Source organism: Hydrotalea sandarakina (assembly GCF_003254115.1).
GTDB lineage: Bacteria > Bacteroidota > Bacteroidia > Chitinophagales > Chitinophagaceae > Hydrotalea > Hydrotalea sandarakina.
The window spans coordinates 1-57671 of record NZ_QKZV01000007.1 but is presented as its reverse complement, the minus strand read 5'-3'; the positions used below and the strand labels follow the sequence as shown (position 1 = coordinate 57671).

46 protein-coding genes (1 of these 46 running past the window's edge) are annotated in these 57671 nt (G+C 35.3%); 26 read left to right on the top strand and 20 right to left on the bottom strand.

What is annotated here, in order from left to right; genetic code table 11:
• The 4 genes from rny to pheT all read right to left on the bottom strand — a co-directional run.
• Window positions 1-806, bottom strand: the 5' portion of a protein-coding gene (rny, locus tag LX80_RS10830) for a ribonuclease Y (RefSeq protein ID WP_111296335.1). Its footprint begins 760 nt before the window's first position; 806 of the gene's 1566 nt are visible here — the first part of the coding sequence; it begins with the start codon at window positions 804-806; its stop codon lies off the left edge, out of view.
• A gap of 151 nt (window positions 807-957) precedes the next feature.
• A complete protein-coding gene (locus LX80_RS10825) occupies window positions 958-1257 on the bottom strand; it encodes a cell division protein ZapA (protein WP_111296333.1) in 300 nt (99 codons plus the stop codon).
• The gene (locus tag LX80_RS10820; protein ID WP_111296331.1) at window positions 1258-1548 is read right to left on the bottom strand and encodes a hypothetical protein; all 291 of its coding nucleotides are present in this window, start codon (window positions 1546-1548) and stop codon (window positions 1258-1260) included.
• A gap of 5 nt (window positions 1549-1553) precedes the next feature.
• Window positions 1554-3977, bottom strand: coding sequence for a phenylalanine--tRNA ligase subunit beta (gene pheT / locus LX80_RS10815; protein WP_111296329.1), 2424 nt, complete (start codon window positions 3975-3977; stop codon window positions 1554-1556).
• A gap of 514 nt (window positions 3978-4491) precedes the next feature.
• On the opposite strand from pheT, the gene dnaB reads away from it, so the two are divergent.
• Window positions 4492-6054 carry a replicative DNA helicase gene (gene dnaB, locus LX80_RS10810; protein WP_111296327.1) on the top strand — a complete coding sequence of 521 codons (1563 nt, stop codon included), beginning with the start codon at window positions 4492-4494 and terminating at the stop codon, window positions 6052-6054.
• Window positions 6055-6144: 90 nt separating this feature from the next.
• On the opposite strand, the gene LX80_RS10805 is transcribed toward dnaB, so the two are convergent.
• Window positions 6145-6810: a porin family protein gene (locus LX80_RS10805; RefSeq protein WP_111296325.1), complete on the bottom strand. Its 666-nt coding sequence runs from the start codon at window positions 6808-6810 to the stop codon at window positions 6145-6147.
• A 258-nt stretch (window positions 6811-7068) separates the two neighbouring features.
• On the opposite strand from LX80_RS10805, the gene LX80_RS10800 reads away from it, so the two are divergent.
• The 3 genes from LX80_RS10800 to LX80_RS10790 all read left to right on the top strand — a co-directional run bounded on the left by LX80_RS10800 (window position 7069) and on the right by LX80_RS10790 (window position 10083).
• Window positions 7069-7767 (top strand): RsmE family RNA methyltransferase, encoded by a 699-nt coding sequence (locus LX80_RS10800; protein ID WP_111296567.1) that lies wholly within the window; start codon window positions 7069-7071, stop codon window positions 7765-7767.
• 76 nt (window positions 7768-7843) lie between these two features.
• Complete coding sequence (locus LX80_RS10795; RefSeq protein WP_170120444.1) at window positions 7844-9499, top strand: L,D-transpeptidase family protein; 1656 nt, start codon at window positions 7844-7846, stop codon at window positions 9497-9499.
• A 110-nt stretch (window positions 9500-9609) separates the two neighbouring features.
• The gene (locus LX80_RS10790) at window positions 9610-10083 is read left to right on the top strand and encodes a ribonuclease H-like YkuK family protein (RefSeq protein WP_111296321.1); all 474 of its coding nucleotides are present in this window, start codon (window positions 9610-9612) and stop codon (window positions 10081-10083) included.
• Between the two features lie 83 nt (window positions 10084-10166).
• Here LX80_RS10790 and yihA read toward each other — a convergent pair whose 3' ends face one another.
• From yihA to gpmI, 3 genes are all read right to left on the bottom strand, one after another.
• Window positions 10167-10808: a ribosome biogenesis GTP-binding protein YihA/YsxC gene (gene yihA, locus LX80_RS10785; protein WP_111296565.1), complete on the bottom strand. Its 642-nt coding sequence runs from the start codon at window positions 10806-10808 to the stop codon at window positions 10167-10169.
• Between the two features lie 71 nt (window positions 10809-10879).
• Window positions 10880-11389, bottom strand: coding sequence for a heme-binding domain-containing protein (locus LX80_RS10780; protein ID WP_111296320.1), 510 nt, complete (start codon window positions 11387-11389; stop codon window positions 10880-10882).
• A gap of 92 nt (window positions 11390-11481) precedes the next feature.
• A complete protein-coding gene (gpmI, locus tag LX80_RS10775; RefSeq protein ID WP_111296318.1) occupies window positions 11482-13002 on the bottom strand; it encodes a 2,3-bisphosphoglycerate-independent phosphoglycerate mutase in 1521 nt (506 codons plus the stop codon).
• Between the two features lie 111 nt (window positions 13003-13113).
• On the opposite strand from gpmI, the gene LX80_RS10770 reads away from it, so the two are divergent.
• From LX80_RS10770 to LX80_RS10755, 4 genes are all read left to right on the top strand, one after another.
• Window positions 13114-13494 (top strand): DUF4783 domain-containing protein, encoded by a 381-nt coding sequence (locus LX80_RS10770; protein ID WP_111296315.1) that lies wholly within the window; start codon window positions 13114-13116, stop codon window positions 13492-13494.
• A gap of 75 nt (window positions 13495-13569) precedes the next feature.
• On the top strand, window positions 13570-14430 hold the full coding sequence (gene nadC / locus LX80_RS10765; protein WP_111296312.1) for a carboxylating nicotinate-nucleotide diphosphorylase: 861 nt from the start codon (window positions 13570-13572) through the stop codon (window positions 14428-14430).
• On the top strand, window positions 14427-14774 hold the full coding sequence (locus tag LX80_RS10760; protein ID WP_111296309.1) for a translation initiation factor: 348 nt from the start codon (window positions 14427-14429) through the stop codon (window positions 14772-14774). Before nadC ends, LX80_RS10760 begins: the two co-directional genes overlap by 4 nt.
• Complete coding sequence (locus LX80_RS10755) at window positions 14771-14995, top strand: hypothetical protein (protein WP_111296306.1); 225 nt, start codon at window positions 14771-14773, stop codon at window positions 14993-14995. The genes LX80_RS10760 and LX80_RS10755 overlap by 4 nt, the downstream gene beginning before the upstream one ends.
• 14 nt (window positions 14996-15009) lie before the next feature.
• On the opposite strand, the gene LX80_RS10750 is transcribed toward LX80_RS10755, so the two are convergent.
• Window positions 15010-16845, bottom strand: a complete 1836-nt coding sequence (locus tag LX80_RS10750; RefSeq protein ID WP_111296303.1) for a DNA polymerase III subunit gamma/tau — start codon at window positions 16843-16845, stop codon at window positions 15010-15012.
• 141 nt (window positions 16846-16986) lie between these two features.
• Here LX80_RS10750 and LX80_RS10745 point away from each other — a divergent pair, with 141 nt between their 5' ends.
• Both LX80_RS10745 and LX80_RS10740 read left to right on the top strand, forming a co-directional pair.
• The gene (locus LX80_RS10745) at window positions 16987-18861 is read left to right on the top strand and encodes a DUF1800 domain-containing protein (RefSeq protein ID WP_211307750.1); all 1875 of its coding nucleotides are present in this window, start codon (window positions 16987-16989) and stop codon (window positions 18859-18861) included.
• A gap of 11 nt (window positions 18862-18872) precedes the next feature.
• Complete coding sequence (locus LX80_RS10740; protein ID WP_111296300.1) at window positions 18873-20135, top strand: DUF1501 domain-containing protein; 1263 nt, start codon at window positions 18873-18875, stop codon at window positions 20133-20135.
• An 11-nt stretch (window positions 20136-20146) separates the two neighbouring features.
• Here LX80_RS10740 and LX80_RS10735 read toward each other — a convergent pair whose 3' ends face one another.
• Entirely contained in the window at window positions 20147-21325 is a 1179-nt protein-coding gene (locus tag LX80_RS10735; protein ID WP_111296561.1) for a hypothetical protein, read from the bottom strand.
• A 54-nt stretch (window positions 21326-21379) separates the two neighbouring features.
• Window positions 21380-21739 carry a CoA-binding protein gene (locus tag LX80_RS10730; RefSeq protein ID WP_111296297.1) on the bottom strand — a complete coding sequence of 120 codons (360 nt, stop codon included), beginning with the start codon at window positions 21737-21739 and terminating at the stop codon, window positions 21380-21382.
• Between the two features lie 249 nt (window positions 21740-21988).
• Here LX80_RS10730 and LX80_RS14710 point away from each other — a divergent pair, with 249 nt between their 5' ends.
• Both LX80_RS14710 and LX80_RS10720 read left to right on the top strand, forming a co-directional pair.
• Window positions 21989-22456 (top strand): hypothetical protein, encoded by a 468-nt coding sequence (locus LX80_RS14710; protein ID WP_170120443.1) that lies wholly within the window; start codon window positions 21989-21991, stop codon window positions 22454-22456.
• A gap of 168 nt (window positions 22457-22624) precedes the next feature.
• Complete coding sequence (locus LX80_RS10720) at window positions 22625-25048, top strand: zinc-dependent metalloprotease (protein ID WP_211307749.1); 2424 nt, start codon at window positions 22625-22627, stop codon at window positions 25046-25048.
• Window positions 25049-25119: 71 nt separating this feature from the next.
• Here LX80_RS10720 and LX80_RS10715 read toward each other — a convergent pair whose 3' ends face one another.
• Together LX80_RS10715 and LX80_RS10710 are read right to left on the bottom strand one after the other, a co-directional pair.
• Window positions 25120-26742 (bottom strand): pyruvate dehydrogenase complex dihydrolipoamide acetyltransferase, encoded by a 1623-nt coding sequence (locus LX80_RS10715; protein WP_111296294.1) that lies wholly within the window; start codon window positions 26740-26742, stop codon window positions 25120-25122.
• A gap of 140 nt (window positions 26743-26882) precedes the next feature.
• The gene (locus LX80_RS10710) at window positions 26883-28337 is read right to left on the bottom strand and encodes an isocitrate/isopropylmalate family dehydrogenase (protein WP_111296291.1); all 1455 of its coding nucleotides are present in this window, start codon (window positions 28335-28337) and stop codon (window positions 26883-26885) included.
• A 147-nt stretch (window positions 28338-28484) separates the two neighbouring features.
• Between LX80_RS10710 and apaG the strand changes: the two genes are divergently transcribed.
• Complete coding sequence (gene apaG / locus LX80_RS10705) at window positions 28485-28871, top strand: Co2+/Mg2+ efflux protein ApaG (RefSeq protein ID WP_111296288.1); 387 nt, start codon at window positions 28485-28487, stop codon at window positions 28869-28871.
• Here the strand turns inward: apaG and gldB are convergent.
• Window positions 28868-29881, bottom strand: coding sequence for a gliding motility lipoprotein GldB (gene gldB / locus LX80_RS10700; protein ID WP_146250479.1), 1014 nt, complete (start codon window positions 29879-29881; stop codon window positions 28868-28870). The two genes, apaG and gldB, sit on opposite strands and share 4 nt — an antisense overlap.
• Window positions 29882-30065: 184 nt before the next feature.
• On the opposite strand from gldB, the gene LX80_RS10690 reads away from it, so the two are divergent.
• Window positions 30066-31748, top strand: coding sequence for an NAD+ synthase (locus LX80_RS10690; RefSeq protein ID WP_111296279.1), 1683 nt, complete (start codon window positions 30066-30068; stop codon window positions 31746-31748).
• 16 nt (window positions 31749-31764) lie between these two features.
• On the opposite strand, the gene LX80_RS10685 is transcribed toward LX80_RS10690, so the two are convergent.
• Together LX80_RS10685 and LX80_RS10680 are read right to left on the bottom strand one after the other, a co-directional pair.
• Window positions 31765-32604, bottom strand: a complete 840-nt coding sequence (locus tag LX80_RS10685; protein ID WP_111296276.1) for a universal stress protein — start codon at window positions 32602-32604, stop codon at window positions 31765-31767.
• A 113-nt stretch (window positions 32605-32717) separates the two neighbouring features.
• Window positions 32718-33893 (bottom strand): acetyl-CoA C-acyltransferase, encoded by a 1176-nt coding sequence (locus LX80_RS10680; RefSeq protein ID WP_111296555.1) that lies wholly within the window; start codon window positions 33891-33893, stop codon window positions 32718-32720.
• A 189-nt stretch (window positions 33894-34082) separates the two neighbouring features.
• Here LX80_RS10680 and LX80_RS10675 point away from each other — a divergent pair, with 189 nt between their 5' ends.
• The gene (locus LX80_RS10675; protein WP_111296273.1) at window positions 34083-35141 is read left to right on the top strand and encodes a quinone-dependent dihydroorotate dehydrogenase; all 1059 of its coding nucleotides are present in this window, start codon (window positions 34083-34085) and stop codon (window positions 35139-35141) included.
• A gap of 10 nt (window positions 35142-35151) precedes the next feature.
• Here LX80_RS10675 and LX80_RS10670 read toward each other — a convergent pair whose 3' ends face one another.
• Window positions 35152-37647 (bottom strand): DUF5686 family protein, encoded by a 2496-nt coding sequence (locus tag LX80_RS10670; protein WP_111296270.1) that lies wholly within the window; start codon window positions 37645-37647, stop codon window positions 35152-35154.
• 245 nt (window positions 37648-37892) lie between these two features.
• Here LX80_RS10670 and LX80_RS10665 point away from each other — a divergent pair, with 245 nt between their 5' ends.
• Window positions 37893-38255: a diacylglycerol kinase family protein gene (locus tag LX80_RS10665; protein ID WP_111296268.1), complete on the top strand. Its 363-nt coding sequence runs from the start codon at window positions 37893-37895 to the stop codon at window positions 38253-38255.
• Between the two features lie 75 nt (window positions 38256-38330).
• On the opposite strand, the gene LX80_RS10660 is transcribed toward LX80_RS10665, so the two are convergent.
• On the bottom strand, window positions 38331-41753 hold the full coding sequence (locus tag LX80_RS10660; protein WP_245898042.1) for a BamA/TamA family outer membrane protein: 3423 nt from the start codon (window positions 41751-41753) through the stop codon (window positions 38331-38333).
• Between the two features lie 143 nt (window positions 41754-41896).
• Between LX80_RS10660 and LX80_RS10655 the strand changes: the two genes are divergently transcribed.
• Window positions 41897-42532 (top strand): MBL fold metallo-hydrolase, encoded by a 636-nt coding sequence (locus LX80_RS10655; RefSeq protein WP_111296265.1) that lies wholly within the window; start codon window positions 41897-41899, stop codon window positions 42530-42532.
• A 21-nt stretch (window positions 42533-42553) separates the two neighbouring features.
• Here LX80_RS10655 and LX80_RS10650 read toward each other — a convergent pair whose 3' ends face one another.
• Complete coding sequence (locus LX80_RS10650) at window positions 42554-44767, bottom strand: hypothetical protein (RefSeq protein ID WP_111296262.1); 2214 nt, start codon at window positions 44765-44767, stop codon at window positions 42554-42556.
• A gap of 101 nt (window positions 44768-44868) precedes the next feature.
• Between LX80_RS10650 and LX80_RS10645 the strand changes: the two genes are divergently transcribed.
• From LX80_RS10645 to LX80_RS10620, 6 genes are all read left to right on the top strand, one after another.
• A complete protein-coding gene (locus LX80_RS10645; protein ID WP_111296259.1) occupies window positions 44869-45552 on the top strand; it encodes a response regulator in 684 nt (227 codons plus the stop codon).
• Window positions 45553-45626: 74 nt separating this feature from the next.
• Window positions 45627-46673: a sensor histidine kinase gene (locus LX80_RS10640; protein ID WP_111296256.1), complete on the top strand. Its 1047-nt coding sequence runs from the start codon at window positions 45627-45629 to the stop codon at window positions 46671-46673.
• Between the two features lie 248 nt (window positions 46674-46921).
• Entirely contained in the window at window positions 46922-47569 is a 648-nt protein-coding gene (locus LX80_RS10635; RefSeq protein ID WP_111296253.1) for a DUF47 domain-containing protein, read from the top strand.
• A 38-nt stretch (window positions 47570-47607) separates the two neighbouring features.
• Entirely contained in the window at window positions 47608-48621 is a 1014-nt protein-coding gene (locus LX80_RS10630; protein ID WP_111296251.1) for an inorganic phosphate transporter, read from the top strand.
• 138 nt (window positions 48622-48759) lie between these two features.
• Window positions 48760-49785 carry a UDP-glucose 4-epimerase GalE gene (gene galE / locus LX80_RS10625; RefSeq protein WP_111296248.1) on the top strand — a complete coding sequence of 342 codons (1026 nt, stop codon included), beginning with the start codon at window positions 48760-48762 and terminating at the stop codon, window positions 49783-49785.
• Window positions 49786-49851: 66 nt separating this feature from the next.
• The gene (locus LX80_RS10620) at window positions 49852-52089 is read left to right on the top strand and encodes an FUSC family protein (RefSeq protein WP_111296246.1); all 2238 of its coding nucleotides are present in this window, start codon (window positions 49852-49854) and stop codon (window positions 52087-52089) included.
• An 81-nt stretch (window positions 52090-52170) separates the two neighbouring features.
• On the opposite strand, the gene LX80_RS10615 is transcribed toward LX80_RS10620, so the two are convergent.
• Window positions 52171-54027 carry a 2-oxoacid:acceptor oxidoreductase subunit alpha gene (locus tag LX80_RS10615; protein WP_111296245.1) on the bottom strand — a complete coding sequence of 619 codons (1857 nt, stop codon included), beginning with the start codon at window positions 54025-54027 and terminating at the stop codon, window positions 52171-52173.
• 138 nt (window positions 54028-54165) lie between these two features.
• On the opposite strand from LX80_RS10615, the gene LX80_RS10610 reads away from it, so the two are divergent.
• The 3 genes from LX80_RS10610 (at window position 54166) to LX80_RS10600 (ending at window position 57573) form a co-directional block, all read left to right on the top strand.
• Entirely contained in the window at window positions 54166-55077 is a 912-nt protein-coding gene (locus tag LX80_RS10610; RefSeq protein ID WP_111296242.1) for a polysaccharide deacetylase family protein, read from the top strand.
• 60 nt (window positions 55078-55137) lie between these two features.
• Complete coding sequence (locus LX80_RS10605; protein WP_111296239.1) at window positions 55138-55914, top strand: Bax inhibitor-1/YccA family protein; 777 nt, start codon at window positions 55138-55140, stop codon at window positions 55912-55914.
• Window positions 55915-56034: 120 nt separating this feature from the next.
• The gene (locus LX80_RS10600; RefSeq protein ID WP_111296236.1) at window positions 56035-57573 is read left to right on the top strand and encodes an IS1182 family transposase; all 1539 of its coding nucleotides are present in this window, start codon (window positions 56035-56037) and stop codon (window positions 57571-57573) included.
• Window positions 57574-57671: the final 98 nt, after the last annotated feature.

Sequence of the window (57671 nt, the reverse complement as noted above, 5' to 3'; positions counted from 1 at the left end):
AAACGGGCAATTTCCCTGCGTAATGGGTCGTACGATGAAAGTACAATAGCTTCCGGGGTATCATCAACAATCAAATCAACACCGGTAGCGGCTTCAATGGCTCGAATATTTCTTCCTTCGCGACCAATAATCTGACCTTTTATTTCATCAGATTCTAAATTGAATACAGATACTGTATTTTCAATGGTTTGTTCAGCTGCGGTACGTTGAATGGATTGAATAATAATTTTTCGTGCTTCTTTATTCGCTTTCACACGGGCATCTTCAATAATTTCTTGTTGTAATGCCAAAGCCTGGGTTTGTGCTTCCGACTTTAACGATTCAATTAATTGTGCTTTAGCTTCTTCAGCAGTTAATGCAGCAATTTTTTCTAACCGTCTAATGTGCTCTTCTTGGTGTTTCTCTAATTCTGTACGCTTTTGATTTACTACCTCAATTTGGCGATTTAGATTGGCCCTAATTACTTCATTTTCCTTCAACTGCTTATCTAAAGCTTGTTCTTTTTGATTGATTGTAATTTCTTTTTGCTTAATACGCGCTTCAGCCTCACCTAATTTACGGTTACGCTCTAAAACATCTTTATCGTATTCTGACTTTAATTGAACGTATTTTTCTTTGGCTTCTAATAATTTTTCTTTTTTAATATTTTCAGCCTTTAATTCGGCTTCTTTAATAATGGTTTGTGCCTGAAAATTAGCTTCTTCAATTTTGCTTTGGGTGTTTTTTGAAAATATTAGCTTACCCGCAAAAATGCCTGCAATTAAAGCCAGTATACCAATTATGATGTATATAATTGTTTGATCCATTGTGGTTGCTATTTTTAAAATTAAACGCTTTCATTTTACTTCCTCCAACTATCTGTTCAGATAATTATTATGAAGTTAATTTGCGAAGATATATAATTTATGTGAGTGTTTGTGTACCTGTTACACGCTTTCTTTGAAACGCGGTGCTTTATTACAATTGTGTTTGATTTAAGAACCCATCTACCAATGTTTCTAATTGCTGCAACGATTGAGTAATGGTTTGTTCTTCGGCAACAGGTAATGGTGATTTGGTTTGTTCGGTAGCCAGCCATAATAAAACCATGGCTACATAATCTTGCATGTCTTTGCCGGCAAAAACCTGTTTGTATTCTTTAATTTTATCATTTATAATTTTAACAGTTTTTCGCAATACAGCCTCGTCGTCCGGCTGTATTTTAATGCGATAATTTCTATCGGCTATAATAACATTTACCGTAATTAATGTTTCCATTTAGGCAGATTTTAATACACCCAACCAATGTTCAATTTCTTTTAAATATTTGTTGATGTTCTCCGCAAACTCCGCTTTGTCTGATTCATTCCATGTGTTTACACCAATTTGCAAGGCCGTTTTAGTTTGTTGCAATGCTTCAATTTGGGTCAGTAATTCTGCCTTTTCAGCATTGGCAACTTGTAATTCTTTTTTCAATTGCTGGTTTTCACGGGTTAATTTTTGTGTATATAGCCACAACTCTTGAATTTTTTGCTGTAACCTGTTTATTTGTTCATTAACCTGTTGCATATACCTTATTTTCTAATTAAAGCTTGTGCCTCTTGCTCAAAAGCCTGCATAAGTGTTTGCATCATAGCATCAATTTGCTTATCAGTTAATGTTTTTTCTTCATCTAAAAATGTGAAGTTAATAGCAACTGATTTTTTATTGTTACCTAACTTTTCATTTTCAAATACATCAAACACATGCATATGCTTTAACTTATTAAGCTTAAGTTTTTGCACAATATTTTCAAGCATTTGATAGTCGGTGTTATTGGGAACCACCAATGCTAAGTCGCGTTGAACAGCAGGAAATTTGGGAACTTCTTTATAAGTAATACTCAAATTGGCATTTGATTGTAACAGCATATTAAAATCAAAATCAATAAAACATACGGTTTGCTTAATATCAAATTTTGATGTTATTTCATGGGGTACCACTTCAACACTGCCCAATTGTTTTTTTCCTGAACAAATTTTTAGTGCTTGTGGATTGCTGGCATCTTGTTTCCATTGCAATTCATTAATACCGCACCATTGCAATATTGCAGTAGCAATACCTTTTGCTTCATAAAAATCAGCAGGCTTATTTTTATGTTGCCAATTGTCATCGGTTATTTTTCCGGTTAGGTATAATGACAAATGCTCAGTCTCCACATACTTTCCAACCTCATTACTGAAATAAGTTTTTCCAAATTCAAATAAACGCAACTTATTATTTTTTCTATTTAGATTGTAAGCAATAATTTCCAATCCCGTTTCTAACATGGAAGGACGCATTACATTTAAATCGGCACTTAAGCTGTTTAACATGGCAACCGTGTGTTGCAAAGTTTTTTCGGAATAATATTGGCTATTGGTTATAGAATTTGTTACAATTTCATGATAACCTTGCCCCGCCAAATAATTGGCCAATTTCTGCTGCAATTGATGTTTGAAGCCAAGGGTTTCTGATGCAGGAGTAATGGTTATGGTTGCCGGAATATCTATATTATCCAAGCCATCAATTCGCAATATTTCTTCAACCACATCTGCCGGTAAAGTAATATCGGGTTTATTAAATGGAACAGCTAATCTTATTTCATCAATACCTTCTTTTACTACTTCAAAACCCAAGGCAGTTAATATTCTTTTAATTGTGTCCGGATGATAATTTTTACCACTAAGTTTTTTTAGATAATGATATTTAAGCGCAATTTCATTTTTAGAAAGTGGATTGGGATATACATCTACAATATCCGAACTAATGGTACCGCCTGCTACTTCCTTAATAAGTAAAGCAGCCCTTTTTAATACCTGTACTGTGCCGGAAATATCCACCCCCTTTTCAAAACGGGTAGCAGCTTCAGTTCGTAATTGATGTGCAACAGATGTTTTGCGAATGTAGGTAGGATTAAAACAAGCACTTTCTAAAAAAACATTGGTAGTTGCTTCATTAACACCACTTTCAGCACCACCGAAAACACCGGCTATACACATAGGCTCACCGGCACCGTTACAAATCATTAAATCATTTGGCAGTAGTTTTCTTTCTTTACCATCTAAGGTAATGAAAGACGTTTGCGCAGGTAAGGTTTTAACAATAACAGTTTGGTTTTTAATTGCCTTTACGTCAAAAGCATGTAAAGGCTGTCCTGTTTCGTGTAAAATAAAATTAGTAACATCTACTACATTGTTAATAGAGCGGATGCCAATAGCTTGTAAACTGTTTTTCAGCCAACTTGGCGATGGGCCAACCTTTACGCCACTAATGGTTATGCCACTGTAACGAGGACAAGCTTCTTCGTTTTCAATTAATACATTTATTGGCAGTTCTTTATTATCAACCTTAAATGAGTTTTGATAAGGCAATTTTACTTTTACCTCTTTTTTTTGATGGTGGCTTAAATAGGCACATACATCTTTTGCCACACCCAAATGGCTCATAGCATCCATTCGGTTAGGGGTTAAACCAATTTCAAAAATTACATCTTGATAAGTTTCAAATAAAGTTGCCGCAGGGGTGCCCGGTTTTGCATCCGTAGTTAAAACAATTATACCCGCATGGCTGGTACCAACCCCAATTTCATCTTCTGCACATATCATTCCATGGCTTTCCAAACCCCTTATTTTAGCCACTTTCATAGTAACAGGCTCACCATTAAATGGATGAATGGTTACACCCACCGGGGCTACTACCACTTTTTGACCGGCAGCCACATTTTGAGCACCACAAACAATTTGTAAAGGTTGTTCAGCACCAACATTAACAGTGGTTATTTTTAATTTATCGGCATTGGGATGAGGTTCACAAGTAAGTACTTCGCCCACAATTATGCCGGCTAAACCCCCGGGTATAGTTTCAAAAGTTGAAACCTTTTCAACTTCTAACCCTATGGCAGTTAAAATAACAGCTAATTTCTCGGGCTCAATGGCTTTAGGTAAGTATTTGCTAAGCCAGTTATAACTAATGGTCATGTATTCAACAAGTTTGCTATAATAAGCGCAAATATACTTGTTGCAATGCCGTAACTGAAATTTTTAAAAAAACACTTCAGGCATCATATTATGTCAGTAATTTTTTCAATTACAATAATAATGGCAGAATAAAAAATATTAAACAATAAATTAAATTGTAATCAGACAAATATGTCATTGGACAGTTACGAATAAAATGCTAAAAAATAAATTTTTAGGATTAATTTCTTTATGCACATTGAATGTGCATTGAACGTACGAAAATTTTGTTTTTTGTGCACAAACCATTAAATACAGTAGAATAAATACGAAATTCGTGTGAATAAGTAGGAAATTTAGGTGCATGAAATGTGGATGAAAAAGATTGAAAATTAAAGTGAAAAAAAGATTTGCAAACAATTTTCAACCATTATATTCGCACCCCTACCCAATGAGGTAACAATTCCTTAACAAAAGAAAATTGTTACGCATTGAACCAAACTTAAACTTTTACTATTTCAAACACACTCCTTTTATGGATATTTCTAATATCAACAGAGATAAAAAAAGAAGAAAAACCACTTCCGATTTAAGCACAATGGTGTTTGGCAAAATACCCCCACAAGCTCGTGAATTGGAGGAAGCCGTATTAGGTGCTATTATGTTGGAAAAAAGTGCTTTTGATAGTTTAATTGATACCAACTTAAAACCGGAATGTTTTTATGTTGAAGCCCACCAAATTATATTCACTGCCATGCAGGATATGCAACAAAGGGGAATACCCATTGACATATTAACGGTAGTAGAGGAATTAAAAAGAAAAGACCAGCTGGAATTGGTGGGTGGCCCTTATTATATTACCAAACTAACCAACTCAGTGGTAAGCACCGCACACATTGATGCGCATGCCAGAATTATTCTTCAAAAATTTATTCAACGTGAATTGATAAGAATTAGTGGAGAAATAATTAGCGATGCTTATGAAGACAGCACCGACGTTTTTGATTTGCTGGATGACAGTGAAACCAAAATGTTTAACATTACCAACAATTATTTAAAAAAGAATTTTGAAGACATTGGCAATGTATTGGCAAAAACCATTAATAGAATTGATGAATTAAGAACAAGAAAAGAAGATATTTCAGGCGTTCCAAGTGGATTTCATTCACTAGACAGAATTACTTATGGATGGCAAAATACCGACTTAATAATTTTAGCAGCACGCCCTTCAGTAGGTAAAACCGCTTTTGCTTTGAACCTTGCTCGAAATGCTGCATTAAACCCCATTAAACCTGTTGGGGTAGGTTTCTTTAGTTTGGAGATGAGTGCGTCACAATTAGTACAACGTATTTTAAGTGCCGAAAGTGAAATTCCTATTGAAAAAATTTCTAGAGGAAAATTGGAAGACTATGAATACCAACAACTGCACACAAAAGGTATTAAGCGACTAGAGAAAGCACCATTGTTTATTGATGATACTGCTGCACTCAACATTTTTGAATTTAGAGCCAAAGCACGCAGGTTAGTAAACAAACATAATGTTGGGTTAATTATTATTGACTACTTGCAATTAATGAGTGGAACCGGTGATAGAAATGGCAATAGAGAACAGGAAATTAGCACCATTTCCAGAAACCTTAAGGCTTTAGCAAAAGAGTTAGGAATACCCATTATTGCACTATCACAATTAAGTCGTGCGGTAGAAACAAGAAAAGAAAGTAAAATGCCGCAATTAAGTGACTTAAGAGAATCAGGAGCCATTGAACAGGATGCGGATATGGTAATGTTTATTTACAGACCTGAGTACTATGAAATTGGCGCCAATGAAATGGGTGAAAGTACAAAAGGGGAAACACATATTCGTATCGCTAAACATAGAAATGGGGCATTAGAAACCATTAAACTAAAAGCACATTTGGAAATACAAAAGTTTGAAGAAGTGCCCGATTCCGAATTTCAACAAAGTAATTGGAAGCAGTTAAGACCGGGAACTGTACCGGGAAGCAGTAGTGAAGAGGGGGGCAAATTATACATTCAAAAAGGAAGTAAAATGAACGGTGGCGATTTTGATGAAGGTTTTGAAGAACCACCATTTTAAAACTCATTTCTATTTACAAATAAAGAACAAAAAAAGAGGCATACTTAAATAGAATGCCTCTTTTTTTGTATGAATAACAAATGCTATTAACTATTTCCAAGGAGCAAGATAAGCCAATGTAAAACCAAAAACACTATTAGCAAAACGTGTGCTGCCGGTAGGATAAATGTTCGCAAAGCCATTACTTAAAGTAGCTTTTAATTCAAAGTTATTGTAGGCTATACCAACTAAAACATTATAGCCAAAATCAAGAGGTTTAACATAAGTAATACCTGCTGTGTAATAAGGATTATTTGAAAACTTTACTTTATTATCTAGGGGAGTTATATTACCAGAAATTTCCTCATCTGAACCCTTTTCAGTGCCCGATAAACCGGCAGCACCATATAAGCCTGTACCTATAATTGCTTTCCAGTTTTTATGGAATGGAATTTTATATTCTATGTTTAAAGGAATTTGTATATAATTCAATTTAGAAACAGTGCTGGCACCCGTTACAGCAAAAATAGTTTTATCTTTTTGTCCACCTTTTTGGAAATAAATTAATCCAGAACTAACAGAAAAATGTTTATTCAAACTTTGTTCTGCAACAATGCCGGCTTGAAAAGTAGCAATGCGGGAAAGATCAAAATATTGTACATCACTTCCTTTATCAATAAATCCACTGCTATTATAACCTGCTTGCAATCCTAACTTTAATTGTGCAAAAGATGCGGTTGTACATAGGCAAAAGATAACGATCAGTAACTTCCTCATAAATATTTGTTTAATTATAGAGTGCAAAAAAACACTAAAGGCTGCTAAGTTAGGCGTAAAAAAATGTTAACAGTTGCCTGTTTTTCTAAATATTTTAAATAATCGGTGAATTAGGGAAAAACTTGAGATGAGTAAAAATGAATAAGCATAAGCTTTTTCATAGTAAGAACATAAAAAAAATCATTGTTTCATATTATTGTTGGCATGGCAAATAACTTTTATTTTTATCGAAATTTAATTTTTACGACCCTTGTAATTATGGATTTACCCTATTTTTTTGAACAAACAATACCACAAGTTAACCAAGCATTTTGTTTAAGCAGTACCACCCATAAGCATTGCGCACAGGTACTGCGAATGAAGGCCGGTGAAAAAATTTTACTTACAAACGGACAAGGCCTTTCAGCTACCGCAATAATAACCGATACCAATAAAAAAAATACCTACGCAATGATAACCAATGTAGAACAACATTCGCCACGTACCAAAAAAGTAAGCATTGGTTTATCATTATTAAAAAACACCAACCGTTTTGAATGGTTTTTGGAAAAAGTTACAGAATTGGGCGTGTACGAAATAATTCCACTTCTAACCACCCGAACAGAAAAACAACATTTTAGAAATGAAAGAATGGAACAAATAGTTATAGCGGCTATGTTGCAAAGCAAACAATGTTGGTTGCCCATTTTACATAATCCTACGGCTTTTAAAAATATTGTTGAATACCCAAAAACTTGTAAACTCATAGCACACTGTTTAGAAGGCGAAAAAAAAACCATTCAAACTTTCAGTAACGAAAAAGAAATATTGATTTTAATTGGACCGGAAGGCGATTTTACTGCAGAAGAAATTAACCTTGCCATTCAACATCAATTCGTTCCCGTTAGTTTAGGCAATACACGCTTAAGAACAGAAACAGCAGGAATTGTTGCAGCAACATTATCCATTTTGAATTAATAGCAATATGATTAGGCATATATACCAACTTTACAGAAACAAAATTCTTATTCCTCTTTTAAAATTACAATACACTTTGAATAAGATTATTTACTCAACATTATCCTTAAAATGGTATTCCTTTCGTGCCATAACTATTGCATTATTTATTTGTTTAATAAACTTTGTCACCTCATGCAATAATGCTAAAATAAAAGAAATATTTCGCGACACAACTATTACTTCATTTACTTCATTTAATAATTTGTTTTTTGATAGTGCACAACTTCAAAGCTTTTTAAATAACCAACCCAATTTTAAAAAATTTGCCTCACAGTACAGCGATTTTTACAAGCAACGCAATTATGAATATGCCTGGTTTGACAGCACAGGTATTACTGAACAGGCTGCCAACTTAATGAACCTGCTGAATAATAGTATTGCACATTTACAAGACAGTAGTTTATTTAACCAACAACTAAATGAAAATTATCAAAAAATTATACAAAATAAAAATCATGTTTCTAAGCAAACCATATTACAAACAGAGTTATTATTAACGGGAGAATTTTTTACTTATGCAGCACAAAATTATTCCGGAAGTGATATTGACGCAGCTTCTTTAGGATGGTTCATTCCAAGAAAGAAAGTAAACTTAACGGCATTGCTAGATTCAACCATTAAATACAAAAATGGTGGCCCCTATATTCCATTGAATTCGCAATATAATTTACTGGAAGATTATTTGGAAAAGTATATGAGGTTACAAAAAACATACCCCACAGATACTATTCCTTACCCAAAGCAATTACTGAAATTAAAATCAGCATCACCCATTATTGCAGACATAAAAAATCGTCTTTATTTGTTGGGCGATCTGCCAACCAACGATTCAACTGAAACGTTCGACAGCTCATTATATGTTGGCGTAAAACATTTTCAAAAAAGAATGGGGTTATTGGAAGATGGTGTTATTGGTAAAAACCTTATAGAACAACTTAATGTTCCCATAGCAGAACGCATTAAACAAATACTTATTAACCTGGAACGCATTAGATGGATGCCCGCAGAAACAGATAGCAATTATGTTTTAGTGAATATTCCCGAATATAAGCTTCATGTGTTTGCAAACGGAAAAGAATTGTTTAACATGAATGTTATTGTAGGCAAAACCACCAACAATACCGTCATTTTCAATGGAAAACTAAAGTATATTGTTTTTAGCCCTTATTGGAATGTACCACCGAGTATTGTGCAGAAAGAAATTTTACCCGGCATGAAAAAAGATCCGAATTATTTAGCAAAAAACAACATGGAAATTACCGGCACAAGCAACGGATTGCCTGTTGTTCGCCAACGACCCGGACCCAAAAATTCATTAGGCTTAGTAAAATTTTTATTCCCTAATAATTTTGATATTTATTTACATGACACCCCAAATCATGAACTTTTTGATGCTACCACCCGTACTTTCAGCCATGGATGTATTCGCATTAGTAACCCCAAAAAATTTGCTCAGTATTTATTAAGTGCAGACACTGCAACTGTTTACACCAGTAAAGTATTAGATAGTTTAATGCATTTGCCAAAAGAAAAATGGGTAACGCTCAATACACCAATCAATGTTTACATTGTTTATTTTACGGCATGGGTTGATGCCAATGGTCAATTAAATTTTAGAAAAGACATTTACAGGCATGATGCCAAAATGAAAGAAAAGCTTTTTACCAAAGAGGAGAAACCCAATTTTTAAACAAAGCAAAGCGGTTTAAATTCATTATTTGAAAGCAAAAAATAGGTAGTTAATAATAAATTAATGGTTTTTGAATATAAAAAACCGTAATTTCAAAAAACCTATTTTTTATGCACTGGAGAAAATTTAATGGCGAGAACATTCAATTGCCCATTAAAAAAGCAGTTGAAGAAGCCATAAAAAAAGAAAGAGCCCATGGAACTAAATTAAAAGTTTGCATTGGTACGGATAGCCAGGTAAAAGGAGCCGACACTGAATTTGCTACAGTAATTGTTTTTTTACGCGAACACAATGGCGGCTTCATGTACATTCACAATGAAAAGACCAAGCAAAAATTTCACATTAAAGAACGTATGCTACTAGAGGTTGCAAAAAGCATAGAAGTAGCCTATGAATTATGCGATTTATTTATTGCTTGGGATGTTGAAATGGAAGTACATGCTGATATTAACACCAATCCCGGCTTTAAAAGTAACGATGCTTTAAAAGAAGCAATGGGCTACATTTTAGGTATGGGCTTTGCCTTTAAAGCCAAACCTGAAGCATTTGCCAGCAGTTGCTGCGCAGATAAAGTAGTGAATTAAATAAAAGGAATCCTATTAAAACCCTTTCGGCAGCTTAAACAAAGCTGCACTGACTTTTTTGCCCCTATTTCAATTCATTTGGCTCAACCAATCATATCATTCTCTGCTACTCTTAAATTATTTTGTTCAAAAAATTCTAACAGCTCTTCCCTGCCTGTTTTTTTTTCTGCACTCGTAATAAACACTTGAGGTAAAAATTGCCAGGTAGCTTTTAATGCATCTAGAAATAACTGTACATTTTTTTGAACAACAGCTGGTTTTTCTTTATCTGCTTTTGTAAACACTAAACTAAATGGTACTTCCCATTTATCTAAATCGTTTACAAATGCTAAATCATTTTTTTGAGGGGTATGGCGGCTATCAATTAAAACCATTACTTGCACCAGGTTAGGGCGTTTACGCAAATAATTTTCAATCATTTGCTCCCATCTTCTTCTGTCGGTTTGTGAACGTTTAGCGTAACCATATCCGGGCAAATCAACCAAATACCATTGTTGTTTTTGCTTTTTAACATTGCTGCTTTCTATTAAAAAATGATTGATGAGTTGTGTTTTCCCCGGCGTTGATGAAGTTTTAGCTAAATTTTTTTGCCCTGTAAGCATATTTATTAGCGATGATTTTCCTACGTTGCTTCTACCAATAAATGCATATTCCGGCTTATTGGCGACAGGGCATTTATCAAATGAAGGTGATGATAATAAAAACTTAGCAGTATGTATAACCATACTGCAAAATACAATAAAAAAAGGCCAACGATACAAAATCATTGACCTTACGGTTGTAAATGACTTAAAATTTATTTTTTACGCTTGGGCATTACTAAGCTATCTGCCGGATAGCGCGCTTTAATTGAATCGCGAACAGCATCAAACCAATTATACAAAGTATCCTTCTCTGCATCGGTTAATATGGCATCACGATGGATTAATGTATAAGATTCTAAAGGCATTTCACCTTCTTTAATTTGTTCTTTACAATCATCCATCCGCTTGTATTGTTTAGCTACACGCATGGAAGTAAAATCACTAAAATTCAAATGTCTTTTCCCTGAACGAACATGATCATCTAAAAACCATGCAACAGGCTGTATATTGTTGTACCAAGGATAACGAGTGTTGTTGGAATGACAATCATAACAGGCTTTTGCAAGAATGCTTTCAACATTAGCCGAAACCGGGTAATGCAACTTAATGTCGGTAGGTAAAGTTGTTGTTGATTGATTTTTAGCAGGGCGAATAAATTGAATAATGATAAAAATAGCCAGTAATACAAGCAAAAAACGAAGAATGATTTTTTTTACACTCATATATTTATCGTTGCTTTAGATGTTTTAATACAATAATGCTGCACATTTTTAGGTGCAGCATTATAATACCTGTATAAAAATACTGTTCTTAACTAATCAATCAAAATATTCCCGGTCATTTCTTTAGGAATAGGCAATTGCATCATTTTTAAAATAGTAGGTGCAATGTCGCCCAACTTACCGGGATGCACAACACCATGCCAATGATTGTCGATAACAAATAAAGGAACCAGGTTCAATGAATGTTGAGTATTGGGTGTTCCATCATCGTTAATCATGTTGTCTGCATTGCCATGATCAGCGGTAAGAAATATAATATAATCTTGCTTCAAAGCAGCTTCTACCACTCGTTTAACACAAGCATCAACGGTTTCAACTGCTTTTATTACTGCTGAAAATACGCCGGTATGTCCAACCATATCTGCATTAGCAAAATTTAAACAAATAAAATCGGCATATCCTTTTTCAATTTCCGGAATAAGTTTATCAGTTATTTCAACTGCACTCATTTCGGGTTTTAAATCGTATGTGGCCACTTTAGGTGATGGTACCATAATCCGCGATTCACCTTCAAAGGGTACTTCCCTTCCACCACTAAAGAAGAAAGTAACGTGCGGATATTTTTCTGTTTCAGCTATTCTAATTTGTTTTTTGCCGGCCGCTGCCAACACCTCACCTAACGTGTTATTTAAATTATCATTTTCAAAAATTACATGCACATTGCGGAATGTTTTATCATACTCCGTCATGGTAGTATAATCAATTTGCAAAGTATGCATGTTAAAATCAGGATGATTGTTTTGCGTTAATACATCGGTTATTTCTCGACACCTGTCTGTTCTAAAATTGAAACAAATAGCTACGTCACCATCTTTAATGGTGGCAACAGGTGCATTATTCTCAGTAATTACCGTAGGTTTAATAAACTCATCGGTAACATCGGCTGCATAGGAACTTTCAATTGCTTGCACTGCAGAGGAAGCTGTATTTCCTTTGCCATTCACCATAACATCATAAGCCAATTGTACTCTTTCCCAACGCTTATCGCGATCCATTGCGTAGTATCTTCCACTAACTGAAGCAATTTTACCTACACTAGTAGTTAAAAATTGTTCTAAGTCTTTTATAAAACCCAAGCCACTTTTAGGGTCGCAGTCTCTTCCGTCTGTAAAGGCATGAATATAAACTTCGTTTAATGCATTTTCTTTACAAACATTGCAAATAGCTTTTAGGTGATTGATGTGACTATGTACGCCTCCATCACTTACCAAGCCCAATAAATGCAGAGGTTTTTGGTTAGTTTTTGCTTTTTGAATTGCAGCTAATAACACTTCATTTTTTGCAAACGAACCATCGCGTATGGCCACATTAATCCGTTGCAATTCTTGATATACAATTCTACCGGCCCCTAAATTTAAATGCCCCACTTCACTGTTACCCATTTGGCCGTCGGGCAAGCCTACTGCCTCGCCACAGGTTACTAAAGTTGTATTGGGATATTTTTTAAAAAGAGAGGATACAAATGGCACATTGGCCTGCTGAATGGCATCAACCTGTTTATTCTTACCAAGTCCCCATCCATCCATGATAATTAATATTGCTTTCTTGCTCATGCATCAAAGGTAGTTAATTTGTTATTTCAGGTATGTAACCCTAACTTTAACTTTCGTTAAACATTTTATTTGGCATGTTTTTAGTGCATTTTTAATTTAAAATTTAATTGTATGAAACATCTTTTATTAATACTTGGCCTTGGAATTGGATTCATGTCATTTACATACCAAAGTGATGTTCCTGAAATTATTAATGCCCTAAAAAGTGCGAATGCAGAAGCAGTATCAGGTTATTTTGACAGTTATTTAGATTTAACCTTACCCGGCAAAGAGGAAGTAAAAAACATTGGTAAAAATCAGGCAGGCATTGCCTTAAAACAATTTTTTAGCGATGCCGGTGTGCACAGTTTTGATTTAACCTCTCAACGTGAAGCCGGAACCACCATGTACATGGCAGGGAAATTAAATGGAAAAAGCCGTTCTTACAATGTAACCTTATTGTTACGCAATAAAGAGGGACGACACCAAATTATTTCCATTCGAATTAATTAGTGAATAACCAACATTATTACAGGCCCTCAAAAAAATTTTTGAGGGCTTTTTTATGAAACCACTTAATTTGCCTGCATGATACATTTTGAAGAACAACTTAATCATTTAATCAACGAAGCGTTACATGAAGATATTGGCAGCGGTGATTACTCAACCCTTGCTTGCATTCCCGAACAGGCAATGGGTACAGCCGTTTTAAAAATTAAAGATGAAGGAATTTTGGCAGGTGTTGCTATAGCGCAGCACATTTTTAAACTGGTTGAGCCTAGTGTTTCTTTTAAAATTTATAAAAATGATGGTGAGGCAATGTTGCCCGGCGATATTGCTTTTGAAGTAAATGCCCATATTCATACTATTTTAAAATGTGAAAGATTGGTATTGAACTGTATGCAACGCATGAGTGGCATTGCTACATTAACACATCGTTTTGTTGAACTTATTGAACCTTATCACACCCAATTATTAGATACCAGAAAAACCACACCTAATTTTCGTTTATTAGAGAAAGAGGCCGTTAGAATTGGAGGTGGCACCAACCATCGATTTGGATTGTTTGACATGATTATGCTGAAAGATAACCATATTGATTATGCCGGCGGTATTGAAAAAGCCATAACATTAGCTTGGGAATATGTTCAAAAAAATAAGCTTGATTTAAAAATTGAAGTTGAAGCCCGTACTTTGAATGATGTAACAACAATTTGCAAGGTTGCTAAAGGAAAAGTATTTAGAATATTACTCGACAATTTTACGCCTGCAGAAATTTCGGAAGCATTAAACATTATTCAACACCAATTTGAAACAGAAGCGAGTGGAGGCATTAATTTAAATAATATAGTTAGTTATGCCGAAACTGGTGTAGATTATGTTAGTGTTGGTGGCCTTATTCACCAGGCAAAAAGTGTAGATTTAAGTTTAAAAGCAAAATTATTATGAGTAAAAAAAACAAACCTGACGCAAGGGGATTTGTGTATAGTACCAACCCTGACTTTAGTTTTGAACATGAACAGGAAATGCAGGAAACCTTACCCCCTGCCAAGCAAAAACTGACTATACATTTAGATACCAAACATAGAGGCGGTAAAACCGTATCAATAGTAAAAGGGTTTGTAGGTACTGAAGAAGATGCAGATACTTTAGGCAAAAAATTAAAACAATTTTGTGGTACAGGTGGCAGTGTTAAAGATGGAGAAATAATTATACAGGGCGACCAACGTGATAAAATTTTACAATGGTTGCAAAAAAATGGGTATCAATTAGCAAAAAAATCCGGCGCATGATATTGAATGCAACTTCTGCGGCTTATTATTTTTATGGCTTTCTTTTTGCCATTGCCTTCTTTGTTTTGTTTTACGGCATTGTAGTACTGTACAAAGCAGTTGCCCAAAAACAGGAAGAAGGAATAAGAAAGGCAAAACTATTAATGTTGTTAGCTGTTATTAGCATGATTTGTATAACCATTGTTTCATACTTTCTAACAGGCAACGTACCGGTATATTAGTTTCTTCAATAAGGCTATAAATCTAAATCAAGCTTCAATTGCTCACGAAACGTTTTTAATAAAGGATATTTTTCAGCCATTTTTTCAAATCGTTGTACACTCGTTAATGCTTGTTGCATGGGCAACAATTCATCATTATCGTTGTGTTCTACTACTATCGTAAAACGAATGCCTCTGTTATTAAAAGCCTGTTGAATATAATCGGCTAAATGCATTTTTTCCTGCTCAATAAATTTTTGTTGCGTTATGGCTTGAACCGTTACAGTAAAGTTTAATTCGTCCACTACAGCCAATTTAGCCATACGCAAAGTACCCACCGTTGAAGGCTTACTGCCATCTTGTTCTAATTTTTCACAATATTGATTCCAGTAATGGGTAAGCTTTTCTATGTTTAATGCTTCTGCATCAGTTACCTCCAATACATTAAACTTTTCGTTCACTTTCGCTTTTAAAACGTCTAATAAATTTTTTTTCGTACTGCCTAAGGTTGTATCAGGTTTAGTAATTGTTTTAGTAGCGACTGTTATTGGTTTTACCGGTTCATGAACTACCGGTGCAGTTGATGGTAATACTACTTCTTTGTTTAAAGCCGGTGATGGCTGCTTTTTTACCGCATCATCTATCACCAATTTTGCTTGTGGCTGAGTTGATTGCGTAGCTACAACATATTGAGGTATGGGTTTTTGTTGAATAGCAATGGGCCTATCCGTTAACTTTTTTTTTACCAAATTACCCTGTTCGGTTGAAAGTTGAATGGCCTGTTTTAAAAAACTAAGCTTAATTAAACACATTTCAACATGCAAGCGCTTGTTACGCGCCATTTTGAACTGCATTTCAGTTTCATTCAAAATATTTAACGCACTAATTAAATAAGAAGCGTCTGTTTTTTGTGCGGTACTAATGTATAATGCTTGCTTTCCTTCTAACACATCTAACAACACAGCGGCACGCTCATCTTTACAAACCAATAAATTTCTAATGAATGTGGCAAAACCATTCAATACCAAATCACCTTCAAAACCTTTCTGATTAATTTCTTCATACAGCAACATGGCACCGGCCATATCCTGATGGTACAATGCTTCTAACAATTTGAAGTAGTAATCATCATCTAATATATTCAAATGCTCAACCGTATTTTGATAAGTGAGCTCACCATTGGTAAAGCTTACAATTTTATCTAAAATACTCAGTGCATCACGCATACAACCTTCACTTTTTTGAGCAATCAGTTGAAGCGCTGTTTTTTCGGCCTTTACTTGTTCTTTTTCAACTATTTCTTCCAAGTGTTCAACGGTATCTTGGATAGTAATTCGCTTAAAATCAAATATTTGACAACGGGAAAGTATAGTTGGTAAAATTTTATGTTTTTCGGTGGTTGCCAAAATGAAAATGGCATAAGAGGGCGGCTCTTCCAAAGTTTTTAAAAAAGCATTGAAAGCACTGGTTGTGAGCATGTGTACCTCATCTACTATGTACACTTTATACTTTCCTGCCTGCGGGGCAAAGCGCACTTGTTCAACTAAATTTCTAATATCTTCAACCGAGTTGTTACTGGCAGCATCTAATTCATGTATGTTTAATGAACTTCCGGTATCAAACGAAACACAACTGGCGCAAACATTGCAAGCCTCACCTTCGGGCGTAGGATTAGCACAGTTAATGGTTTTGGCCATAATACGAGCACAGGTAGTTTTTCCTACTCCTCTGGGGCCACAGAATAAAAATGAATGCGCTATTTGATTATTTTTAATAGCATTCTTCAGTGTTGTGGTAATATGTTTCTGCCCCACCACCATATTAAAATTTTGGGGGCGATACTTCCGTGCCGAAACAATAAAATTTTCCATACGAATTGCAAGATAACAAAAGCCGAAGCAATAGCATTCATACCACAAAAATTTATATATACTCAAAACAAAACCCCATTCACCGAAAAAATGAATTTTAATGAAGTTGCGCTTTAAACCAAATTATTTTTTTTCCATCTCATGAAGCAAATAGGAACCATGATGTGGAAGAAAAAGATAGTGGGATTTTTTTGCTTGAGTATTTTAAGCCTGGGCATATTTGCCTTTAGTTACAAACCGGAATTGCATAAATCAAAGCCATTTCCTTATAAGCAAATGGGCTTTTCGAAAGAAGAAGCAGCTGCTTACTTATTAAACCGTTTTACTTTTGGCCCAACTCCGGGACAAGTTCAGACAGTGGCTAATGAAGGAATTGAAAATTGGTTTTATCAACAACTGGAAAGCAATGACCCCGATACGGCAGTAACAAATCGCTTTAATTCCCTGCATTTAGATGCGGTAGATTTATCATTAACCGACATGGTTAATACCTATCCCAATAATGGTGTAATTGTAACCATGGCACGCAAAGCCGGCATTATTGATAAAAATGACACCGGCATTGCAAAACAGGAATATCGTCAAAAATTAAGGGCATTTATGCAGCAACAGGGCTTTAAACCAATGCCCGATTTAGAAAGACAATTAATTGTTCAAAAAATTGTACGTGCTGCATACGGTAATAATCAATTGCAAGAGGTATTAACTGATTTTTGGTTTAACCATTTCAATGTTTCGCTTACAAAACCCGCTTGTGCACCTTACATTTTGGCCTATGAACGCGATGCAATAAGGCCTCATGTATTGGATAACTTTGATGAGCTTTTATTAGCTACTGCGCAACACCCTGCAATGTTGGCTTACTTAGACAATGCCAGCAGTGTGAGTAACAATAATCCTGAAGAAGCTAAACGCCTGCAAAAATTAGCTTTTAATAATAATGGTGCTTTAAAAAAAAGAGCTGCTGCTGAAGGGTTAAATGAAAATTATGCCCGTGAAGTGATGGAACTGCACACTATGGGCGTTGATGGGGGTTATACACAGCAAGATGTTACCACTTTAGCCAAAATACTTACCGGATGGACAATATATCCCATGTTTAAAAATAGCCCTGCAAATGAGCAAATTCAAAAATTATCACCTGAGGTAATGGAAAAAAGAGGATTTGTTATGCAGAATGGATTTTTATTTAGACCAAATAAACATGATGATGGGCCTAAGACATTTTTAGGTAAAAATTTTCCTGCCAATGGCGGTTATCAAGAAGGGGTAGTTGCTTTGGAAATGTTAGCACATCACCCATCAACTGCTAAATTTATTTGTACAGCATTAGCTAAACATTTTGTTAGTGATACACCTTCTAATAATTTAATTCAACAAATGGCTAACACTTTTTTGCATACCAATGGTAACATAAAAAGTGTATTAATTACAATGGTTAGCAGCAAAGAATTTTGGAATAAAAATAATGAACGCGCTAAAATTAAATCGCCTTTTGAATTAGCCATTAGCAGTGTTCGCGCTACAAATGCACAACTAACTATGCCATATCAAATTTTTAATTGGTGTAATAGAATGGGACAAAAATTTTACTACTACCAAGCACCAACAGGTTTCCCGGATAGAGCGGACTATTGGATAAATACAGGATCATTACTTAGCAGAATGAATTTTGGTTTAGCTTTTGCTGCACAAAGAATTCCGGGAATACAAGTTAATTTGTTGGCATTAAACAACTTTCATGAACCGGAAAGTGCTGAAGCAGCTTTGGAAACTTATAGTAATATTTTGTTGCCCACTCGCAACAATGAACAAAACATTCAGCGCATAACCCCTTTATTACATCAAGAGCATTTAACACAAAAAATTTCTGCTGCGCAATCAAAAAATAATAATGAAGCAACCAATAATGAAATAGTAATGCAAACACAAGCCATGAATACTAGTAGCACGCCTGCGAGTTTAAGTAGGGTTGTAGGCATTATTATTGGTTCACCTGAATTTCAAAGAAAATAAAAAAAATATTTATGAATAGAAGAATATTTATGCGCAATGGTGCTATGGCTTTATTTGCTGCCGGTATTGGCGGTGTACCTAATTTCATTGCTAAAGCTGCTACTGCAGGCAACAGAATTATTCAACCGTTTCAAAAAAAGAAAACACTGGTGTGTATTTTTCAACGTGGCGCAATGGATGGTTTAATGGCAGTTAGCCCCTATGCCGATCCAAATTTAAAACTAATGCGCCCCACCCTATATATGAGTCCGGCACAAACAGAAGGCAGCATGATTGATTTAGATGGATACTTTGCATTGCATCCCTCGCTAAAATCTTTTTACCCGTTATTCCAAAGTAAACAATTGGCAATAGCACATGGAGTAGGCAGCCCCAACCCTACCCGCAGCCATTTCGATGCACAAGACTTTATGGAAAGTGGCACCCCTTTTAATAAAGGAACCGATAGTGGCTGGTTAAACAGAGCCGTGGGTTTAATGGGGAAACCCACTACACCTTTTAATGCGGTAAGTATTACCAGTGCTTTACCCAGAAGTTTATATGGTAATAATCAGGCTTTAGCAATTAGTAATTTAAATGATTTTGCATTGCAAATGCGTGATAACCCATTAGCCGTGCAATCTACCGCTTCATCCTTTGAAGCTTTGTATGACAATAACAGTTCACAATTGCTTCAAAAAACGGGGAAAGAAAGTTTTGAAGCCATGAAAATGCTGAACGTTAATAATTTAAAACAATATGCACCTAAACCCGGAGTAGTTTATCCTAACTCAGCCTTAGGCAATGCATTAAGACAAATTGCTGTTTTAATAAAAATGGATGTTGGTTTAGAAGTTGCTTTTGCTGAAAGCGGTGGATGGGATACGCATGTTAATCAAGGTACTGACAATGGCATTTTAGCCAGAAACTTAAAAGATTTTAGTGATAGCATTGCTGCATTTTGGGAAGATATTAGTGCACAACAGGATTCCGTTACACTAATGACGATGACAGAATTTGGCAGAACTGTTCATCAAAATGGAACGGGAGGTACGGATCATGGTAGAGCCAGTTGCTTATTCGTATTGGGTAATGATGTACAAGGTGGAAAAGTTTATCACCAAATGAAAAGCTTGGCTAAAGAAAATTTAGAAGACCAACGCGACTTGCCTGTTTCTACTGATTTTAGAAGCTTGTTTAGTTCAGTTGCCAATACACATTTAGATATTCATCAAAACAATATTTTATTCCCCGATTGGACGGGTAACGGTATACCTATTATGCATAACAGCTAATTGAAAAGATATTATTGTTTATAATCCATTACCGGATGCCTTTCAAAAGGATGTTTTTGTGTATCAAAAATGTAGCGATAGGTAATTAATCGCCGGCTTTGTGATGCACCTAAGCTTTTGTAAATATTAATCATTTTAGGATTCCAATCACCGGCCCATCCCATTTCGTAGGTATGATACCACCCTTTTCCCTGAATCAGTAAAGCACTTTCATAAATTAAAAAACTGTCAATACCAAGTGCCTGATATTTAGGAATAACGCCAAAAGCCAATCCTGTTAATCGCTTGCAGGCACCGCGACGTTTCATCCATAACAAATGTAATTTTTCTTTCCAACCAAATTTGCCCTTAAAATGTTTGAAATATTGATTAACATCGGGAATATTAATAAACATGGCAATAGGTTCTTCATTGTAATATGCAAACCAAATGGCACGTGGATCCATTATCGGCTTCATGGAATTGAACAGTTTCAAAACTTGTTCTTGGGTAATTTCTTTTGCTTCGCCATGTTGTGCCCATGCTTGATTATAAACAGAAGCAAAGTCCGCTGCATACTTCTCCAATTCTTTTAAATTAGCATGCCTTGCTTCGTATCCTTTTTTCGCTTTAAACTTTTCATATCTTTCTGCAAAACGTGCCGGCAAAGGATCATCTACTTTCATTGCATAGTAAAACTGATTATAGTAATCTTGAAACCCATAACCTTCAAATAATTGCCGGTAATAAGGCGGATTAAAACTTAAACCATAAACCGGTTCATTATCAAATCCTTCAACTAACAAACCCCACCATTTATCTCGATCACCAAAATTAATAGGGCCATCCATAGCTTCCATGCCTTGGGCAATCAACCAATTTTTGGCAGTATCAAATAATAAATTGGCAGCCTGTTGATCATTAATGCAATCAAAAAATCCAATTCCACCGGTAGGAAAATCAGTGCCTTTATTCACATATTTTTTATTGGTAAATGCAGCAATTCTACCAATAGTTTCACCATTGTAATCTTGCAGAATCCAACGTTGTATGGTACCGTATTTAAATAATTTATTTTTTTTGGGATTAAACACTGCCTCAACTTCGTGATTCAATGGACGAATATAATTGGGATTATTCGCATTCATCTTTGCATTCACTTCCAAAAATGCTTTTATATCAGCTCCTTTTTCAACCGGTTTAATCTGCATATAATTATTTCTGTTTTTACGAATATAATGCAATGGCAAGATGCAAAAAATTATTTAGTATTGGTGTGTTGATAGCATAACCAGGGTACAAGCCTCAACACATTGAATTCCTTTTTCTTTAGCTAAAGCACACAATGCTTCATTCTCAGTACCCGGATTGAAAATAATGCGCTTGGGATGTAATGAAAAAATATAATCGTAAAGATTTTTTTGTATTTCGGGATTTACATACAATGAAATAGTATCTACATCACTTTCAGCAGGATGTTCAGTAATAATGGGAACACTGCCAATAAAACCGGGACGGCTTCCTATAGCCACAACCGGATGCCCATTTGCCACTAATCTATTTACCGCCAAATAACTATACCGTTGTGGGTTTGCCGATGCGCCAATAACTACTGTTTTTTTCATAAAAATAATTAGTGATTACAAAGTTATTGTAACTAACGCATTTCAGTTTGCATTGTTTTTATCGCCCCTTCTTCTAACATTTACCATCATTGAGTTTTCAACTGTTCAGAAATTATTTCCCTCAGAATGTTTTTCCAAAAAAATAATAGAATATTTATGTAATTTTTGACGAAAGATTGCAATTTTACAAAAGATATTATTTATCTTTCGTATCAAATTATTTCACCATTACACAAACACATCTAAACTATGGCAAAAGCAAGTAAAAAAAAGATAGCTCCCAAAAAAGCGGCTACAAAAAAGTCTGCTAAGAAAGCAGCGCCTAAAAAGGTAGCTAAGAAAGCAACACCCAAAAAAGCTGTGAAAAAAACAGCACCTAAAAAAGCTGCAAAAAAAGCTGCACCTAAAAAAATTGCAAAGAAAGCTGCACCCAAAAAAACAGCTAAAAAAGCTGCACCTAAAAAGGCGGCTAAAAAAGCAACACCTAAAAAAGCTGCAAAAAAAGCTGCACCTAAAAAAGCTGCAAAAAAGGTAGCACCTAAAAAGGTTGCTAAGAAAGCAGCGCCAAAAAAGGTAGCTAAGAAAGCAACACCCAAAAAAGCAGCACCTACCAACAATGCAGAAGACTTTGTAGTAGTTGAAGAAATGGTATTTCCACTGGTAGAAGTTACAACCGATGAGTCCGGCAATGATAATATGCCTGAAAATGGCTTATAGCCTGCATTGTGCGCAATGAAAATCTTCCACTGCATTTACTTAATAAGTAAATGCAGTTTTTTTTCAAGAATTCTGCATTTCGTATGGCATGTTTAAACGGCTGAATTTTTAGTGCATTCCCTTTTTAGCAATCAGTTTTCAATACCTTTAGACAACAAAACAATGTTTATGAAAAAGGTATTAGCTACTTTGCTATTAGTTAGCTTATTCAATTGGGGCTTTTCGCAAGCAACCGGTTCTATAAGTGCTAAAACTGCACAAATGCAGGCGTACAATGGGTTTTTCCCATTTTGGTGGGATGAATCTAATGGTAAAATTTTTCTATTAGTGAATAAACCCGATTCACAATTTTTGTATGTTAATAGTTTGCCTGCCGGTATTGGTTCAAACGATTTAGGGTTCGATAGAGGCTTAATTGGTAATTCAAGAATCGTGTATTTTACCAAAGCAGGAAAAAAACTTTTGCTTGTTCAACCTAATCAATCATACCGTGCAACCAGTAATGATAAAAATGAACAAAGAGCAGTTGAAGAATCATTTGCACAATCAGTATTAGGAAGCTTTGATATTGTTGCTCAGGAGAATCATCAATACCTGATTGATATTACTCCATTTTTGTTGCGCGATGCACAAGGAGTAGCAGCTAAAATTAAAGCCATGAAGCAAGGCACTTATCAATTCAACGAAAGCAGAAGTGCCATATACTTACCCAACACAAAAAATTTTCCGCTAAACACCGAAATGGAAGCAACCATCACCTTCACCGGAGGTGATGATGCAGGAAGAATGGTTACTTCTGTTACTCCTTCTAAAGAAGCCATAACTGTTCGTATGCACCATTCTTTTGTTCAATTACCCGATAATCAATACAAACCTCGGAAATATGATATTCGCAGTGGTTACTTTGGCACAAGTTATTATGATTTTAGCAGTCCCTTTACCGAACAAATTCAACAAATGTTAATTAACAGGCATCGGTTAATAAAACTTCATCCTGAACAAGCAATTAGTGAACCTGTAAAACCAATTGTGTATTATGTTGATAATGGTACACCTGAACCAATTCGTTCTGCCTTAATTGAAGGCGCCTCGTGGTGGAATCAGGCATTTGAAGCAGCCGGTTTTAAAAATGCTTTTCAAGTAAAAGTATTGCCCGATTCGGCTGACCCAATGGATATTCGATATAATGTAATAAATTGGGTGCATCGGTCAACCAGAGGTTGGAGTTATGGTGCCAGCATTACCGACCCTAGAACAGGTGAAATTATAAAAGGGCAAGTTACATTGGGCTCTTTACGAGTAAGGCAAGATTATTTAATTTATAGTGCTTTACTTTCACCATTTTCAACAACCCAGCCTGTTTCACCGGTGTTACAAGCTACAGCGTTGCAACGTTTGCGGCAACTGGCTGCACATGAAGTTGGGCATACTTTAGGGCTGCAACACAACTATGCATCCAGCTATAACAATAGAGCTTCGGTTATGGATTACCCTCATCCCGATGTATTTGTAAATAATAAAAATGAAATTGATTTTTCAACCGCTTACACCAATGGCATTGGCGAATGGGATAAACGTGCCATTACTTATGGGTATGCACAATTTACACCAGGCACTAATGAAGCTGTGGCATTAGATAGTATTCTAAGGAAAAATTCTAAAGATGGTATTTTATTTATTGCCGACTTAGATGCCAGAGCTGCAGGTGGAATGCATCCCTATGCGCACTTATGGGATAATGGAAAAGATGCTGTTGATGAACTAAATACTTTATTAAAAGTTCGTAGCGTTGCTTTAAAAAATTTTTCACAGCAAGCCATTACCGTTGGTACACCTATGGCTAAACTTGAAGACGTATTGGTTCCATTGTATAATTTCCATCGTTATCAATTAGAAGCCGTATGCAAGCTGATTGGAGGCATTAATTACAGTTATTCTGTAAGAGGAGATGCATGGCAACAACAACCTGAAATATTACCCAACAGTGTTCAACAAAAAGCTTTGCAAGCAGCATTACAATGTTTAAATGCCGATGTATTAACCTTGCCTAAACAAATTATTCAGTTAATACCACCTCGCCCCCCTATGTACTATAATGTAGGAGAATTATTTGAAAAAAGAACTGCTCCGGCTTTTGATGCATTAGCTGCTGCTGAAGCATTAGCCAACTTTGAGTTTGCGTTTCTATTTAATACGGAAAGAGCCAACCGCTTGGTTGAAAATAAAGCTATTGCACATACAATTGGATGGGAAGATGTAATGGATGCCATTATTCAACAAACATGGAAAACACCATTGGCGAATGATTTAGCTCTTCAAGTTCAGCTTCAAACCCAACAACAGGTAATTAGTTGGTTACTGAATTTATACCAAGATAAAAATGCCAATTATGCCGTAAAATCCATTACTTATAATGGCTTAATGAAAATAAAAAAATTGGCACAACAACAAATGTCAGCAAACCCGGCACTAACTGCCCATTACAGTTATGCTATTGAAAGAATTGAACATCCGGAAAAAATACAAATGCCTCAACCGGTTGATTTACCACCCGGTGCACCTATAGGATGCGACTGGGATGAAACCTATTAAATAACCCACAACAATAAGCCCTGCACGTTTTCACGATTGCAGGGCTTTATTTTTTAAACAATATTGTTGTTTTAAATTAACATTCTAAGAGGTTCTTCCAATAAACTTTTCAGTGTTTGAAGGAAAGCAGCACCGGTGGCACCATCTACAACTCTATGATCGCAACTTAATGTTACTTTCATTACATTGCCCGGAACGATTTGTCCGTTTTTAACAACAGGTTCTTGAGAAATACCACCTACTGCTAAAATGCATGAATCGGGTGGGTTGATAATAGCGGTAAATTGATCAATGCCAAACATTCCCAAATTAGAAATGGTGAATGTACTGCCCTCCCAATCGGCAGGTTGCAGTTTCTTATCTTTTGCTTTTTGAGCATATTCTTTTACCTGTGTAGCAATTTGGCTTAAACTTAAAGTATCGGCAAAACGAACAACAGGCACTAATAACCCTTCATCTACCGCAACAGCCACGCCAATATTTACATGTTGGTTATAGCGAATGAAATCGCCCATCCAACTGCTATTCACTTTAGGGTGTTGTTTTAATGCCATAGCGGTTGCTTTCACCACCAAATCATTAAAGCTTATTTTCACTTTTGCATTTTCATTCAACTTAGCACGAGCAGCAACTGCAGCGTCCATATCAATAGACATGGTTAAATAAAAATGAGGCGCAGTAAATAAACTTTCACTTAAACGACGTGCAATGGTTTTGCGCATTTGAGATACAGGAACATCTTCATAACGTACCTGGCCTGACGCTGCAGCAGGTGTAACCGTAGATACACTAGTAGCAGAAGCAGGTGCTGTGCCGGGTACATAATTATCAATATCTGCTTTTATAATACGCCCATTGTCACCACTACCTTTTACATATCTAAGATCAATACCTTTTTCTTCCGCTAATTTTTTAGCCAAAGGTGAAGCAAAAATTCTTCCTTCATTTACTACTGTTGGTGCAGCAGCAGGTGCAGTATTATTAGCTTGAGTGGCTACAGGCGCAGTAGTTGCAGGTGCTGGCGCATTACCAGCAGCAGCAGGTGCACCATTTTTTAATGCGGCAACAATACCATTTACATCTAATCCTTCCTTACCAATAATACACAATAAATCGTTCACTTGAATTTTCTCGCCTGCTTTTGCACCCTGATACAATAAAGTACCATCTTTATAGCTTTCCAATTCCATAGTAGCTTTATCGGTTTCAATATCGGCAAGTATTTCTCCTTTTTTAACGGTATCACCAATATTTTTATGCCATGCAGCTATAACGCCTTCAGTCATGGTATCACTTAAACGTGGCATTAATACTACTTCTTCCATTTTGCTTACATCTACCGATGGCGCAGCAGCAGGTTGAGCAGCTGCAGGTACAGAAGCCGGCGCAGTGCTGGGCGCTGCTTGTGGTGCAGTGCCTGGTGTATGCTGTGCTACTAAGGCACTTACATCTTCTCCCGGCTTACCTAAAATGGCCAATAAATCGTTTACTTGTAATTTTCCTCCTGCCGGAGCACCAATATGTAAAAGCACACCGGTTTGGTAGCTATCTAATTCCATAGTAGCCTTATCAGTTTCAATTTCGGCTAATAAATCGCCTTTATTTACAGTATCGCCAACTTTTTTGTGCCAGGCCGCAATAACTCCTTCAGTCATGGTATCGCTTAGGCGTGGCATTAATATCACTTCTGCCATAGTTCAATTGCTCTTTAAAATGAGCCGTGAAATTAAGTTAAAAAAAAGAACTGCGTAGGTAAACCTTAAAAATTTGACCAATTCTTTATTCTTGGCTTTATTTCAACGACTGAATTATTGATTAGGTTTGTTGCTTTATGTTATTGCCCTTGTGCTAATGAGTAAGCTTTTTTGCTGCCTAACATTAGTAATAGTTCAGAAGAGCAAATTTTAAAATTACCACTCATACTAACATATAAGCCCAAAACATCCATTTGATTTAAGGGCATATCGTCAATACTTTCAAACCGCACATTATATTGATTGACCAAATTGGTATAAACTGAACCCGTAGGCCATACTTGCGTACCACGATTACTAATATTCACCAATTTAAACTTAACCCCCGCATGTCGCATACACTTATTGGCAATGGCAATGGGTTGCTCATTGCTTTCAATGAAAAAGTCAACTCCCACAATATGCTCTTTCTCAGTTTCAATTGACTCGAGCATTGGGTTTTTATCTAACTTAAAATGGGTTTGCGTGGTAGGCATATTCGGCAATAGTGGACGAGCACCTGCTTTTGGGGTTTTACCAAAGTTTTGAATAATTGCATTTGCAAACTCAGTGGTAGAAAGCGATGGGGTGCTTTTGTCTCCAAAATCGCCCGTGTGTATGCCTTGTTCAAGCGTGTACAACAATGCATTTTCAATTAAAGCAGCTGTTTGCATTAAACCCAAGTGGTGTAACATGCCTATACCACTCAGCAATAATGCTGTTGGGTTGGCAATGTTTTTACCGGCAATATCGGGGGCTGTACCATGCACTGCTTCAAAAATGCAAATATGGTCGCCAATATTGGCAGAAGGGGCAAAACCTAAACCACCCACTAGGCCTGCACACAAATCGCTAACAATATCGCCTTGCAGATTGGTTAATACCACCACATCAAATAAATCGGGGCGAGTAACCAACTTCATACACAAGTCATCCACAATTACATCATCTGCTTTTAATTCCGGATAATCTTTGGCCACTTCATAAAATACCTGCAAGAACAAGCCATCCGTAATTTTCATAATGTTGGCTTTATGCCCACAAGTAATGCGTTTAGCACCTTTTTTCTTGGCCATTTCAAACGCATACTTAATTAATTGGTGGCTGCCGGGACGGGTTATAAACCTGCGGCTAAGGGCCACATCGTGGGTAAGCATATGTTCAATTCCACCATAGGTATCTTCAATATTTTCGCGAACAACGGTTATATCAATTGGAATGCCTGCTTTGCTAAAAACGGTATCAACACCATGCAGTGTTTGAAAAGTACGCTTATTAGCATAGGTATTCCAAGTTTTGCGGGCTGTTACATTCACGCTCTTAACGCCTTTCCCTTTAGGGGTTTCCATGGGCCCTTTAAATAAAATACCCAATGCTTCTATTGTTTGCTGAGCATCGGGTGTCATTCCATTACTGTAACCTTTATCAAAAACCCATTTCCCCATTTCTACAAATTCATATTCTAATGGAACTTTTGCAGCGGTAAAAATGGTTAAAACAGCATCCATTATTTCGAGGCCTATACCATCGCCTTTTGCTACTGCTATTTTATTCATGGCTCAAATTTTTTAGATTGCAAAAGTAAGCATTCAATGCTTTGTATGCTGCGAAACAGCTTACTAAAGGCCATTTTAAGGCCATTAATTGCAAAAAATGCATATTTTGTGTGAAATAAGTAACTTTATACCCATAGTTTAAAGCCTATGATTACGAAAATTTCTTCAGGCATACAAATTAGTGTGGAAACTTTCTATCAGCCGGAATACAGCAATCCCTTTACAAACGAATATATGTTTGCCTATCGCATTACGATTGATAATCTGAATGCTTTTCCGGTAAAGCTTTTAAGAAGACATTGGTTTATTTATGATTGCAACTGTGAACGAAGAGAAGTAGAAGGGGAAGGTGTTGTTGGGGTTCAACCCATTGTTTTGCCCGGCCACCAATACCAATATGTAAGTGGTTGCAACTTTAAATCGGAAATGGGTAAAATGAGCGGCCATTATACTATGCTAAACTTAGATACTCAAACCAACTTTACCGTAAACATTCCGGTTTTTGAAATGATAGCACCGGCTAAATTAAACTAAGGGTGATATTTGGCTTCTTCAAAAATTTGTTTGGCAGGTGTATTGAGTAATTGGTCTAAAGTTACATCCTGATGATTTTTCATCCACAATTTTACAATTTGCCATCCGGTAAACAGGCCAATGTTACCCGGTGCCGCAGGGCCTAATTCAGGTGTTCCGGGTCCGTCATTTACATAAGATGCAATTTGGGTAGGCTCTGTTTCATACAATAAATTGTTTTGTATAAAAAAACTCCAAATATTTTTTTCATGATCATAACAACCCTTTAATTGATCATTTGTATAACCGGTTTTTAAAGTATCGGCAACTGTTGGCAAACAGGCATCTAAAACATATAAACGCTTTCCTAGTTCAATCATCTGATCTATTAATGGATTTCCTGCCTTCTTTTCGGGATAATAATCATTAATAATACTGCGCATGCAGTTAACAACTATATATTGTGGTTCAAAACGGCGAGTTTCATAATCGGGATACACTTCGCTAATATATTGTGTATGATAAGCCGGAAATTGATGGCCTAAATAAGCTTGTAATCCTATTGCCAAGCCCGATGAAGTAAGCGCAGTACCAACGCCCTCAATGGGACCAACAAATGTGATAATTTGATGGGGCAAATTATATTTGGGAAAATAATAATGAAAGTATCGGAAACCTTGCGCAATTTGTTCAGTATAATTTTTAAAATGGGGGAACTGCACTTGCACGGCACTATCAATGGCAGCGTACGTACGTCGGAATAATAAAACGTCTTTCACTACACTATCAGGCTGTGGGTATGCGGCTAAAATATTGTACAAATAATCTTTAATAAAAACCGGATATTTTTTTTGAAGAGAATCTAATCCCCGTGCAATATGCAAGGTGTCGAATGAAAAAAAATCACGCTCAAATCGTTGAACCGTTAAAGGCATTGATATATTTGAAACATCAGGCAACTTTTTTTTGGGTGAACAAGCAATGGCCATTAATATGATGATGCCCAAAAAAATTTGCAACCTATATTTCATAAACCAATATTTTTTGCAAAATAAGCACATTGCTGCAAGTGCAACTATTTGTTTTGTTAAGATTATTGGGATTGTATTGGTTGAAAAAACGGAAATTTGTGCCGAATTAAATTCAAAACTGTTTAAGAGACATATAGATAAATCTCATCTAAAGCAACCAATTTATTATTTTTAATAGTAATTCATGAAAATATTTTTAGCACAACAGAATTATCACATTGGCAATTTTGAACAAAATACCCAAAAAATTATAGCAGCCATTGAAACAGCAAAAGCTGCAGGTGCAGATTTAATTGTATTTAGTGAAATGAGTATATGCGGATATCCGGCAAGGGATTTTGTTGAGTTCAATGATTTTATTGATAAATGTTATGAAGCTATTCACACCATTAAAATGCATACCCAAAATATTGGGGTATTAGTAGGTGCACCTGCCCGTAACAGAACAGGAAAAGGAAAAGAATTATTTAATGCTGCCTATTTTTTATACAAAGAAAATATTTTAGCAGAAATACATAAAACCTTATTACCAACTTATGATGTATTTGACGAGTATCGCTATTTTGAGCCCGCCTTTCAATGGCAAGTAATTCCTTTTAAAGGCAGAAGAATAGCAGTAACCATTTGTGAAGATATATGGAATTTGGGTGATAATCCATTGTATCGCAATTGCCCCATGGATATATTGATGCAACAAAACCCCGATGTAATGGTAAACTTAAGTGCATCACCATTCGATTATACCCATGTAGAAGATAGAAAAGCAGTAATAAAAGCGAATGTATTAAAATATAAATTACCCATGATTTACTGCAACGCCGTGGGTAGTCAAACAGAAATTGTATTTGATGGTTCATCGTTGGTATTTGATAAAGATGCCAACTTGTGTAAACAATTGCCCATGTTTGCAGAATCACTTGAAGCTGTGCATTTAAATGAAAATGGCTATTTTGATGAACCTGTTATTGAAGCAGCAGCTTATGTACCCGATAAAGAATTAAATCCGGATATTTTACAACCACAACTAAATATTGAACAAATATACAATGCGCTAATAGTAGGTATTCGCGATTACTTTTCTAAAATGGGTTTTAGCAAAGCCATTATCGGTTCATCAGGTGGAATTGACTCGGCTGTAACCTTAGCCATTGCTTGCGAGGCATTGGGTGCTGAAAATGTAAAAGCCGTACTAATGCCTTCCCCCTATTCAACTGAACATTCCGTGAATGATGCGGTACAGTTAAGTAAAAACTTGGGAAATCCTTATGATATTATTCATATTTCCGACATATATGAAACTTTTCTAAAAACGCTGCAGCCTCAATTTAACGGTATGCCCTTTTCGCTGGCAGAAGAAAATTTGCAAAGCAGAATAAGGGGAAATTTACTAATGGCTATCTCTAATAAATTCGGATATATTTTACTGAATACATCCAATAAAAGTGAGCTGGCAACAGGTTATGGTACCTTGTATGGCGATATGGCCGGAGGATTAAGCGTGTTGGGCGATTGCTACAAGCAGCAAGTGTATGCATTGGCACGTTATATTAATCAAGAACGAACCATTATTCCTGAAAACATCATTACCAAAGCGCCCAGTGCGGAATTAAGGCCTAACCAAAAAGATAGCGATAGCTTGCCCGATTATGCAATATTAGATGCAATTCTTTATCAATATATTGAACAACGGAAAGGGCCTGCCGAAATTAAAGCCATGGGTTATGATGCAACATTGGTTGATCGCACATTAAAACTGGTAAACATGAATGAATACAAACGCAACCAATTCTGCCCTATTATTCGTGTATCGCCAAAAGCATTTGGTGTTGGCAGGCGTGTTCCTATTGTTGGGAAATATTTAAGTTAGTGTATATAAATATGCGCTAATCGTGTACAACCATTAAAGGCACATTGCTATGAAAAGCCATCATTTTGGTATGACTGCGTTTGAATATTGTATCAAAAAAACTGCGCCGTTTAGGTATAGTAATTAATAAATCAATTTTATGTTGATGCACGAACGTATTGGTAGCCTCCATAAAATTATCGCTATCTACAAAATGATATTCCGGGTTGTATTGATGCAACAAGTTATGCAGCATTAAGCTTTGATGAGGTGTATCGGGGGTAAAATGGCTATTATCTTTATCAATGTTCATAACATATAAAGCTGCATGTGTAGCATCTAAAATATTCAATATAGGTTTAGCCGGTGTAGTTTCAACCACTTGTTGAAAGTCGCTTAAAAACAAAACTTTTTCTATTGGCTTTATCGGGGCATGTTTGGGCACAATAATAACAGGCACGTGCACATGCTTGGCAACATTGATGGTATTACTTCCAAATAAATTTTCTTCAATAGCATCACCACCAGTAATACCCATAATAATTAAATCAATATTCATTTTTTCGCAGACACCTTTAATGCCATCTGTTAAAAAATTAAATTCGGAAATAGTTTCAATGGTAACATGTGGAGACTGATAAGCTAACAATACAAATTTTAAATTTTCTAAACCTGTTTTGCTTCCTTGTTCCAAATTTTCAATGCTCACTGTATCAACAGCAGGAATTAATGGATCAGCTCCTACTGTAACCATAGTTTGGTAAGTGTTATAAAGAATAACCTTTTCGGCATTCACTTGTTTTGCCACTTCCATAGCATAAATAGCGGCATGTTTGGCTGTTTCAGAAAAATCGGTGGGAACTAAAATAGTTTTCATATGTTAACTTTTGTTCACTAAAGTTAATACATGGAATTGGCTCTGCAAATGATTTAAATCATTTTATAAAAAAATAATATTATTTTTCTGTCTGTTTTGTTTAGGTAAACTATTTATAATCGTTCAATAATTCCAGCAATACCTTGACCACCTCCTACGCAAGCAGTAACCATACCATACTTTTTATTTAGCCGTTGCAAATCGTTTAAAATTTGTATGGTTAATTTAGCACCTGTACAACCCAAAGGATGGCCCAAGGCAATGGCTCCCCCATTAATATTTACTTTTTGCGGATCAAGTCCCAGTTCGCGAATAACTGCAACAGATTGTGCGGCAAAAGCTTCATTCAATTCTATTAAATCAATATCACTTAAACTAATACCTGCTTGTTTTAATACTTTAGGCACAGCAGCAACCGGCCCTATTCCCATAATGCGTGGATGTACGCCGGCACTTGCGCAATTGACCAATCTGCCCAAAGGCTTTAAGCCCAATTCATTCATCATTTTCTCGCTCATTACAATTGTAAAAGCAGCACCATCACTGGTTTGTGAAGAATTTCCTGCAGTAACCGTTCCATTTAAAGCAAATGCAGGCTTTAGTTTAGCAAGGCCTTCCATTGTTGTATCGGCTCTTAATCCCTCATCAGTATCTACTACAAAACTGCGAACAGCTTTTTTACCCTTTTCATTTACATAAGTTTCTTGAACAGAAATAGGCAATATGCCTGATTTAAAATAACCATTTTCAATGGCTACTTTCGCTTTTTGGTGTGAATAATAAGCAAACTCATCTTGTGCTTCACGAGTAACATTAAATTCTTTTGAAACAGCTTCTGCAGTTAAGCCCATACTTAGATAATAGTCGGGTTCATCTTTAGCAATATTGTACGAAGGCACTGTTTTCCAACCTGTCGTCGGCACTAAACTCATACTCTCAGTTCCACCGGCAATAATGCAATCGGCCATACCGGTGCGTATTTTAGCAGTAGCCATTGCTATACTTTCTAAACCACTTGCACAATAACGATTTATAGTAATACCCGCTACTTCAATACCAAGCGCTTTGGCCGCAATAATTCTTCCAAATTGCAAACCTTGTTCCGCTTCGGGCACAGCATTACCAACAATAACGTCATCCACTCTTTTATAATCTAATTGTGGTACTGATGCCATTAAACCTTTTATTACTTCAACAGCTAAATCATCGGGACGATAAAAACGAAATCCCCCTTTTTTGCTTTTAGTAACTGCTGTTCTAAAACCGGCTACAATGTAGGCTTCCTGCATAACAAATAATTTACTGTTCAAATGTAACAAATAAAGTTGTTTATGCAACTAAATATTTCATGAAATTTTAGTCGCTTTGTGTTAAAGATTTCCGATCAGCAGGCAACATTAATGATGCAACGGAATAATATGATAAGCCGGAGTTAGAAATTATTCCGGCGTTAAAATTCGCCATATTATCTTCGCAGTATGTACACATTTTTAAGAAATTTAATGTTTCAACTGGAACCTGAAAAGGCGCACTATTTTGCAATGAATAGTTTACAAATGGGTTGCAGATTTGCACCAATAAAAAAAATTATTCAACAAAATTGCTCATACAACCATCCTAAATTAGAAAAAAAACTTTGGGGATTAACTTTTAAAAATCCTGTTGGGTTAGGTGCAGGTTTTGATAAAAATGCTATTTATCTTGGTGCATTGGATTGTTTGGGATTTGGCTTTGTTGAAATTGGTACAGTTACACCCAAGCCACAATCAGGCAATGAAAAACCTCGGTTATTCCGACTTACAAAAGATAAAGCTTTAATCAATCGCATGGGCTTCAATAATGATGGCGTTGTTGCCATTCAAGAAAGACTTGCCATGTGGCGAAATAAAACCAACACAAAACATCCATCAAACTTAATTGTTGGTGCCAACATAGGTAAAAATAAAGATACCCCTAATGAAGAAGCGAGTTTAGATTATTGCTTATGCTTTAATAGCTTGTATGATACAGCAGATTATTTTGTGTTAAATGTTAGTTCACCCAACACTCCCGGACTGCGGGCTTTACAAGAAAAAGAGGCGTTACGTGAAATTGTAAGCAAAGTACAAAACGCCAATTATGGTAAAACAAAACCTAAACCCATTTTACTTAAAATTGCCCCCGATTTAAGTAATCAAGCAATTGATGACATTATTGAATTAGCAGAACAAACACAACTTTCCGGATTGGTAGTTAGTAATACCACAATTGGAAGAGAAACTTTATTGCATACTTCAAAAGCGCAAATTGATGCAATTGGTGCCGGTGGCTTAAGTGGGGCACCCTTATACCAAAAAAGTAACACCATTCTAAGTTATGTTGCTACACAAACCCAACACCGTTTACCTATTATTGGAAGTGGTGGTATTTTTACAGGTGAACAAGCAGTTGAAAAAATAAAAATGGGTGCATCATTAATACAAGTATGGACCGGTTTTATTTATGAAGGACCCGGTATTGCCAAAAATATTTGCAAAACCATTTTGCAAAGTGAATAAATTTTTAATGTTAGAATGAAATACGGAAACTGCCAAATACACCAAATTTATTAACGGTTTCATTAACAGCAGGTGTTGGTGATAAACGCCAAATAAAATCAACCCTGAATAATTTAAAAATATTATCAATTCCTGTTCCCAATTCTGTATAAACATTGCCGCCTAATGATTTAAATGGCGCATTACCCACATAATTTAATTGTTGATTAGCTTGGCTCAGATTACCCACTACAGCTTTAAAAGTCCATAATTGGCGTAGCTTTAGTTTACGGGTAAATGAGGTTAAACGGAATAAACCATTACCAATAATGTGTTCAATATTAACACCTGCATATTCATCGCTTACATATTCAAAACGGTTCATTAAACTAAAAGCATATTTGTTGTAATAATATTGTTCATTACCCGGATGTATTTCAAGAAACTGATAGGGTGCGGTTCCAAAAATTTTACCACCATATAAATTGTAATACAAATAACCAAAAGGAGCAATTTTCAAATTATCTGAAACAGATAAGCTAACCTTATCATAGGTATAACTGCTATGCAAAACCCCTGGAAAGCCATGCACATAATTGAACAAAACAATAGGATAATCGCTACCTAAGCTGTATTGTGTAAAATTGCTTACCAAAGTACGTTCATCATAAGCATAACGCACACTGAAACCGGCCTCAAATGTTTTTAAAGGCGTGCCGCCATTGGTGGTTGGGAAGTATTGTTTACCCGGCAAGTTTAATACTGCTTGATATTGCTTTGAAGTTAAAGAAGTTCCAAAACCAAAACCGGAATTAGTAGAAGCATAATATTCTAAATTCCATTCTTCGGATCGCTGATATTTAAAGGGAATATTGGGGCGTCTGAATATGGTAGCAAAAATATTGTCCGTACCCATTTCATCGGCATACATTTGTCCGTTATCTAAATCGTTACGGTATTTTAAATTAATATAGCTCCAAGGCTGCCTGCTAAACTGATACCGAATTTCGCCGAGTCCCTTTAGGCCCTGATCTTTAAAACCATAAGCTAAATAAGTGTGCGCATACCAATGTTCATTAAAGCCCCTGTTGGTTTCTACATCAAATCTTGTTCTTATTCCTTCATATGGATTTCCACTTAACCAATACCACCAAGGACCAATCCGAAAATTACCAACATCTTTATATCCCTTTGCCAAAAATTCTAATGCGTTTCTATAACGAATGTAAGTTACATTTTTTTCTAATGTATCAAGTAGTGCATAAACTGTTTTTTCACTTTTGTTTAATTCCTCGTGTCGATGCGTAACCCAAAAAGAATCGGGCAAATTGGTAACATTGGGTAACAAATCTACCTCACTAGGGGTTTTAGCAGAATCGAGCATTTGAGTAACATAGGGGCTGTTTAATAAAACCTTCCTATAGGTGGTTGTTTTCCGGCCTTTAAATGCCAGTTTATTTTTTCCCAATGGGGAAATATCTACAACAAATTTATCTTTCGATAAAAACCAAATACTATCATCAATTAAGCGATATTCCTGAATTAAAGTCAGCCCACTTACAAAATTTAAATTTACATCAACGGCAGGCCGTAAAGTAATTTTTTGAATGGCAAAACTGGTATCATTAACCCAACAATCACCATCAAATAAATCTTCACCCTTATGTTTAGGCGTAAACTTAAAATGCACTAAACGACGGTGATTGAGGTATTGCGTATCTAACAATTTAAAATTGTAAAACTTATCAGCCCTTTCATTAAACGGGCCAATGAAAGAACGATTAAATACAGGAATGGTATTGGCATATATATCAACTATTTGGTACATATTACCCAGTTGTTTAATCAGGCTTTCATTATCAATACCATTGGTTTTTGTAGCTTTTATAATTTCGCGAGAACGAACAGGATTATTTTGATGGTAATAATCGGAAATAGTTTCGGTTAAATAAGCAGGTAAAAAAGGCTTTTCTTCGGAAGTAGAATCAATATAATTAAAAACAAAATTGAGGGGTTTAACTAAAAAATTTTTGGACAGTTTTTCGGTATTAATATTGGCAATATCTAATTCCAATTTATTGTAAGCTTCGTAATAATAGTTTTTCCAGTGGGTTCTATCGTGTTCAGGTTTGTGCTGCATAATTTTTCGCCAAAACCATAAAGCGCGATTATACTTGCTTTTTACCACTACATCAGTACTGGGAAGTAATTCCATTTTAACGGTAAAAAAAGCTGAATCTTTAAATAAGGACGCAGGAATTAGCACATTCTTATAACCCACACTGCTGATTTGCAAAGTATCATTATGACTCCACTGACCGGAAGTAAATGAAAATTTGCCTGATGAGTCTGTTAGTACCCCTTGTCCACTTAATTTAAATACTGCTGTAGAAAAAGGGATAGGTTCATCACTTTGTTTATCAACAATAACTCCGCTAATTTTAATTATTTGTGCTGTAGCCAGCGTATTGAATAATACCAACATCAATACACTCAACAGGATTTTCTTAGCTGCATGCCATATCATACTGCAAAATTAAAGGATAGCGTATTGTAAAATGAGACATAAATCACAACAGCACTTTTAAGTGTTATGAATGATGATTATTTTGTGGAAAGATAAGTTAAATGATTTGAATGCTGCTTATTGTAAAAAATCGAAATAATACAAAATATAATTCATTTAATTAATTTATGTGGGGTAATGATTTGAAAAGAGCAGGAAAATATTTTATTTTTAAACACAGTGTTTTAAGCTAAAATTAATAAGTTATGAAAATATTTTGGAAAGCGTTACACTTAGCAGCAACAGGAATTTATTTATTTTTTAAATATGAGAGAAATGCCAAAATTCAAGGTTGCATTGCCTTGGCAGCCATCCTACTTGGTATAGTTTTACATGTTTCAAAAACGGAATGGATATTCATTTTAATTTGTATAGCACTGGTAATAGCATTAGAAATGTTGAATACGGCTATTGAAAAAACATGTAACCAAATTACCGTTCAATTTCAGCCAAACATTAAAACCATTAAAGATATTGCTGCAGGTGCTGTTTTGTGGGCTTCATGCATTAGTGCCATTATTGGCTGCCTTATTTTTATTCCAAAGATATACGCTTTAATTACCACATAAAAAATCCACGCATTGTTAAAAATAAACTTACGTGGATTTTTATGATGCAATTATTGAATTGAAAAACTTCAATGATTAGAAATCCAAACCAAGCGATAAATAAAAAACGGATGGACCACGGAACACTCCTTTCATTGGCCAGCCTAAGTCAGCGCGAATAAAATAACCCAGCAAAGTGCTACGCACACCAAATCCATAACCACCGGCAAAAGGGCCTAAACCACCTGCGTCAATCCTAACATTAATTGGATTGGCTTGCGGATTGGGTGATGGGAATATTTCCGTTGGCCGTTGAATGCCATTGAATTTACCATTCCACGCAGTACCTAAATCAATAAATTGAATTACCTGGAAATTGCGAAGGAATGCATTATTAATAGGCTTATTGAATAAAGTTGAGAATAAGGGCAACCTTAATTCACTATTAATAACCACAGCATTGTTACCATTGGCTACATTTTGATTATAACCACGCATATTTAATGCCAACGATTGGAAGGCATAAGTTTGATCGGGTGCAGGTTGATTGGCACTGTTGAATTTTGGATTTACCCATCCGTCGGTTCCACCTAAATAATAAATTATTTTTTGATTACCGAAGCTAAAGTCGCCGGCAGCACGAGTTGCCCAAATAAAATTGCGATAAATTTTATAATAATTACGTGCATCAAAACCAACATTATAGGTTTGATTGCCACTTCCGCCCGTAGTGCCTGCTATTGGTTCGGTCATATCAAAGTACACTTTCCAACGTAATCCATTCCAAATATTTTGAGCAGGATTTATAGTGTTATCATAAACGTATTCAATATGTCCTACCAAATATTGAGCAGAAGTATCACTCACTTTTAATGAAAACTGGTCGGCCGGTTTAATAACGCCGAGGTCTTTACGTAAGCCAAAAGTAGCTCTTAGACTCCTTACCTGATCGAATGGATAGGCTACATTAAACTGATACAAATTGGTATATAGCTGATTATCGTATGGTGTTGTATTAAAGAAGTTACTTTGAGTACTGCGGTAATAAGTAATACCCCAGTCAACCCTATGCTTTAAATTTTGAAATGAGAAGAAGAAGTCTTTGTCTTTTAAAGTAGTACCAAAACGAATACCGCCAATGAATTTAATATCTTCCATTAAATCACTAACACCAGCGCGGAAACTCCAGTTAATGGCACTTCCGTTGTTAAGCTGAATAGGCCCTGCCCCACCGGCATAGGGTTGAAAACGATTAACCAATATATTATTTGTAACACCGGCCAATAAATAATCAGCACTAAATTTTAAACGATAATTAAACAATTTTGTTTGTTGTATATAATTATGCTGCTGATTACTTCCTGTTACATTCGCTAAATCGCTATTCCCTGCATTACCGGCTATTTCGGCATTATTGGCTGTATTGGTGGTATCATTTGCAAACTCGTTTTGGAAAAAGTTTTTAGGCGCATGCCGAACAGTATCAACTACTACCGGTTGTTTTTTATTGTTTTTATTATTGGCAGCAGCAAAGTTTAATGGTTTACCCTGAGCAATCTTGTCGGCCTGCATTACTTCCTGCATATATTGAGTGGGCCTAGCATTAACATTGCGCCTATTTAAAGCAGTAGCATCCACTTTCAATTTATACAAATATTTAAAATCGCCTTCCTGACGTGTTTCACTCACTTGGTCATTATTGCCTGCCACACGTGATTCTAACAATGAACTTTGATAATTCGTAATGGGGAATGTATAGGTAGAGTCTTTATAAACCTGAAAATAACTGATACTGTCTGGTTCAGGTTTTCGCCAGGCAGCTAAAGTAGAATCAAGTTCTTTTGTGGAAGGATTACGCAATAACTCAGTACCAATGTAGTATAATGTGTCAAGCCCCTCCCGTTGGGTAGAAAAAAATCCGGCCCATCGGTTAGCAATGCCATTCTCATCACTTACAAAAGTGAAGTGATTGGTATTATATTGCATGGGATACTTGGCATTTCCATATTTTAAATTGGTAAGTTGCGTAATTTGTTTTGTTTTACTTTTATTCAATATATCAATTAAGAAAATATTGAACCGATAACGACTGGGTAATACCGTATCATTACTTGGTGCATTGGGGCTTGGGCGATTTGATGAGAAAATTATTCCGGAACGATTTGGAAATGATACAAAACTGGGATACAATTCATCATAAACATCATTGGTAATTTGTTCAACTTTTTGGTCATCAATTTTATAAATAAACAAATCTGTTTGGCCGTTTTTAACTGCACTTAATATTAGCGTATTTGCATCGAGCATAAATGATGCATCGGTTATTTGCTCAAAGCCGGTAATATCTTGTTTATAACGTTTGTACCGAGCCAAAACATCATAAACAAACATTTTTATTTTACCCTTATCCCAATAAATAACCAATAAGCGGGTACCCTTACCATCCCAAGCCAGAATAGGATAATTGGGATTGATATCGCCTTCATTCGTTCTAACACCATAATCTAATAGTACTTTTGTATCGTAAAAATTTTCAACATATTTTACTTTATAAACACCCTTTTTAAATTCCACTACCGCATAATTGTTACTTCTTGGATTAGGATTAGCCTGAAAACGGAAATAATCATTTTTACTTACATCTTCCGATACACTTAATACTCCTTTTGGTGCATTTCTCCTTTGGCGAATATCTTTATAATAGCGGTCTTGCATTTGCTGCATAAAGTCATCCAGTACTTCTTTAAATTTCTTTTTGCAAATTTTTTCTGAAGCGCTATTTAAACTTTTATAAATACGCGCCATGTAAAGAAAATAAGTTACATTTTCTTTTCTGTAGTGCTCGGCTATATAATACCAAAATGCATTTCCGGCTAATAAAGGCTTATCAAAAGCAAACTGATAAAAATTATTGTATTTACCGCTTAACATAGCACTTTTTAACTGATCATCCTTTTCGGTACTCCAATTCTCAGCTGCATATGCCACATACCCATCTGTTAGCCATTTAGGTAAATCTAATAGTGCCTGGTTACTGGCAAATTCACCAATATCATCGCCAAACAAAATATTATCGGTTAAAACCTTAGCAATACCTTCTCTTATTTGGTTGCGTAAGTGATTGTGATTTCCATCAAAATAAACCACAATTTTATTGTTCACCAGCTTGGTAAGTCCACCGGCATTTTGCCAATCAATGCCCAATCCTATATTACTTTGCTTATAGTCATCATAACTATTGTAAACAACAATATTGGCTCTGCGTTGCAAACTATATTCAGTAAATTTTTCAAGCTCGGGCAAGTTATCTTCTGCTACTTGTGAAACAAATTTTCCTAGTGCGGTACCACCCTGTGTTACATAAGTATTAAAATTGGGCGATTGATAAAATTTCCATTTAAATTGATTGTATTGAACCCTATTTTTCCCAAACTCAACCATATTTACCTGTGCAAAAACTGATACAGGTAATAGAAAAGAAAAGAAGATTGTAACTTTATGAATTAATTTCATTTGCATATCCTGTCAATATTAAAAAATGTACCGGGTTTTAGAAAACAATGGCATAAAAAACAAAGTGAAGATATTAGCCAAATCAATTCTAATTCCACAATACTTGTTAAAATTAAGTAATTACCTATTATCATTTTAAAAATAAGCACATGTTGCACATTAAAGTTTTTACATTTAATCCCATTCAGGAAAACACTTATTTAATTTATAATGATGCCTTGAATGCCATAATTGTTGACCCGGGATTTTATTTTTCTTCCGAACAACGCATTTTTCAGGAATTTGTTGAAGAAAAACAGCTTAAACCAATTCTACTGGTGAATACCCACTGCCATTTAGACCATGTTTTTGGCAATAAGTGGGTAAATGAACATTACCACCTTGACCTTTGGACCCATAAAGATGAGTTACCATTATTGGAATTGGCACCCGAATCGGGAAAACGATGGGGCTTACCATTTGATAATTTTAAAGGGAAAGTGCATTTATTAAAAGAAGGGGATAAAGTTTGGTTAGATGAGGCCGCATTTGAAGTTTTAGAAATTCCGGGTCATTCGCCCGGAAGTATTTGTTTATATTATGCTCCACAAAAAATATTAATTGCCGGCGATGCTTTATTCCGAGAAAGTATTGGAAGAACCGATTTGCCGGGTGGCAATCACAATTCCTTAATTAAAAACATTAAAGAAAAACTGCTTACATTACCTGATGATACAGTAGTATATTCCGGCCATGGCCCGGCAACTACCATTGGACATGAAATAAAATACAACCCATTTTTGTAGTTAAGCATAAAACAGGTTAAACTAATTTTTGTTTTTTTCCATAGCCTTTTTGTAGGCCATAATAAACATGGCCCCTAAATTATTTTGCGGTGGCACATAGTCGTCAAATTTTTCTTTATAGCCACCTGTAAACCTGTTTTGAAGACCTGCCCAAATTTTTGTCCAATCTAAATTTTTTCCCTGACGTAAGGTTTCAGTAATGGCTTCAATTAACGCCATATTTACTACACCTGTTCCCACCTGTTTAGAGGCAATAATGTGTGATTCGGGACAAATTTTCAAAACATCATTCAGGCTATTATAACCGCCACAACTACCCAGCATAATAACTTTAGCCGAAGGAAATAAACGTTTAATGGTTGAGTTTACATAATAACTATGGCCACGATGTATTACAACCGTAGGATCAATATGTGCTGAATCTAAATAATCGCACAAATGCTGTTGTGCAGCATCATCTAAATCTTGTTCCGCATCTAAAGGTTTATTAGCATAAATTTCAATGGGCACTCCTCTGGTTGATTTTACTTCAACCCATTCAGGTTTATACACGATACGCCAATTGGCATTATTGTAGTTGGCAATAAAAGAATTGAAAATATTCTTTCCGTCTTTATCACCATAAAAAAACTGCTGAATAATAATTTTACCGCCGGCATCTTTCAACAAATTAATGGGCATTTCATAAACAGGAATAATACCCAATTGTGCAGAAACATTAATACCATTAGCCGGATTCATTGATAAAAAAATGGTATTTAAAATATTATAAATGACAATACCACGTTCGTTGTGTATACGTTTATTGTATTGCAACTGTTGTTGTACCTGCAACAACATTAAATTTCGAATTGCAGCATCGTTTATACTTGCATAGGAATTGGCAACATCTACAGCATCTTCTAAAGTGGTTGTTTTTTCAAGTCCGTTTACAAAGCGTTTAATTAAATTTTGCGCAGTGCTTTTATCCATTCTTTTTAAAAAATCATCTAACACATTATAAGCAGCTGCCATGCGAATAAATTTTTTATAATAATCGTCATGTACCCATGCCAATAAAGTATCAGATCGCGGAATGGTCATTCTGGGGAAAATTCTGTTATACACACCTAAGTAGCTGCTGGTGTAAATATCTTCTTCACCCAATACACATAAGTAGTAAAGGTCTTGTGGTGCAAGGTTTTCTAAAACTTTAAATCTAACGGCATCACGGGGATCATCATGCAATCCATTTATTTCATTGATATAATGTTCAATAGCTTTTTGCCTTAATTTTTCAGTCAATACCTGTTTGGCATAAGGTGTATCGCCCATTTGCATGCGCGCTGCATATTTTATTTCGGTATTTACCAACAATTTATAAAATGGATCATCCGTATCTTTTATTTTTTGTATGGAATCGATGGTAATTTGTTTGCGATATATTTCATCTAAAAAAGCAAAATATATTCTACCACCCGGCATTTTCTCAATTTGATAAATAGTTTGCACCAACGGGTCATTTACTTTTTTTATTTTTTGAGCCAATTGATTAGCAGCTCCAAGGTAGTCGTAAATCATATCAGGATTGCGATGGGCAACTACTGCAATTAAACTATCGGCAAATGGAACATTGATGTTATTGGCAACAATGTTCAATATATTATCCGGATACAACTGGCAATTTTTTAAAACAATAATATTTTTAGCTTCCTGAATGCCAATATTGTTTTGCAAAGCAAAATTGTTGACCAATAAATTATCAATAGCCACATCATTTGCTTGTATAATTGGTGCAATAGAAAGGTTTTGCTTTTCAAGGTCAACTGCTTGTTCATAGGCTAACATTAAATCGCCCAGCATCATTCCTTTTATTAATCCTGCTTTATAAGCGGTAGTAAATCCTTCCAATAAACTATAAATTCCGCGCAACCATTTATATTTATCATTATTATTAATGGTACTGTCTAATTCAATTGATGCACGCATATTGTGCACCGTAGTATGCAATAGCTGTGTAATTTGAAGGTTTACATCTATATCATCAGTAGGTGCAAATAAATGGTTGGTATTGGGTGTTAATTGAATAATATTTTGCTCTGCCTTTTGAATATTATCGTGAATGAGTTGCCGCATATGGGGAATAGCAGGCATAGCTAATTCAGGCTGGGCCTGCACAAAAATTATTCCACTAATACAACATACTAATAAAAGTACCCTTCTAAACAATTGCATATAATTCAAAAATAAATGCATTTATGCAAATTTTTCGTTAATGGACTTAACAATTAGATAATCTGACGTTTGTAAGTGAATGCAAAAACTGTAAGTTAATTTTGTGTAAATTAAATGTTACCATGGAAACAACAGCCAAACGAATTTTAATTGCTGATGACGAGCCGGATATTTTAGAGATAATTCAATACAATCTTACCAAGGAAGGCTATGAAGTAATAACTGCTAAAGATGGGAATGAAGCTATTGAAAAAGCCAAGCAGTTTAAACCCCAATTAATTATATTAGATATAATGATGCCACATAAAACCGGCATTGAAGTATGTTCCATATTGCGATCGCAGCCGCAATTTCAGCAAACACTCATTATATTTTTAACTGCATTAAACGATGAGCCATCACACATTAAAGGGTTGGAAACCGGTGCTGATGATTACATAAGCAAACCCATATCACCCAAAATTTTAGTAAGCCGCGTTAATGCGCTTTTTAGAAGAATTAATAAAAATGAAGAGGAAGGGAAACCTATTAAAGTAGGCAACATTAATATTGATCCTGTAAAATTTGTGGTTGAAATTGATGGCAAAGAAATTATTTTAGCCAAAAAAGAATTTGAATTGCTTTACTTATTAGCAGCCAAACCGGGCAGGGTATTTTTGCGTAACGAAATACTGTCGCAAGTTTGGGGTAATGAAGTAATTGTAGGCGATAGAACCATTGATGTGCACATTAGAAAAATACGTCAAAAGTTAAATTTAGACTGTATTACCACTGTTAAAGGTGTAGGCTATAAATTTGATATTTAAGGAAAATGTCAATGAATTATAGCTAACCTATGCTATAATTTACTGTTGCCTTATATTCTGTTTATTTTTACACCATGTTTGAAACCAAAAACCTATCACCACAACAATTATCAGCCTTAACAGCCTTGTTTTTAGCTGTTCCTATTGGCATTGCCTTCTTGATAATTGAAAATATTTGGATTGGCATAATTGCGCTTTTTTTAACTTTTATTGGCAGCTACTACCTTATTGGCTTTGTATTAGAATCGTTTATTTATCGTAAAATAAAACTCATTTACAAATTCATATATCAAACAAAGGCCAGTAAACGCGAGGAAACTTATTATAAATATATATTACCGCAAAAAGGCATTGATGAAGTAAGAGAAGATGTAGAAAAATGGGCAGAACAAAAAAGCGCAGAAATTGAGCTTTTAAAACAAAATGAAGCTTACAGAAAAGAATTTCTACAAAATCTGGCTCACGAATTTAAAACACCCATTTTTGCTATACAAGGTTATGTTGATACCTTATTGAATGGCGCCATTGACAATACAGAGGTAAACCGAAGGTTTTTAGAAAATGCTTCAAAAAACATTGACCGAATGGTGAATTTGGTTGAGGATTTAGATGAAATTTCAAAATTGGAAAGCGGCGAACAACCCCTTTATAAAGAAAACTTTGTTATTCAAGACTTAATAAAAGAGGTATTTGAAACCCTTTCTATTAAAACTGCAGCCCGCCAAATTAAAACCAGCATTAAAAAAGGATGTGAAGCACCGATTATGGTGTTTGCCGATAAGGAAAAAATACGTCAGGTTTTGAATAATTTAGTGGTAAATGCCACCAAATATGGCAAAAACAATGGTAGTATTGTAGCCAGCATTTATAAAACCGACGGTGCCCATGTTTTGGTTGAAATTAGCGATGATGGTATTGGTATAGCTGAAGAACATTTACCCCGTGTTTTTGAACGTTTTTACAGAACCGATAGAGGCCGAAGCCGTAATGTAGGAGGTACCGGCCTTGGGTTAGCTATATGCAAACACATTATTGAAGCCCATGGTCAAACCATTCATATACGCAGTAAAATAGATGTAGGCACCACCGTAGGATTTACCCTTGCCACCAAACGCAATTAAATAAAAAAGCCTCTATGAAAATAAGGGCCGGACATGAGAAAATCTACTGTACTCTTGTTGCTCTTAACTATGAACTAAAACTTTTTGCAAAGAAACAAGCCCAATGTGAAGCAATTGTAAAGGGTTTGCAAAGAAATTATTAAGGTTTGGGGCCAAAGTTTAATCGGCTGTATTAACAAATTATTAATTCTTTTTTTTGCCCAAGGCTTCCACTTCATAGTTTTACATTTGTCCAAATTTTTTCGATTATGGGATTAAACACGATTGGCAGGATTTTTATGCCCAAAAACAAAATTTTTTATGAACTTTTTGAGCAAGTTGCCGATACGGTATGCGAAATGGCCGATATGTTAAAAAAAGTGGTTGCCGAACCCGATCATGATAAACGTGCGGCTTTAATTAAACAAATTGAAGATTTAGAACACAAAAATGATGACCATACACATAAAATTTTTACTGAATTAGGGAGAAATTTTATTACCCCTTTTGATAGAGAAGATATTCACTACCTAGCCACCGCTTTGGATGATATAGCCGATTATATTTACTCTTCATCAAAGAAGATAAACTTTTACCACATTAACCCCAATGATAGTGGTATTCAAAAAATGGCGGAATTAATTTTTCAAGGTTGTAATGAAATTAAAAAAGCTGTTTACGGTCTGCGCGACATGAAAGATTTAAGAAAAATGACCGAAGCTTTGGTAAAAGTAAATTCTATTGAAAATCAGGCAGATGATGTTTTTGACATGAGCATTGAAATGCTGTTTCAAAAAGAAAATGACGCGAAAGAGGTAATTAAGAAACGAGAAATTTATCAGGTACTTGAAATTGCAACAGATAAATGTGAGGATGCTGCTAATGTAATAGAATCTATTATTATTAAGTACGCATAATAACGGCAATTTACAACACCTAACCGCAATTAAAATTTATGACGATTTTATTAGTTACATTAGTAATACTTGCGCTGATATTTGATTTTATTAATGGATTTCACGATGCGGCCAACTCTATTGCCACCATTGTTTCAACTAAAGTACTTACACCGTTACAAGCAGTAATTTGGGCTGCTTCTTTCAATTTTATAGCTTATTTTGTATTTAAAGAACATAAAGTAGCAGGAACCATAGCCAACATTATTGCAGAAAACATCATTAATTTTCATGTGCTTATTGCTGCTACTGTTGCTGCTATTATTTGGAACCTAATTACCTGGTATTTTGGTATTCCATCCAGTTCATCACACACCCTTATTGGAGGTTTAGCGGGTGCAGCTATTGCAGCCGGAGGTGGCGTTGATGGTGTTAACAGCTCACCAATTATTACTGCACTTATATTCATGATTTTATCGCCTATCATAGGTCTTATTTTTGGATTTATTATTACAGTGCTAACAGTAAACGTAGCCAAGAATGCCCGTCCATCTAAAGCTGAAAGTTGGTTCAAACGCTTACAATTGGTATCATCCGGTGCACTAAGTTTGGCACATGGCGGTGGTGATTCCCAAAAAACCATGGGACTGATTTTAGCAGGAATTTGGTTTTTCGAAAAATCATCTAACCCCAATATTGGCACTATACATGATTTTACAATGCCCGAATGGTTGCCCTTTGCATGCTATTCGGCCATTGCTTTAGGTACTTTATTTGGCGGATGGCGTATTGTAAAAACAATGGGAACCAAAATAACAAAGGTTACCCCGTTAGAAGGTTTTTGTGCTGAAGGTGGTGGTGCACTTACCATTTTTTTAACTACATTTTTTGGTATTCCGGTTAGTACCACCCACACTATTACCGGTGCAATTATTGGCGTGGGTGCAACCAAACGCTTAAGTGCAGTAAGATGGGGTGTAACCATAAACCTGGTTTGGGCATGGATATTAACCATTCCATTATCAGCAGGTATGGCTGCCATTTTTTATTATATTACCAATTTTTTATTCTAACGTTTGCGCATATATTAATGCAGCTTTCTTTTTATATTTAGGCCATTGCTAAATTTGCATAAGCCTGCAGAGTTGTTTTGCTTGAATTGATGCAAAAAATATTTATTTATTATATATAACTGAATTAATTTAACAAGAATGAAAAAAATTCTCGTAACCGGTGGCTGCGGCTACATTGGTTCGCATACAATTGTTGATTTAATTGAAAATGGATTTGAAGTAATTTCAATTGATAACAATTCTCGTTCAGGAACAGATGCTTTAAAAGGCATTGAATTAATAACAGGCAAAAAAATTAAGAACTATAAAGTTGATTTGAAAAATTTTGATGAAACACAAGCCGTTTTTCAAGAAGAGCGTAATATTGCGGGCATTATACATTTTGCGGCATATAAAGCAGTAGGCGAATCAGTACAAGAGCCCTTGCTTTATTATGAAAATAATTTGTTCTCGCTAATCAATTTAATGAAGTGTGTAAAGGAATTTTCCGTTCCTTATTTTGTATTTTCATCTTCATGTACAGTATATGGCAATCCTGATAGCATTCCTGTAACAGAAACATTTCCCATCAAAAAAGCAGAATCACCTTACGGTGCCACAAAACAAATGGGTGAAGATATTGTACGCGATTGCAGTAATGCTTATGAAACGGCTTCTATATTATTACGCTACTTTAATCCGGTAGGTGCACATCCCTCCAATCATTTGGGTGAGTTACCCATTGGCAAACCCATGAATTTAGTACCGGCTATTACCCAAACAGCCATTGGCAAAATTCCTAAATTAACGGTTTACGGAAACGATTACCCAACCCGCGATGGAAGTTGCATAAGAGACTTTATTCATGTTTGCGATATTGCGCATGCACATACGTTGGCTTTACAATACTTAATTGAGCAAAAAAATAAAACGTATTGCGATGTATTTAATTTAGGAACAGGAAATGGTGTAACGGTGCTTGAAGCTATTCACGCATTTGAAAAAGTAAGCGGTGTAAAACTAAATTATGAAATTGGTGCCAGAAGGCCCGGAGATGTTGTAGCCATTTATGCTAACAATGAGTTAGCAAAACATGCTTTAAATTGGCATATTCAATACAATTTAGAAGATATGATGCGCACAGCCTGGGCTTGGGAACAACACCTGGCTAAGAGTAAAAAATAGTGCCAATACGCTCAATATCTATAATTACATTCATCACATTTGCAAACACAATAACTTTATAACTGTATGGATTATGGTAAGCAATTCCGCAGTTTTATTAATAGTTATTATGTAGGCGAAGGTGTGCGCATGACAATAGGTATTCTATTACCTTCTATCATTGCTGCCTATTTTAACGCTTTACCCATTGGCATTAATATTTCTTTAGGGGCTTTAGGTATTGCAATCAGTGATAATCCGGGGCCTATTTTACATAGAAAGAATGGCTTTTTTGCCGGAAGCATATTGCTTTTTTTAGTGGCCATAGTAGTGGGATTAAGCAGTTTTATTCCATGGCTTTATGCAATAATATTACCCATATTATGTTTTATTTTTTCCATTATTGGGGTATTTGGTACTCGGGCCGCTTCAATTGGTGTTGCTGCACTTTTAATATTAGTGTTACAAGCAGACCACCATTATAAAGATGTTGAAAATGCATTATTGATTAGTTTGTACATAGGTGCAGGTGCAGTTTGGTACAGCATTTTAAGTTTAGCATTATACCAACTACGCCCTTATAAAATTGTTCAACAATCATTAGGTGAATATTTTGAAACCATAGGAAAATATTTAAAAACAAAAGGAAACTTATTTAATTCAACCATTAACATAGAAAACACCTACAGCCAATTACTACAATTGCAAACAACAGCATTAGAACGCCAAAATTTAACTGCCGAAATTATTTTTAAAACGCGCAGTTTTGTTAAAGAATCAACACCTATCAGTAGAAATTTAATGTTGGCATTTTTAGATGTTACTGATTTATTGGACACTATAATGACGTCTCATCAGGATTATAAAGCACTACATTCATTTAAGCCCGCTCAACCATTATTACAGGAATATACGCAATGTATTCATCAGTTGGGAAATTATTTGGAAGAAACCGGCATTGCGCTTAAAGGCGGTACCTCTACCATAAAAAGTTTAGCCATAGAACAACTTATACAACCCTTAAGAAATCAATACGCAACTTTACATGCTAATGAAATTTCTTCCAACTCTATTAGTATTTTAATTAGTCTAAAACAAATTTTAGACAGTATTGAAGCGGTTGCTGCCAGAATTAAGACTTTAGAAAAATACATTAACAACAAAGAAAAAATAAGCAGAAAAAAAATTAAAGAAACCAATCCGGAAGATTTTATATCACATCAACGTATATCAATTGACGTAATTTTAGATAATCTGTCATTTCAATCAAATATATTCAGGCATTCACTCCGAATTGCTTTGGCTGCTTTATGTGCCTATATAATTGCACATTTCTTTTTGTTAGGACATAGTTATTGGTTGTTACTTACCGTAATTGTTATTTTGAAACCTGCCTATAATTTAACCAAAAAAAGAAATAAAGAACGTTTAACTGGCACCCTTATTGGTGCTGCTGTTGGTGCCGCTTTGCTTTATTTTATTCATGCAGATACATTGCTGTTAATTATATTAACCATTAGCATGTTTATTGCATACAGCTTTATGCGCACCAATTACATTATTAGCGTAGTTGCCATTACTGTTTACGTATTATTGCTGTATCACTTATTAAACTTTAACAATTACAGATTACTAATTACCGACAGAGTAATTGACACAGCCATAGGCTCGGCTTTGGCAATTGTATTTAGTTTTATTTTACCGCCCGTTTGGGAAAATACACAGCTTAATAATTTACTATATAAAGCCATTAATAGCTGTGCTGCATATTTTCAGGCTTTAAATAATGTTTTAACAGGTAAACAACCCTATGAAAAAAATAGCATACGCTTATTAAGAAAAGAAAGTTGGATTTCAGCTTCGAATGTTTCAGACAGCTTTAATAGAATGTTATCAGAACCCAAACATCAACAAATACATTTACCACAAATTCATCAATTGGTAGTGGTTTTATATATGGCCAATGCACATTTGGCAACTTTAAACTATTATGCTAGTGAAATTAAAGACAACTTGGTTACACCTGAATTAAACGAATTAGCGCAACACATTCTTGAACATTTACATAACAGTGCAGCACAGTTACAAACCGCCAATTCATTTACCAATTCAACAAATGGTGATAAGAAACAGAATAAAACCTTTTCCATTTATGTAAAAATAAACGAGCTATTAAACATTCGAAATAAAGAAATTGAAACAGGTCAATTGAACAGCAACACACGTCCCTATTTATCAACGCTAAAATCAATTACAGACCAGTACAGTTTTTTATACAATATTTCCATAGATATGGCTAAAATTACTGCTCAATTAAAAGAATAAACCCTCCGTTTCTGGAAGGAGGGTTTTGGTTTTTGATACAGGATTAAGAAAGGGGCGTTAAAATTTTAAAAACCTATTCTATTATTTTTGTTGCAATATCCGTTTTATTTCTGTAATTAGTTCTGTTTTGGTAATAGGTATTCCCATTATTTTATTATAACCTTTGGCATCTACCAAAAATTGGTCACGTAAAATTTTAATTAACTGCCCGTTATTTATTTCCGGAACCAAAACTTGTTTAAAATTCTTAATTATATTTCCTAAGTTTTTAGGGAATGGCCGTACATATCTTAAATGCGCATGACTAACGGAGTACCCTTGTTGTTGCAACTCAAGCACTGCACTTTTTATGGCACCATAGGTTGACCCCCATCCAATTACCAACAAATCGCCGGTTTCTGCACCACTATCCAATTGTTGCAAGGGAATATAATCAGCAATTTTATCAACCTTTTCCTGGCGAGTTTTCACCATGTGTTGGTGATTGTCCGGATCATAACTAACATTTCCTGTTATATCCTGTTTTTCCAAACCACCAATTCTATGCTCTAAACCTGCTGTTCCTGGAATAGCCCAGGGACGCACTAATTTTTCATCGCGTAAATAAGGTTGAAATTTTGAATCGGTATTTTGTTGCGCTGCAGCAAATTTTACCTCAATGGGTTTTAAATCAGCCGACTTAGGGAATCGCCAGGGTTCGGCACCATTGGCAATATATCCATCACTTAACAAAATAACCGGTGTCATGTGTTGTACCGCAATTCTGCAAGCTTCATAAGCTACATCAAAACAATCGCTGGGTGTTGCAGAAGCTATAATCGGCATAGGACATTCGCCATTACGACCGTAATAAGCTTGCATTAAATCGCTTTGTTCCGTTTTGGTAGGTAATCCGGTTGAGGGGCCACCACGTTGAATATCTACAATAACCAAAGGAATTTCCAACATTACAGCTAAACCCATTGCTTCTGTTTTCAGTGCCATGCCGGGACCGGAAGTGGTAGTTACGCCTAAAGCACCACCATAACTAGCACCAATGCTGGAAGAAATGGCTGCAATTTCATCTTCTGCCTGAAAAGTTTTTACACCAAAAGCTTTGTGCTTACTTAATTCGTGTAATATATCTGATGCAGGTGTTATAGGGTATGAACCCAGGAATAACGGCAGTCCGCTTTTTTGACTGGCGGCAATTAAACCATAGGCCAATGCCTGATTTCCCATAATGCTTCTATAGGTTCCTGCAGGTAATTTGGCTTTTTCAACTTTGTATCGGGTAGTAAATGTTTCGGTGGTATCACCATAGTTATAACCCGCTTGTAAAACTTTAATATTGCTTTGTAAAATGCTTTCCTTTTTGCCGAACTTTTCTTTTAAAAATGCAATAGTTGTATCAAGGGTTCTATCGTACATCCAATAAATAAAACCTAATACAAACATGTTTTTTGCCCTGTCGCGTTCCTTGGTACCTAAATCAGTAAAATCTTTTAAAGCTTCACGAGTAAGGCGGGTAACATCTATTTTAATTACTTCAAAATTATCCAAACTGCCATCTTCTAAAGGATTAACGCCTTCCGGATAGTTAGCCAAACGTAAATTTTTAGCATCAAACCCATCAATATTCACAATAATTTTTCCACCGGGTTTAATACTTTTCAAATTCACTTTTAATGCAGCTGCATTCATAGCAACCAGAACATCGGCAATATCACCGGGTGTGTACACTTTGTTCGATGAAAAGTGCAGTTGAAATCCACTAACCCCGGGTAAAGTACCAATAGGGGCACGTATCTCAGCCGGAAAATCTGGAAATGTTGCTAAATCAATTCCCAACAGGGCAGTGTTATTGGTAAATTGCTGCCCGGTTAATTGCATTCCATCGCCGCTGTCGCCTGCAAACTTTATAACAACGTCTTGCAGTGTTTGCTCTGTTCTAGTCATTTTAAAAAAATTGATAACGAAGTTAAGTATAATCCTTTTTCAATTTACAGCTTAAATTACCCATTTTAGAAACATTTTAAACAATTATTAAATCTACACGCATTAACTTGCATTTCCTGCTGAGTTTAAAACAGAGATATGGAAAAAAAATTTGGGTTTCAAAGTAATTTCAAAGCGTTCTTAGCATTAATGCTATTGTTTTCGATTTCCTGTAATAATAATCCTAAAACATCATCTAACAACACTACAATAAAAGGTGCAACTAAAACGGCTTCCATTGGTATTTCCCCAACTGATATCATTCCCCAAAAAACGGACAGTAGTGCCTACATAGATTTGTACCCTGCAATTCATAGCACACCCATCACTTATGATTCAACCAAAAAATACATTTACTTAACTTTTGATGATGGCCCTCAGAATGGTACCACCACTTGCTTACAGTTGGTAAAAAATGAACAAATAAAAGCTACATTTTTCATGATTGGCAATCAGGTTGGCGATGAATATTTGAAAAAATTAGTGCGTTCGGTAAGAAATGATTACCCTGAAATTTTATTGGCCAACCACAGTAATACACATGCCAATAATAGATACCGATATTTTTACCACCATCCCAATATGGCATTTGAAGATTTTATGCAAGCACAGGAAAAATTGCATGTACCTTTTAAAATCATTCGGCTTCCGGGAAATAGTGCATGGGTGTCAGCTACTTCTTTTAGAGCTTCGCCTTTGGTAAAACCGGTATGTATGAAATTAGACAGTGCGGGCTATAATGTAATTGGATGGGATGTTGAATGGGGGTTTGATCATAAAACAGCTAACCCCATTGAAAGCCCCGAAACAATGTTTCAAATGGTAAATAATGCATTTGAAAAAAATTATACGCATACCAAAAATCATTTAGTTATTTTAACACACGACCGCATGTTTAGACATGCCAATTTTACTGACTCACTTCAAAAATTTATAGGTTTATTAAAACAAAATCCCAACTATATTTTTGAAACTGTTGATCATTATCCAAACCTTAAAAAGCCCTTATAGATTTAACGTGTATTTTTGTTTTATTGCAGTAACTTTACACTATAAAAATTTTTTGAAACTATGGCAATTTTTAAATCTGGTAACCCTACTTTAACTGAGAAAATTTTTGATAACAGTCTCACGGCTCAAGCTAATGCACAAGGCATTATGAGCGTAAGAGGTACGCTTAATAAATTTGGCTTTTTAATGCTAATGGTTATTGGCGGCGCATTTTATACCTGGCATGCTTATGCCAGTGGACAGCCCCAAACCACTACCACATTAATGATGGTGGGCATTTTTGGTGGTTTAATTGCAGCCATTGGCATTATGTTTAAACCCATGTGGGCAGGATATATTGCCCCAGCATATGGTATTTTAGAAGGACTATTTATTGGCGGTATTTCTGCAATTATCAATGACATGTTTGCTAAAAGCTATCCTAACCTTGTTTTACAAGCAGTAGGTTTAACTTTTGGCGTAGCATTAGCCATGTTCTTGCTTTATAGCTTTAGAATTATTAAAGTAACCGATAAATTACGCAGCATTATTTTTACCGCCACCTTGGGAATTGCAATATTTTATGGACTTACATTAATACTGAGTTTATTCAATGTTAATATGCCATTTATGAGTATCACAAATGGTGGTATGTTAGGTATTGGTATTAGTTTATTCGTTGTTGCAGTTGCAGCTATGAATTTATTATTAGACTTTGATATGATTGAAAGAGGCGCTGAGCAAGGCGCTCCTAAATTCATGGAATGGTATGGCGCATTTGGTTTATTAGTAACTATTGTTTGGTTATACATTGAAATTTTAAAATTGTTAAGCCGTTTCGCCAGCAATAGAAACTAATCATTCTACCCAAATAATTATAGAAGCCGTCTCACAACTAGAGACGGTTTTTTTATGTTTTTTTCTTGTATAAAAGAGTGATTTTTTGTATATTTATATCTGATTTACAGACGATTATATATGAATTTTAAACATTACAATCAACGACAAATCACACTTTTGCCCTATTCGTTTGACGACCTTATTTCTAAGAAACATCCTGTTCGAGTAGTTGACCAAGTTGTGGAATCTATCAACATCCAACCATTATTAAAAGCATACAGTAAAGAGGGTAATCCAGCTTACCATCCAAAAATGTTGCTCAAAGTAATGTTGTATGCTTACATGACTAATACGTATTCTTCCAGGAAAATAGAATTAGCCATTAGAGAAAACATAAATTTTATGTGGTTAACCGGAATGACCATAGTTGATCACAACACTATTAATAGATTTAGAAGCAATAAGTTAAAGGATAGTTTTAAAGAAATTTTCAAACAAGTAGTATTAATGTTGGCTTCTGAAGGATTGATTTCATTAAAACAAATTTATATCGATGGCACAAAGATAGAAGCACAAGCAGGAAGATATACCTTTGTTTGGGGTAATAGCATCAAAACAAACAAAGCTAAAATGCTTACTCAGTTAGAGGAATTATGGAATTATACTCAAAGCATCTCCAATGATGATGACCCAAATCCAGAACCACCTGAGTTTAAAGAAATCAGTAAAGAAGTTATTCAAAAAACGGTAGAACAAATCGATGCCAAGCTCTCAGGGAATGAAAAAGCTACATCAAAAGCCAAAGCAAAACTGCGTTACATCAAACAAAATTTTGAAAAAAATCTTCAAAAATACGAAGAGCAAGAAGCTAATTTGGGTGAAAGAAACTCCTACAGTAAAACTGATCCTGATGCTACTTTTATGCGAATGAAAGAAGATCACATGCAAAACGGACAACTAAAACCAGGTTACAACGCACAAATATCTACTGAAAATCAAATCATCGTTAATTACACATTACACCAAAATCCAACAGATACTAAGACCTTACAACCACATTTAGAAAACTTCAAAGAAACCTACGGCGAAGAAGTATTTAAAGAATTAGAAGACATCACCGCTGACGCTGGTTATGGAAGCGAAGAAAACTATGATTACCTTGAAAAACAACAATTAACGGCTTATGTGAAGTACAATACTTTTGACAAAGAACAAGACAAAAATTATCAAAAGGAACATAAACCCTTTAGCAAAGAAAATCTTCATTACAACCAAGAAGAAGATTATTATGTATGTCCGATGGGACAAAAAATGCACAAAACTCACGAAAGTAAAAAAACTACCGAAGCTGGATACACACAACATTTATCACATTACCAAGCCAAAAACTGCGAAGGTTGTCCACTGCGAGTTCAGTGTTTTAAAGGAAAAGGAAATAGGAGTATAGAAAGAAATCACAATCTTGAAAGACACAAACAAAAAATAAGAGAACTACTTACAAGTGAAAAAGGTTTACAAAAAAGAAAACAACGCACAGCCGATGTTGAACCTGTATTTGCACAACTCAAACACAACCATAATTTTAGACGATTTTCTTTAAAGGGAATCCAAAAAACAGAACTTGAGTTCGGTTTAATGGCTTTAGCACACAATTTAAGAAAGAAAATTGCCGCTTAAAACTAAATTTTTCATTTATATATAAAAAAATAAACTTTTATCGAAGATATTGAAAAATAAAAAAACCGTCTCAAATTTTAGTAATGAGACGGCTTCTT

Excerpts from the sequence above, each read along its gene's own strand:
- LX80_RS10825 (WP_111296333.1), bottom strand. The coding sequence starts at position 1,257 with ATGGAAACATTAATTACGGTAAATGTTATTATAGCCGATAGAAATTAT.
- LX80_RS10820 (WP_111296331.1), bottom strand. The coding sequence starts at position 1,548 with ATGCAACAGGTTAATGAACAAATAAACAGGTTACAGCAAAAAATTCAA.
- pheT (WP_111296329.1), bottom strand. The coding sequence starts at position 3,977 with ATGACCATTAGTTATAACTGGCTTAGCAAATACTTACCTAAAGCCATT.
- dnaB (WP_111296327.1), top strand. The coding sequence starts at position 4,492 with ATGGATATTTCTAATATCAACAGAGATAAAAAAAGAAGAAAAACCACT.
- LX80_RS10805 (WP_111296325.1), bottom strand. The coding sequence starts at position 6,810 with ATGAGGAAGTTACTGATCGTTATCTTTTGCCTATGTACAACCGCATCT.
- LX80_RS10800 (WP_111296567.1), top strand. The coding sequence starts at position 7,069 with ATGGATTTACCCTATTTTTTTGAACAAACAATACCACAAGTTAACCAA.
- LX80_RS10790 (WP_111296321.1), top strand. The coding sequence starts at position 9,610 with ATGCACTGGAGAAAATTTAATGGCGAGAACATTCAATTGCCCATTAAA.
- yihA (WP_111296565.1), bottom strand. The coding sequence starts at position 10,808 with ATGGTTATACATACTGCTAAGTTTTTATTATCATCACCTTCATTTGAT.
- LX80_RS10780 (WP_111296320.1), bottom strand. The coding sequence starts at position 11,389 with ATGAGTGTAAAAAAAATCATTCTTCGTTTTTTGCTTGTATTACTGGCT.
- gpmI (WP_111296318.1), bottom strand. The coding sequence starts at position 13,002 with ATGAGCAAGAAAGCAATATTAATTATCATGGATGGATGGGGACTTGGT.
- LX80_RS10770 (WP_111296315.1), top strand. The coding sequence starts at position 13,114 with ATGAAACATCTTTTATTAATACTTGGCCTTGGAATTGGATTCATGTCA.
- nadC (WP_111296312.1), top strand. The coding sequence starts at position 13,570 with ATGATACATTTTGAAGAACAACTTAATCATTTAATCAACGAAGCGTTA.
- LX80_RS10760 (WP_111296309.1), top strand. The coding sequence starts at position 14,427 with ATGAGTAAAAAAAACAAACCTGACGCAAGGGGATTTGTGTATAGTACC.
- LX80_RS10755 (WP_111296306.1), top strand. The coding sequence starts at position 14,771 with ATGATATTGAATGCAACTTCTGCGGCTTATTATTTTTATGGCTTTCTT.
- LX80_RS10750 (WP_111296303.1), bottom strand. The coding sequence starts at position 16,845 with ATGGAAAATTTTATTGTTTCGGCACGGAAGTATCGCCCCCAAAATTTT.
- LX80_RS10745 (WP_211307750.1), top strand. The coding sequence starts at position 16,987 with ATGAAGCAAATAGGAACCATGATGTGGAAGAAAAAGATAGTGGGATTT.
- LX80_RS10740 (WP_111296300.1), top strand. The coding sequence starts at position 18,873 with ATGAATAGAAGAATATTTATGCGCAATGGTGCTATGGCTTTATTTGCT.
- LX80_RS10735 (WP_111296561.1), bottom strand. The coding sequence starts at position 21,325 with ATGCAGATTAAACCGGTTGAAAAAGGAGCTGATATAAAAGCATTTTTG.
- LX80_RS10730 (WP_111296297.1), bottom strand. The coding sequence starts at position 21,739 with ATGAAAAAAACAGTAGTTATTGGCGCATCGGCAAACCCACAACGGTAT.
- LX80_RS14710 (WP_170120443.1), top strand. The coding sequence starts at position 21,989 with ATGGCAAAAGCAAGTAAAAAAAAGATAGCTCCCAAAAAAGCGGCTACA.
- LX80_RS10720 (WP_211307749.1), top strand. The coding sequence starts at position 22,625 with ATGAAAAAGGTATTAGCTACTTTGCTATTAGTTAGCTTATTCAATTGG.
- LX80_RS10715 (WP_111296294.1), bottom strand. The coding sequence starts at position 26,742 with ATGGCAGAAGTGATATTAATGCCACGCCTAAGCGATACCATGACTGAA.
- LX80_RS10710 (WP_111296291.1), bottom strand. The coding sequence starts at position 28,337 with ATGAATAAAATAGCAGTAGCAAAAGGCGATGGTATAGGCCTCGAAATA.
- apaG (WP_111296288.1), top strand. The coding sequence starts at position 28,485 with ATGATTACGAAAATTTCTTCAGGCATACAAATTAGTGTGGAAACTTTC.
- gldB (WP_146250479.1), bottom strand. The coding sequence starts at position 29,881 with ATGAAATATAGGTTGCAAATTTTTTTGGGCATCATCATATTAATGGCC.
- LX80_RS10690 (WP_111296279.1), top strand. The coding sequence starts at position 30,066 with ATGAAAATATTTTTAGCACAACAGAATTATCACATTGGCAATTTTGAA.
- LX80_RS10685 (WP_111296276.1), bottom strand. The coding sequence starts at position 32,604 with ATGAAAACTATTTTAGTTCCCACCGATTTTTCTGAAACAGCCAAACAT.
- LX80_RS10680 (WP_111296555.1), bottom strand. The coding sequence starts at position 33,893 with ATGCAGGAAGCCTACATTGTAGCCGGTTTTAGAACAGCAGTTACTAAA.
- LX80_RS10675 (WP_111296273.1), top strand. The coding sequence starts at position 34,083 with ATGTACACATTTTTAAGAAATTTAATGTTTCAACTGGAACCTGAAAAG.
- LX80_RS10670 (WP_111296270.1), bottom strand. The coding sequence starts at position 37,647 with ATGATATGGCATGCAGCTAAGAAAATCCTGTTGAGTGTATTGATGTTG.
- LX80_RS10665 (WP_111296268.1), top strand. The coding sequence starts at position 37,893 with ATGAAAATATTTTGGAAAGCGTTACACTTAGCAGCAACAGGAATTTAT.
- LX80_RS10660 (WP_245898042.1), bottom strand. The coding sequence starts at position 41,753 with ATGCAAATGAAATTAATTCATAAAGTTACAATCTTCTTTTCTTTTCTA.
- LX80_RS10655 (WP_111296265.1), top strand. The coding sequence starts at position 41,897 with ATGTTGCACATTAAAGTTTTTACATTTAATCCCATTCAGGAAAACACT.
- LX80_RS10650 (WP_111296262.1), bottom strand. The coding sequence starts at position 44,767 with ATGCATTTATTTTTGAATTATATGCAATTGTTTAGAAGGGTACTTTTA.
- LX80_RS10645 (WP_111296259.1), top strand. The coding sequence starts at position 44,869 with ATGGAAACAACAGCCAAACGAATTTTAATTGCTGATGACGAGCCGGAT.
- LX80_RS10640 (WP_111296256.1), top strand. The coding sequence starts at position 45,627 with ATGTTTGAAACCAAAAACCTATCACCACAACAATTATCAGCCTTAACA.
- LX80_RS10635 (WP_111296253.1), top strand. The coding sequence starts at position 46,922 with ATGGGATTAAACACGATTGGCAGGATTTTTATGCCCAAAAACAAAATT.
- LX80_RS10630 (WP_111296251.1), top strand. The coding sequence starts at position 47,608 with ATGACGATTTTATTAGTTACATTAGTAATACTTGCGCTGATATTTGAT.
- galE (WP_111296248.1), top strand. The coding sequence starts at position 48,760 with ATGAAAAAAATTCTCGTAACCGGTGGCTGCGGCTACATTGGTTCGCAT.
- LX80_RS10620 (WP_111296246.1), top strand. The coding sequence starts at position 49,852 with ATGGATTATGGTAAGCAATTCCGCAGTTTTATTAATAGTTATTATGTA.
- LX80_RS10615 (WP_111296245.1), bottom strand. The coding sequence starts at position 54,027 with ATGACTAGAACAGAGCAAACACTGCAAGACGTTGTTATAAAGTTTGCA.
- LX80_RS10610 (WP_111296242.1), top strand. The coding sequence starts at position 54,166 with ATGGAAAAAAAATTTGGGTTTCAAAGTAATTTCAAAGCGTTCTTAGCA.
- LX80_RS10605 (WP_111296239.1), top strand. The coding sequence starts at position 55,138 with ATGGCAATTTTTAAATCTGGTAACCCTACTTTAACTGAGAAAATTTTT.
- LX80_RS10600 (WP_111296236.1), top strand. The coding sequence starts at position 56,035 with ATGAATTTTAAACATTACAATCAACGACAAATCACACTTTTGCCCTAT.